This window comes from Roseateles flavus (genome assembly GCF_039872765.1).
GTDB classification, from domain to species: Bacteria; Pseudomonadota; Gammaproteobacteria; order Burkholderiales; family Burkholderiaceae_C; genus Roseateles_B; species Roseateles_B flavus.
In genome coordinates this window covers 53,302-108,833 of sequence record NZ_JBDPZC010000011.1, presented here as the reverse complement: position 1 = coordinate 108,833, position 55,532 = coordinate 53,302, and the positions used below count along the sequence as shown (strand labels likewise).

Sequence of the window (55,532 nt, the reverse complement as noted above, 5' to 3'; positions counted from 1 at the left end):
CTCGGCTGGCGCGGCTGATCAGCCCTGCATCAGGCCATCCACCACCATCAGCGTGGTGTCGCAGCGGCGGGCCAGGTCGGGGTTGTGGGTGACGAAGAGCACCGCCGTGCCGTGATCGCGGTTGACCTGGCGCAGCAGCTCGAACACGGCATCCGCGCTCTTGCTGTCCAGGTTGCCCGTGGGTTCGTCGGCCAGCAGGAGGGCCGGCTGCATGGCCAGGGCCCGGGCCACCGCCACGCGCTGCTGCTGCCCGCCGGAGAGGCGCGCCGCCGGCGTGTCCTTCCACGGGCTCAGGCCCACGCTCTCGAGCAGGCCCAGGGCGCGCTGCTCGAGAGTGGCATCCGGAAATCCCTTGAGCCCGACCATGGGCAGCATCACGTTCTCCAGCGCGCTGAAGGCGCCGATCAGGTGGTGATACTGGAAGACGAAGCCGATGGTGTGGCCGCGCAGGCGGGTCAGCGCGGCGTCGTCCATGGCCGTCGTTTCCTGGCCCTGGATCAGCAGCTGCCCCTGCGTCGGCCGGTCCAGCAGGCCCACGATGTTGAGCAGGGTGCTCTTGCCCGAACCCGACGGGCCCATGACGGCGGAGAACTGCCCCGGCATCAGGCGCAGGTCGATGCCATGCAGCACCTCCACCTCGGTGGGCAGGCCCACATTGAAGGACTTGCGCACCTGGCGCAGCTCCACGACAGGGGTCAGCGCTTCATCCACGGATGGCCACCACAGGGTCAAGACGCGCCGCGCGCAGAGCCGGCGCCAGCGCGGCCAGCAGGCCGGTCAGCGTGGCCAGGCCCAGGGCCGTCAGGTAGAGGGAGGGTTCGAAGCTGATGGTGAACATGGGGCTGCCGTCCGGCGTCTTGGCATAGCCCAGCCACAGCTTCAGCGCGACGGAGCCCACGATGCAGCCGATCAGCGCCCCGCCCAGCCCCAGCAGGCCACCCTGCAGCAGGAACACGCGCATGACCTGCCCCCGCGAGATGCCCATGGCACGCAGGATGCCGATCTCCTTGGAGCGCTGCACCACCGAGACCACCAGCACGCTGGCGATGCCGAAGGCCACCGACAGGCCCACGAAGAAGCGGATGGCCGTGTTGGCCGTGCTCTGCGACTGCACGGCACTGAAGAACTGGGCGTTGGTCTTGATCCAGCTGTCTGCCTGTACCGGGGCCAGGGCGGCGATGCGCTGGGCCACGCGCTCTGCGGCGTAGACGTCGCGTACGGTGAGGTCGATGCTGGTCACGCCGCCGGCATAGCCCAGCAGGCTCTGCGCGCTGTGCAGGGACACGAAGCCGGTGCGCTGGTTGGCACCCTTGTTGCCCAGGTCCAGGATGCCGGCGATCTCGAAGGTGTTGGCGGCTCCGCTGGCGGCGCTGACCCGCAGCTTGTCACCCACGCTCAGGCCGAGGTCGTTGGCCAGCTCGATGCCGATCAGGATGTCCGTGGCGCCCAGCCGGGCCCGGCCCTTCACGATCTTGTCGCTGAGGCTGACGATGCGGTCGTAGTGCTCCAGCTCCACGCCGTTGAGGCTCAGGGAGCGGCTGGTGTCGCCGCGCTGGATCAGGGTCGAGCCGCTGACGGTGGGCGACACCACCTTCACGTCCGCCATGGCCCGCAGCTGCACCAGCAGGGACTGCCATTGGTCGATGGACTTGAGCCGCTGCAGCGGCGCCTGCACGGTGGTGGCGAAGGCCGCGTCGCCCGCAGCGTGCAGCACGCGCACCTGCTCCTTGGGCGGCAGCAGCTGCACATGCGGCTGGGCCGTCAGCACCCGCCGCACGAGGTTGGCCTGCAGCCCCGCCAGCAGGGCCGACATGAAGACGATCACCGCCACGCCGATGGACACGCCGACGATGATGAAGAGACTCTGCATGCGCCCTTCCCGCAGGAAGCGGGCCGCGACGATCCACTCGAAGGGCTGCCAGCGCGCCAGGGCCATGCTCAGGCCCCGCGCAGGTGTTGGCCGGGCTTCCAGCCCTGCTCCGGTGCCAGCAGCACGCGCTCGCCGGCCTTGAGGCCCTGCAGCACCTCGACGAGGCCACCGGCCCGCAGGCCCAGGCGCAGTTCACGGCGCTGCAGCCGGTCGTCGGCATCCAGCACCCAGACCCAGGGTTGCGTCGACTCGGGCTGCAGCACGGCCTCCATGGGCAGGCTCAGGGCCTGCAGATGCCGGGCCACCTCGATCTCCACCGAGACCGTCATGTCCTGCCGCAGGTAGGCGGGCGGCTTGGGGACGGTCAGCTTGACCTCCACCGAGCCGCGCTGCGCGTCCACGCCGGGGCTGATCTCGCTGACCTTGGCCTCGAAGCGCTGCTCCGCATAGGCATCGGCCGAGGCCAGGGCCGGCTGGCCCGCCTGCAGCAGGCCCAGGTTGCGCTCGTCGATCTGGGCGACCAGCTCGCTGGCACCGCCGGGCGCCAGCAGCAGCAGCACCTTGCCGGCCTGCACCACCTGCCCCGGCTCCACGCTGCGGTTGACGATGACGCCGGCCACCGGCGCCTTGAGGCTCATGTACTCCAGCCTTGCCTGGGCCGCGAGGGCGCTCGCACGGGCCTGTGCCAGGGTGCTGCGGGCCAGGGCCAGATCCGCGCCCTGCGGATCGCCGGACTGGCGCTGCAGCGTGGCTGCGCGGGCCTGGGCCTCGGCGACCTGCAGTGCCCGGCTGGCCTCGTCCAGGGCGGCCTGGCCGATGAAGCCCTGACGGAACAGGTCCGCCTGGCGCGCGTGCTGGGCCCGGATCTGCGCCAGGTTGGCCTGCGCCTGCCGTTCGGCCTCACGAGCGGCAGGGGCCTGCACCTCCAGCAGCTGGCGCAGCCGGGCCTCGGCCTGCTGGACCGCCAGCTCGGCCGCCTGCCAGTTGGCCTGCGCCTCGCTGGATTCAAGGCTCAGCAGCAGCTGACCCGCTTCCACCGACTGCCCTTCCTCCACCCGCACCTGGCGCACCGTGCCCGTGAGCTGGGCGCCCAGCTCCACGCGATGCGGCGCCTGCACGCGGGCACTGGCCACCACCGTGCGCACCAGGTCGCGGGGCTGCACCTGCTGCCAGCGTGCCGCCGGCCCCTCCCAGTTGCGCCAGGCCCAGGCCAGGGACAGCAGGGCCAGGGCGCCCAGGGGCAGCATGACTTTCCAACTCCAGCGCATGTGAGGGCACTTCCGTTCGAAGGGTGATGCAGCCATTGTCGAAACAAGCGGGCCGCCGGCAGCTTGACAAAGCTCAAGCCCTGCGTGACGGCAGCGTAAAGAAATGCGGCCTCGCCGGGGTGGCTTGGGGCATGATGATCCGATGACTGCCGCCTGCGTACTCCTCCACCCCTTGCCCGCAGGGGCCTTCGCCGCCTGGCTGGATGGCGCCGTCACGCGCCTGGCCGACTATCTGCAGGCCAGCGGGCGCGCCACGCCGGAGCAGGCCCTGGTCCAGGCGCAGCGCAGCCATGCCGAGCTGCTGCCCCAGGGGCTGCAGACGCCCGGCCACCACGTTTTCGAGATTCATGCCGCACGCGGCGCTGTCGTCGGGCAGCTGTGGCTTCATGCGGGGCCGTCCGGACGGGCTCACCTCTATGACCTGTTCATCGAGCCGCAGCATCGCCGCCAGGGTCATGCACGGCGGGCGCTGCACGCCCTGCTCGACCAGGCCGCACAGCTGGGCGCGGAACGGCTGGGCCTGAACGTGCTGGCGGGCAACGGGGCCGCCCGCGGGCTGTACGAGCAGCTGGGCTTCCAGGTCCACAGCCTGCAGATGAGTCGCGCGCTGCCCATTTCAGGATCATGAGGGAGCGCCCGGGGGCTGCGCGTACAGTTGGCAGGCGAGACTGGCGTCGGAAGCCAGCCGCCCCGAGCTGTTGAGGAGGGTCACACTTGCATCGTCCGCACGAGCCATCCAGCCCTGCGGCAGGAACGCCGGCCGAGGCCGCCAGCGTCAAGCTGCCCGCGCTCGCCCGGCAATGGCTGGACCAGCTGCCCGAGCTGGTGTGGCTGGCCAATGCCCAGGGCCAGCTCAGCGCCTGCAGCTGCCCGCTGCGCGCCTACGTGGGACGGCCCGAGGCCGATCTGATCGCCCAGGGCTGGCGCTGCTTCATGCCGGCCGAGGAGCTGGCCACCCTCGCCCAGGCCTGGCCGACGCGGCAGGCGCTCAACGTCGACCTGCGCCTGCGCAATGCCCAGGGCGAGCTGCGCTGGCACCTGTGCCTGGCCCGCCCCCTGCTCGACAGCGATGGCAGCCTGCAGGGCTGGATGGGCTCCTTCGTCGACATCGACGCCCGCAAGCGCAGCGAGACCCAGCTACGCGAGACCGACGCCGTCTGGAAGCTGGCCCTGGAGAGCACGGGGGACGGCGTCTGGGACTGGCGCATCGACGAAGGCATCGAGACCTTCTCGCCGCGCTACCTGCAGATGTACGGCTACGACCCCGACGAGATTGCCGAACGGCCCGAGTCCTTCGACCAGCTGACCCATCCGGACGACGTGCCCGCCATGGAACGCGATCGCATGGAGCACTTCGAAGGCCGCACGCCGTCCTACGTCAACGAGCACCGCGTGCGCTGCAAGGACGGCAGCTGGAAGTGGGTGCTGAGCCGCGGCATGGTCATCGCGCGCGACGACCTCGGCCGCCCGCTGCGCATGGTCGGCACGCACACCGACATCACGGCCCGCAAGGAGGCCGAGGTGCTGATCTGGCAGCAGGCCAACTTCGACCCGCTCACCGGCCTGCCCAACCGGCGCATGCTGCGCGACCGCCTGGAGCGCGCCATCCGGCGGGCCCGCGAGCAGGGCACGCAGCTGGCCGTACTCTTCATCGACCTCGACCATTTCAAGGAAGTCAACGACACCCTCGGTCACGGCAAGGGCGACCAGCTGCTTCAGCAGGCCGCACAACGCATCCGCGACAGCCTGCGTCCTGCCGATGTGGTTGCACGCATGGGCGGCGACGAGTTCACCGTGCTGCTGAGCCCCGTGTCGGACCACGAGGAGATCGAGTCCATCGTGCAGCTGCTGATCGAGCGCGTGGCCAGCCCCTTCCGGCTGGAGGGCGAGCGTGCCTTCGTCTCGGCCAGCGTGGGCATCAGCCTGTTCCCCGATGATGGCGAGCACATCGAGGCGCTGTTCAAGCACGCGGACCAGGCGCTCTACGTGGCCAAGGACGCCGGCCGCAACCGCTATGCCTACTTCACCCCCGCGCTGCAGCGAGCGGCCCAGAACCGCATGCGCCTGGGCAACGACCTGCGCGACGCGCTGGCGGCGGAGAACCTGCAGGTGGTCTACCAGCCCATCGTGGACCTGCGGCGGGGCCGGGTCTGCAAGGCCGAGGCCCTGGTGCGCTGGCACCATCCGGAGCGCGGGCCGGTGTCGCCGGCCGAGTTCATCCCCATCGCCGAGAGCAGCGGGCTGATCCTGGAGATCGGCGAGTGGGTGTTCCGCCAGGCCGTGCGGGACGTGCAGCGCTGGCGGGCCGAGATCGACGAGCAGTTCCAGGTCAGCGTCAACAAGTCGCCGGTGCAGTTCCATAGCGAGTCCGGCATGCACACGCGCTGGCTGCGCCAGGTCGTCGAGGCCGGACTGCCGGGGGATGCGGTGTCCCTGGAGATCACCGAGGGCCTGCTGCTGGAAGGCGGCGACGGCGCCAGCCAGCAGCTGATGGCGCTGCGGCGCGCGGGCTTCAGCGTCGCGCTGGACGACTTCGGGACGGGCTATTCCTCACTGTCCTACCTGCAGCACTACGAGATCGACTGCCTCAAGATCGACCGCGCCTTCGTGCACGAGCTGGAGCCCGGCAGCAAGGCCCTGGCCCTGTGCAGGGCCATCATCACCATGGCCCACGAGCTGGGCATGAGCGTGGTGGCGGAAGGCGTGGAGACGGCGCACCAACGAGACCTGCTGGCCTCCATCGGCTGTGACCTGGGGCAGGGCTTCTTCTTTGCGCGGCCCATGCCGGCGCAGGCCCTGGAGGCCTTGCTGCGGCAGCAGCGGGGGGAGCAAGACCTGACCCCGGAGTGAGCCGGGGGCGCCCGGCGCCGCAGCGCGCGCTTGCCGGCGGAGATCAAAAATCGGCCCCGGAAAACGCAAAGGCCAGCACTTGCGTGCTGGCCTTTTTGTTTGGTGCCCAGGAGAGGACTCGAACCTCCACGGAGTTACCCGCTAGTACCTGAAACTAGTGCGTCTACCAATTCCGCCACCTGGGCTTTGCTTCGTTGCTGTTTAAGCAGCGAAGACCGCTACTATAGCATCAGATTTTTGGATTACCAGGGACTTTTGAAAAAATTTTCAAAAATCTACGCGATGCCCCGCACGCAGCGCCCCGTGGCCGCCGCCTGGCTTCAGGGCCGCGGTGCCGGGCCCCACTGCGTATGGGCCAGCAGGGCCTGCGGATCCAGGCTGCGCTGCAGGCTGCCGCTGAGGGCGAGCACCGCAGGATCGCTGTGCCGCCAGTAGGCCTGCTGCAGCTGCGGACCCACGCCGTGCTCCGCGCTGATGCTGCCGCCGTGCGCACGCACCAGCGCGTAGACGCCCTCGCGCAGGGGGGCCTCGTCCAGGGGCAGCTCTCTGGGCCAGACCAGGTTGAAGTGCAGGCCGCCGTCGCCCAGGTGGCCGAAGTCCGCCAGCCGGGCTGCTGGAAACTGGGAGGCCAGCCAGCGGCGGCCGGCTTCGCGGAAGGCCATGAAGCGTGCGCGAGGCAGGGACAGGTCGAAGCCCACCACCTTGCCCTGGCGGCGCAGCCCCTCGCTGATGTGATGGCGCAGGTGCCAGCAGTCGGCGTCGGCGCCCAGCACGGCATCGACCACGGCCTCGCCGAATTCGTCCTCCAGCAGCTGCTGCAGCAGGGTCTGCAGGTCCAGCTGCCCGGCGCTCAGCTCGCTGGACAGTTCCAGCAGCAGGGCGTAGTCCGGCAGCTGTCCGCCGAACCAGCGCTGCGCATCGTCCGGGCTGCCCAGGGCTGCGACGAAGGCCTCGCGCGAGATTGCCTCGAAGGCCGAGACCAGGCCGGGATAGCGGGCCATCACCCGCTGGTAGAAGGGGAAGACGTCGTCCAGGCTGCGCGGCGCGATCATCGCGACGGCCTGCTGGCGCGGCAGTGCGGCCAGACGGAACGTGGCCTCCAGCACCAGGCCCAGCGCGCCGGAAGCCCCGATGAAGAGCTGGTGCAGGGCCAGCTGGGCGTTGTCCTTCTGCAGGCCCTGACCCAGCTGCACGATCCGCCCGTCGGCCAGCGCCACGCGCAGCGCCAGCGTGTTGGCGCGCACATCGCCGTAGCGCAGCATGCGCGTGCCGCCGGTGTTGTGCGACACCAGTCCGCCCACGCTGGGATCGGCGCTGAGGTCGATGGGCAGCATCAGGCCGTGCGGGGCGAGGCGCTCATTGAGCTCGGACAGCCGGAAGCCCGCCGAGACGCGCAGCGTGCGGTCCCAGGCATCAAACTCGAAGACCTCGCGCAGGCGCTCGGTGGACAGCAGCACCTCGCGTTCGGCGTCGTCCGGCGTGCCGGCGCGTACCAGTCCGGTGTGGGCGCCCTGCGGCACCACCCGCAGGCCATGGGCTGCGCACAGGGGCAGCAGCTGCGCGGCCTCCTGCGCGCTGCCGGGCCGCAGCAGGGCCGCGGCATGGCCCGGCGCGTAGCGTGCAGGCTCCAGGTAGCGTGGCTCAATGGATGAGCCAGGCACGACCTGATCCTCACCGCAGATCGTGGCGGCGGCGCGCAGGAAGTCGGCGCACGGGTGGGTGGCGTTCAGCACGCCACCGCCTCCTCCGTCGCCGCGCCGGCCGTCATCTTGAAGATGCCGGTGGCATTGGCCGCATCGAAGCGCAGGTCCAGCTTGTCGCCGTCGCGTCCGCGCTGGATGAACTCGTAGAAGGAGCCCGGCACCTCCATGCCGACGACACGCCCCTCGCTGAGGAACTCGCGGCGCACCTGGGCGGCGCGGAAGGCCGTCTGCAGCACGCGGCCCGAGGCCGAGACCTCGATCCGGTCCTTGATGGGGCGTCCCAGGGCCTTCTGCGTCGCGGCCAGCGCGTTGAGGTCGACCACGCGGTCCGTCGCGTGATTGAAGGCATTGCCCTCGGTGGCGATCCAGGCCATCTCGGCAGACTCCAGCAGCAGAGCCTGGTAGTCCTCCAGCGGGAAGAGGCCGTGCTGGCGGTCGAAGCAGCGGATCATGGCCGGCAGCAGCTGCAGCGCGGCAGGCCAGGGCAGGCTGCGGTCGCGCGCCAGCTGCTCCAGCAGGGCCATGTCCGAAGGCTGGAGCGGGTCGCGCGAGGTCGACAGCACGCGCGTCACGGCCGCCTGGAAGCCCCTGGAGAAGAGCTCGGGATGCAGCTCGGAGACGAAGAACTGGGCGATGTCTTCCGGGTGGTCCGCATGGCACCAGGCGCGCCCCGTCATCTTCAGCTTGGGCAACGGATAGGGCGAGGCCAGCTCGAAGCCCAGCGGGCGCAGCACGCGGGTGATGGCCGCCTCGCCGGGCGGCAGCGCGCCACAGGGCCAGGCCACGGTGCGCAGGGCGCCGTGGTCGAAGACCAGCTTCTGGCCCGCACGCTGCTGGTCCGCCACATAGGCTGCCGCAGCCGGCACACGCAGCGTCACGTCACGGAACAGCGCCATGTTCAGCGCCTGCGCAAGCTCGGCCCGAGAGACCGTCTCGCCCGCCGGCTTCAGCAGCGCCGGCGCCACCTCCAACTGCGCAAAGGTCTCCCGCGCCGCGTTCTCCCCCATCGCGCTCGCCAGCAGGCGAAACAGGGCCGTGTCCATCATGTCCAGCACTCCAAAACAATCGATTCAGGCAAGGCTCCGCCCAGCCTGCAGCCGCAGACCAAGCAAAGCTCAGTGGAAGTAAAAGTGCGGTGGCGAAGCCCACCGCCCCCTACGGCGCCCGAGGATCCGGCTCTGCCGGGCCTACGGGCGCGCCCCCCTGGGGGGGGCCGGCGAAGCCGGTAGGGGGGGGTCAAATGTCAAACTTTACGCCCTGGGCCAAAGGCAGCTCGCGCGAGTAGTTCACCGTGTTGGTGGTGCGGCGCATATAGGCCTTCCACGCGTCGGAGCCCGACTCGCGGCCGCCGCCGGTTTCCTTCTCGCCACCGAAGGCGCCGCCGATCTCGGCGCCCGAGGTGCCGATGTTGACGTTGGCGATGCCGCAGTCCGAGCCCGAGGCCGAGACGAACAGCTCGGCTTCACGGATGTCATTCGTGAAGATGGCCGAGGACAGGCCTTGCGGCACGTCGTTCTGCAGGGCGATGGCCTCGTCCAGGGTCTTGTACTTCAGGGTGTACAGGATGGGGGCGAAGGTCTCGTGGCGCACGATCTCGGTCTGGGCCGGCATGCGGACCAGGGCCGGCACGGCGTACCAGGCGTTCGGCAGCTGATCCGCCAGGGCGCGTTCGCCGCCGCTGACCTGGCCGCCCTGCTCGCGGGCGGCGGCCAGGGCCGCCTGCATGCCGTCGAAGCTGGCCTGGTCGATCAGCGGGCCGATCAGCGTGCCGGCTTCCAGCGGGTTGCCGATGCGCAGCTGGGCGCGGGCCTTGTCCAGGCGCGCCACCAGTTCGTCATGGATGCTTTCATGGGCGATCACGCGGCGGGTGGTGGTGCAGCGCTGGCCGGCCGTGCCGTAGGCGCCGAAGAGGATGCCGCGCACGGCCAGTTCCAGGTCGGCGCTGGGGGTCACGATGATGGCGTTGTTGCCGCCCAGCTCCAGCAGGCAGCGGCCGAAGCGCGCGGCCACGCGCGGGCCCACGGCGCGGCCCATGCGGGTCGAGCCGGTGGCGGACACGAGGGCCACCTTCGGGTGGTCAACCATGGCCTCGCCGACGGCCGCGCCGCCGTTGAGCAGCTGCGACAGGTGGGCCGGGGCCTTGTGGCCGGCGGCCACGTAGCGGGCGACGGCCTTTTCGAACAGGGCCTGCGTGGCCAGGGCCGTCAGCGGGGTCTTCTCGGAGGGCTTCCACAGGCAGGTGTCCCCGCAGACCAGGGCCAGGGCCGAGTTCCAGGCCCACACGGCCACGGGGAAGTTGAAGGCCGAGATGATGCCCACCACGCCCAGGGGCATGTACTGCTCCATCATGCGGTGGCCGGGGCGCTCGCTGGCGATGGTCAGGCCATGCAGCTGGCGCGACAGGCCGACGGCGAAGTCGCAGATGTCGATCATCTCCTGCACTTCGCCCTCGCCTTCGCTGGCAACCTTGCCGGCCTCGATCGAGACCAGGCGGGCCAGGTCGATCTTGTGCGTGCGCAGCTCCTCGCCGAAGAAGCGCACCAGCTCGCCGCGCTTGGGCGCCGGCACCGTGCGCCACTCGAGGAAGGCCGCATGCGCGCGCTCGACCGCGGCGCGCATGTCCTCGGCGGAGGCCTCATGCACGGCGCCCAGCGAGGCGCCATCGATGGGCGAGCGGACAGACAGGGTGCCGCCCGTATAGGCAGCGGCGGGGACGCCACAGGCGTTCAGCAGATCGGTGATGTTCATTGCGTCATTCTCCAATGCAAGACCCCGGCGACACGCGAATGTGGCCGGGGCTCTGTGTCAATTCATGGTTCCAGGCATGCCCCCGCCCAGCCGCGTGGAGCTCGAGGATCCGGCTTGGCCGGGCCTACGAGCTCGCCCCCGGGGGGCTGGCGAAGCCAGTAGGGGGGAGCCGATCATCCAATGCTCTCGACTTGGCGCGACTGCTGGTAGGCCTTGCCGAACTCGTTGGCCAGGAAGGCGGGCAGCTCGACGGCCTCCTGCGGCACGAAGCCCTGCTGCGGCAGCTTGCCCTGGCGGAACAGGTCCACGGCGGCGCAGATGCCAGCGGCGGTGGTGATCTGGATGGCGGACAGCGGGCGGGCGCCGTCACGCTCGGCGAAGATCTTGCGGGCGAAGACTTCCTGCACCAGGCGGCCCTGCTTCATGCCCGAGACGGTCACGAAGACCAGCACCACGTCCTGCATGGTGGCGGGCATGCTCTTGCGCATGATGTCCTTGAGCTTCTCCTGGTCGTTCTTCAGCTGCAGGTCGTCCAGCAGGAACTGCATCAGGTCGCGGTGGCCGGGGTAGCGCACGGTCTTGTAGTCGAGGTTCTGAACCTTGCCGGCCAGCGTCTCGCACAGGGTGCCCAGGCCGCCCGAGGTGTTGAAGGCCTCGTACTCGGTGCCGTCCAGCGAGAAGTGCTCCAGGCCTTCCAGCGGCAGGGCGTCGATCTTGCTGCCGTCGTGGATGCACTCGCAGGGGTGGCAGTACTCGTTGATCAGGCCGTCCACCGACCAGGTCAGGTTGTACTTCAGGGCATTGGTCGGGAAGGCCGGCAGCGCGCCGACGCGCATCTTCACGTCCTGCAGGGTGTCAAAGCCCTTGGCCAGGTGGTGGGCCACGATGCCGATGAAGCCGGGGGCCAGGCCGCACTGCGGCATGAAGGCGGTGCGCGAGCCTTCGGCGATGCGCATGATCTCCTTGGTGGCGGCCACGTCTTCCGTCAGGTCGAAGTAGTGGCAGCCGGCTTCCAGGGCCATGTGGGCGGCCGGGATGGCCAGGTGGTAGGGCAGCGCGTTCACGATGGCATCGAAGCCGCGCACCATGGCGGCGGCACCGGGGCCGATCTCCTGCACGGCCTGGACCTTGATGCCCTCTTCGGACAGGGCGGCCAGCGCCTTCTCGTTCTTGTCGAAGACGGTCACGTCATAGTGGCCGGAGTTGCGCAGCAGGCGGGCGATGGTCTCGCCGATGTGGCCGGCGCCGAGCAGTGCGATCTTCATGGAGGTCTCCTCTTTGAATGGGTGCTGAATGGGTGCGTTGGCCCGCAGTCTAGGAAGAGCCCCTGACGAAAGAAAGCGTGAGATCGTCATAAACGGCTATGCTTTCGACGATTCGTCATCGAGTCTTGACGAAAAGCAAAAATCAAGGGTTTCCCAGGAGTCCCGCCATGAGCACCCGCAAGCCGCCCGCCACCGCCGCCGCCAGCACCTTCGCCGCCCCGCGGGACCAGTTGGACCGCGAGCTCATCACCCTGCTGCAGGCCAACGCCCGCGAGAGCACGGCCAACCTCGCGCGCAAACTGGGCATCGCACGGACGACGGTGGTGGCGCGGCTGGCGCGGCTGGAGTCGGAAGGGGTGGTGGTGGGCTACACCGTCAAGCTGGGCTCGGAGGCCGCGGACCGCGGCGTGCAGGCCTATGTGGGCATCAGCGTGCAGGCCAAGGCCCAGCGCGAGGTGATCAAGCGCCTGACCCGCCTGCCCGAGCTGCGCCAGCTGGCCTCGGTCAGCGGCGAGTTCGACTACATGGCCCTGCTGCGCGCCGACACCACCATGCGCCTGGACGCCCTGCTGGACGAGATCGGCGAGACCGAAGGCGTGATCAAGACCACCACCTCGGTGGTGCTGGCCCTGCGCGTGGACCGCAGCGCGGGGGGCTGAGGGCCAACGGGCCTGGCGTCAACCTGGCACGCGGCTTGCACGTTCTCCGCAGCATCAGCCCTCATCCTTGCGGAGCGCACCATGAAGCTGCAGATCACGCCCCACCGTGGACACCGCCTGAGCACCGCGCTCAAGGTCCTGGCCCTCGTCGCCCTGGTCTGGGGCGTGGCCTACCCGGCCCTGCTGTGGGGCCTGCAGCAAGCCCTGCCCGTGGCCTGAGGGCCCGACCCGACACCTCCATCGCCCAGGAGTTTCGCGATGTCCTACCGCCCGCTTCCCATCGTCGCCCAGCACCGCCCCGCCGCCTGGCGTTCGCTGCTGCTGTGGGCCCTGCTGACCGCACTGGCCATCTCCGGCTTCTCCATGCTGAGGCAGCTGGAGGGGGATGCGGACATCGTCCAGGCACCGGCCGCCCAGCGCCCGGCCTGAGCCGGACTCAGGCCTGGCCGAAGGGGTCGTCCAGGGACTTCATCGGCGGCGTGAACCAGCGCGGGCCCTGGGCCGTCATGTACAGGTGGTCCTCATGGCGCACGCCGAACTCGCCGGGGCAGACGATCATGGGCTCGTTGCTGAAGCACATGCCCACGTCCAGCGGCGTCAGCTCGCCCTCGACCATGTAGGGCCACTCGTGGATGTCCAGCCCGCAGCCGTGGCCGGTGCGGTGCGGCAGCCCCGGCAGGCGGTAGCCGGGGCCCAGGCCCGCGGCCTCCAGAACGCGGCGCGCGGCGCGGTCCACCTCCTGGCAGGGCCGGCCCAGCTGGGCGGCCTCGAAGGCGGCCGCCTGGGCGGCCTGCTCCAGATTCCAGATCTCGCGCTGCCGCGCCGTGGGCGTGCCGAAGACATAGCTGCGGGTGATGTCGGACATATAGCCCTCGACCAGGCAGCCGGTGTCGATCAGCACCATGTCGCCTTCGCGCAGCAGCTGCGGCTCCTTCACGCCGTGCGGGAAGGAGGAGGCCACGCCGAAGAGCACGATCTTGAAGTAGGAGCCATTGGCGCCGACGCGGCGGTGCGCCTCGTCGATGAAGGCCGCCACCTCCGTGGTGGAGATGCCCTCGTGCAGGATGCTGGCCGCGGCGCGCTGCACCGCCAGGGTCATGTCATGGGCCCGCTGCATCAGGGCCAGCTCGGCCGCTGACTTGCGCATGCGGCAGGCCGCCGTCAGCGAGCGGGCGTTGACCCACTGCAGCGCCGGCGCCGCCTGGCGCAGGCCGTCGGACACGAAGAAGGGGCAGTCCTCGGACAGGCCCACACGCTCGCCGCCCCGCACGCCCAGCTCACGCAGCACCTGCGCCATCAGCGCATAGGGGCTCTCGTGCTCCTGCCAGAGGTGCATCTCGCCGGGCAGCAGCCAGTAGTCGCGCAGGGTGCCTTCCTCGAAGGCCGGCGCCAGGTACTGCAGCGGGCCCTCGGCCAGCACCAGGGCGCCCACCAGGCGCTCGCTGGGCGGCCAGACCAGGCCGCTGAAGTAGCGAAGATTGGTGCCGGCATGCAGGTAGACCGCCACCACGCCGGCCTCACGCATCAGGCCCTGCAGCTTGCGAAGCCGCGCCTCGTATTCCTCGACCGCAATGGGCTGCACGCCCGCCGTCATGCGGGCAAGCCCCGCCAGTGCCTGCGCCTGAGACTGCCCGCCAACGCCGATTGCCTTCATGGTCCATCCGCCATTCATTAAATATATTTGCAGAATACCATTTTCCGAATGGGCCGGAAGGGAGGGCTGTCACCGCTGCTTGCAATTTCCCTCCGCGCGGGGGATGGGCGCCTGCCCCTCTGCCTCCTATCGTGCGCCGGCGCCAATCGGGCGTGCCTCCCATCAATGATCGAAATGCGTCGAGCCCTGTCCCGCGGTCTGCTGCCCCTGACCCTTGCCTTGAGCGCCCTGTCGAGCCACGCGCTCGAGGTGTCGCCCGTCAAGGGCTACGCCGGCAATGGTGAGAAGACAAAGGCGATGGACGTCGTCAAGGTGTGGGCCGTCTGTGGCACCAGCTACTGCGAAGACACCCCGGCCGGCAAGCGCCGGGACATCGAACTGGTCGGCCGCGTCCGCGAGCAGACGCTCTTCAACCGCGACAAGGCCCTGATGGTGGGGCCGTCCATCGTGGCGCGGGAATACGCGGACGTGGCCAAGCGCCAGGGCGGCAAGCTCATCAACCAGCAGGAAGGCTCCAGCGGCCCCTTCATCTACCGCTTCGCGCGTGCGGACGGTGGCGCCGACTGGCTCGTCCTGAAAGACAACTACGAGGGCTACTACACCCTCATCGTGGTCGAGGAAGCCCAGCGCGAGAGCACCGTCACCATCTCGGCACAGGACATGTCCAACGCCTTGAAGTCCGAGGGCGACGTCGCCCTGTACATCGAGTTCGAGACGGCCAAGGCCGAGATCCTGCCCGCCGGCCAGGGCGTGGTGAAGGAGATCGTCACCCTGCTGCGCAACGAGCCGCAGCTGAAGCTCTCCATCGAAGGTCACACGGACAACACCGGCAATGCCACCGAGAACCAGCGCCTGTCCCAGGCCCGCGCCGAGGCGGTGATGAAGGCCGTGGTCGCCCAGGGCATCGACGCCAAGCGCCTCAGCGCCGTGGGCCATGGCCAGACCTATCCGATCGCGGACAACCGCAAGGACGCCGGCCGGGCCAAGAACCGCCGCGTGGAGCTGGTCAGGAAGGGCTGAGCCAGGCCCCTGGCGCGGCGCTCAGAGCAGGCCGCGCGTCTGGGCCATCAGGCGCGTCAGCCCCAGCATGGCATCGATGCTGGGCGTGGCCTGGCCCATGTGCTGGCCGATCTCGCGGACCACGGTCACCAGGGCGTCGAGCTCGATCTTGCGGCCCGCCTCCACGTCCTGCAGCATGGAGGTCTTGAAGGCGCCCAGCTTGCGCGTCACCTCGTGACGCTGCTCGGGCGTCTGGCCCACGGGGCAGCCGATGGCGTCTCCGATGGCCGAGGCCTCGCGCATCACGGCGCTCACGAATCCCCGCACCAGCTCGTCGTCCAGGATGCGGTCGCAGGTCGCGCCAGTCAGGGCCGAGATGGGGTTCATGGTCATGTTGCCCCAGAGCTTGTACCAGATGTCCTTCTGGATGCGCGGGGACACCGTGGCGTTGAAGCCCGCCCGCTGGAAAAGTGCGGCCCACTCGGCGATGTGCGCGGGCTCGCCGCCAGCCGGGTCGCCCAGGATCAGGCCCATGCCCATCACATGCTTCACGAGCCCGGGCTCCGGCGTGGCACAGCTGGCGTGCACGACGGAGCCGATCACGCGCTCCGCCGGAATCAGGGCAGCCACGCGACCGCCCGGGTCCACGGCCTGCAGCTGCAGGCCCTTGCAAGGGCCCTCCAGCTGCTGGAAGAACCACCAGGGCACGCCGTTCATGGCCACCAGCACGCGGGTTTCCGGGCCCAGCAGGCGCTGCACCAGGGGCGCCACCTCGGCCAGGGCCGGGCCCTTGACGGCCAGCACGATCAGGTCCTGCGGGCCCAGCTCCTCGGGGCGCTCGGAGGCGTTCACCGGCACGGTCAAGCGCTGCGGCGTGGCGTCGATGACGGTGTCCATGCGCAGGCCCTGCGCGCGCAAGGCGGCCAGCGTGGCGCCGCGGGCCACAGCGCTGAGCTGCACCTCGCCGCCCAGCCGGTGGCCCAGATGCCCCGCCACCCAGCCGCCGATGGCGCCCATGCCCACAATGCAGATCTTCTTCATTTCTCTTCCTACTGCCGGAATGCTGCGCGCAGTCTACGCGCGACCCGCGGCGCCGCCCCTGGGATGAGGCGGCCGCTCCCTGGGATGAACCGCCTTGGCAAGACCTGGCACGCTGCTATCGTGGCCGCCCATGACGGAGCCCGTGCCCCTTTCGCTTCCCCGCCGCTTCTGGTGGATCTACGCCTGCCTCCTGACCGGGGTCGCCCTCTTCTTTGCCGTGGCCGAGCTGCAGCACTACCTGCGCAATGGCGGCCGGCATGCCTGGGAGCCGTTCTTGTGGGAGTTCAGCTCGGTGCTGGTCGTGGCCGGCCTGCTGCCCCCCATCTTCCGCTGGCACCGGGCCAGCCTGGGTCGCGGCCTGGGTGCGCTGATCGCCCGCCATGCGCTGGGCTATGCGGTCTACACCGTGCTGCACGTGGCGGGCATGTTCGGCCTGCGCTTCGCCGCCTATGCGCTGACCTCGGTGGACTACGAGCCCGGCAACGCCTGGCAGGTGCTGGGCTACGAGGCGGCCAAGGACCTGGTCTTCTACGTCACCGATGTGCTGCTGTGCCACGCTCTATGGGTGCACCTGCGCGGCCAGCAGACGGCGCTGGAGATGGCCCGCATGCGCACCGAGCTGGCCCAGGCCCAGCTGGCGCGCCTGGCCGAGCAGCTGCAGCCGCACTTCCTCTTCAACAGCCTCAACCTGATCGCCTCGGTGATGTACGAGGACGTGGGCCGCGCCGATCGCCTGCTGTGCCAGCTCTCGGACCTGCTGCGCGCCTCGCTCTCGGCCCAGCAGCGCGGCTGGCAGACCCTGGCCGAGGAGATGGCCCTGATCCAGCCCTACCTGGCCCTCATGCAGGCCCGCTTCGGCGAGCGGCTGCAGGTGCACATCGAGCTAGCGCCGGGCACCGAGACCTGGCCCCTGCCGGCGCTGCTGCTGCTGAACCCGGTGGAGAACGCCGTCAAGCATGACGTGGCGCTGAGCCGCGGCGCCGTCGAGGTCTCGCTGCGCAGCCAGGCGGTGGACGGTGGCCTGCAGGTGGAGATCCGTAACAGCGGCGTCAGCGCCGAGCAGGTGGAGCGCGCCGGCGGCCTGGGCCTGAGCAATCTGCGCGAGCGCCTGCGCATGGCCTATGGCGAGGCGGCCCTGCTCTGGATCGGCCCCGACCAGGGCGGCACGCTGCTGCGCCTGTGGCTGCCCCGGAGGGAGGCGCTGGCATGAAGCTGCTGATCGTCGACGACGAACCGCCGGCCCGCGCCCGCCTGCGCCGCCTGCTGGCCGAGCACCCGCAGGTGCAGTGGATCATCGAGGCGGGTGATGGCGAGGAGGCGCTGGAACAGCTGCGCCGCCACCCCGACATCCAGGCCCTGATCCTGGACATCCAGATGCCCGGCCAGAGTGGCCTGGACCTGGCCCTGCAGCTGCCCGAGCAGCTGCCGGTGATCTTCTGCACGGCCTTCGACCAGCATGCGGTCCAGGCCTTCGACCTGCATGCGGTGGACTACCTGCTCAAGCCCTGCAGCCCCGAGCGCCTGGCCACGGCCCTGCACCGCCTGCAGGGTCGGCTCAACCCGGCTCAGCCGGCGGCGGCCAGTGCGCGCGGTGGCCTGATCGCGGCCCTGCAGCAGCTGCAGCCGGCGTCCGGCCACTGGCTGGTTCAGCGCCAGGGCAAGCTGCTCAAGCTGCCCCTGGCCGAGCTGCAGTGGGTGTCCGCGGCGGACAACTACATCGAGCTGCACGCCCCGCCCCACAGCTATCTGGAGCGTCGCACGCTCAGCGCCTTCCTGGAGCATCCGGCGGTGGCCGGCCAGTTCCTGCGCATTCACCGCAGCCATGCGGTCAACCCCGCTCACATCGACAGCATCGAGGCCCTGCCGCATGGGGAGGCGCTGCTGACCCTGCGCGGGGGCCAGCAGCTGCGGGTCTCGCGCAACTACCGCGATCAGCTGCGCGGCTGAGCGGGGGCGGCAGCGCCTTCCAGCTCGCGCGCCTTGAGCGCTGTCATCAGGCCCAGCAGGGTGGAGAAGGCATTGCTGCCTTCGGCCCCGCCGCCCAGCTGGATCTGCGGCACCAGGGGCACACGGGCGGTCTCGAAGGCCTCGGCCAGGCGCAGCATGACGGTCTGCATCAGCTGCTTGTCGGCGCCCTCACCTTCCAGCGCCTCGGAGCGCGCGCGGATGGCCGAGCCCTCGGCCTCGCCCACGCTGCGGATGGCGGCGGCGCGGCCCTGGCCCTCGGCCTCCTGGCGGTAGCGCTCGCCCTGCGCCAGGGCCTCGATCTCCTGGCGGCGCTTCTCGGCAGCCTTCACCGCGGCGGCGCCATGGTTCTCCTTGATGGAGATGTCCACCAGCGAGGCCGTCAGCTCCGCCTGCTTCTCGGCGCGCTTCTCGGCCTCGTTCAGCTCGCGCTGCTTGTTGGCCGCGATCTCCTTCTGCGCGAAGGTCTCGACCTGCTCGCGGGCGATCTGGCGGTCGCGCAGCTGGGCCATGATGGCCTCGATCTTGTGGTCGCCGGGCTGCGGGCGCGGCGTGCCGATCAGCACCTCCTGGAACTCCAGCGAGTAGGCCAGGAAGCGCTCGCGCATGTCCCGCGAGGCATTGGTCTGCAGCTCCGAACGCGACTGGATCAGCTGGATGAAGGTGTGCGTCTGCGAGACGTTCTTGAAGTAGCTGGACACCATCGGGTCCAGCGTCTGCTCCACCAGCTGCTTCACATTGCCGAAGCGCTGCACCACCATCGGCGCCTTGCGGTAGTCGATGTGCACCACCACGGACAGCGGCAGCTGCGGCTCGAAGGCGTCCTTGGTGATCAGCGTGATCTCGCGCAAGTTGGAGTCGAAGCTGGAGCCGCTCTCGCCGCTCTGCCACATCAGCACGAAATTGGTCGTGGGCACCAGCTCGATCTTGCCGGCGTAAGTGTTGAAGGCGTACTTGCCGGGCATCAGCGGCTCGCGCCAGACGCCGCGGCAGCCGGCATTGACCAGCTCGCCATGGCTGTACTCGCTGCCCGAGACGTCCTCGCCCCGCGCGCCGGTATAGGACACGACCACGCCCACATAGCCCACCGGGATGATGGTCTTGGCGATGAACTCCACCGTCGCGAAGAGGCGGTTGATGTAGTAGGTGCCTTCCACCAGCACGCGCTCCTGGCGGCCGCGGCGGCCCCCGGCGGCCAGGAAGCGCTCGGGCTCCTGGAAGCTGTTGTGGGCATCGCCCACGTCGGGCGCCAGCAGCTCGTCGCGCGAAAGCGCCGGGCCGTCCTGCACCGTCACCACGGCCAGCTGGTCGGAGTCATGGCTGCCGCTCTTTTCCTTGATGACGACCGGCGAGAAGGCGTTGCGCTCCTCAAGCAGGCCGCGCATGCGCTCGTAGTAGCTGCGCTCGTGCGCGTCCATATTGAGCGCGTAGGTGGACTCCTCGGTCATCACGACGAACAGCGCCGGGTTGATCACGTGCGTGCCCTCGCGCAGCACCTTGCGCTGCGGGCCCTTCTGGCCGCCGAGCTTCAGGAAGCTGCGCACGTCCAGGAAATCGCTGACAGCGGCATTGCTGGCCAGGGTCTGGCCGGCCGGCAGGTCCAGGCCATCGCGGGCGAAGACATAGCCAATCTTGCCCTGCGTCACCGAGACCATGGGATGGATGTGCACCCGGTACTGGAAGGGCGTGAAGAAATGGAAGCCGCCGCGGCGCAGCTCGGGCTGGAAGCCCGCCTCGCCCTGCAGCGCCAGCAGGCCGGCCTGCACCGAGCCCCTGGCACTCCAGAGCTTCTCGACCACGCCGACGCGGTCATTGGGGATGTAGCGCACCACGCCGGCCGCGTACAGCAGCAGCACGATGAAGCCGATACCGCCGAAGCCCAGCAGCAGGGACAGCAGCACGGGGGACAGTTCAAACCAGGACATGGATTCCTCCTCTTTCTTTTCCCTGGCGGCAGACCCTCTGCCTGCGTCGCCAGGGCCTGTTTGTCCCTCCGCGCTCATCAGGAACGCATAAGGGCGGCCGCGGCGCGTGCAGCTCACCCCAGGCCGACCACCACTCGCCCCACAGTCGGTGGCGAGGCGCCCTGCGCAACGGATGATCGCGTCCATGAACACCGCCTCCCACTCCCGCCTGCTCTTCATCGACTGGTTGCGCATCGCCGCCTTCGCGCTGCTGATCCCCTACCACGTGGGCATGTACTACGTGAGCTGGGGCTGGCACGTGAAGAATGCGGTGATCCACGAGTCCATCGAGCCCCTCATGCTGCTGAGCAACCCCTGGCGCATGGGCCTGCTCTTCCTGATCGGCGGCGTGGCCGCCAGCCAGCTGATGGGCAAGCTGCAGAACCGCTGGAGATTCGTCCGCGAACGCAGCAGCCGCCTGCTGTGGCCCCTGCTCTTCGGCATGGCCGTGGTCGTGCCCATCCAGCCCTATCTGGAGGTGGTGCAGAAGCTGGGCTACGCGGGCAGCTACCTGGACTTCCTGGGCCTTTACTTCAAGGCCTACCACGGCTTCTGCGAGGGCGACAAATGCCTGTCTCTGCCCACCTGGAACCACCTCTGGTTCCTGCCATATCTGTGGATCTACTGCCTGCTGGGGGCGCTGCTGGCCAAGCCCCTGGCCCTCGGGGGTCAGGTCTTGCAGCGCGGGCTGCAGGGCCCGCGCGGCGGCCTGTGGCTGGCGGGCCTGTGCCTGCCCCTGATGGCCGCCCGCGGCTTCTACGGCCTCTTCCCCGTCACCCACAACCTCACCTGGGACTGGTACAACCACATGGTCTCGCTGTGGCTGTTCCTGGTCGGCTGGATGGCGGCCTCCCAGGCGCCGGCACTCTGGACCTGGGCCGAACGCCTGCGCTGGCCCGCCCTGGTGGTCTTCCTGGCGGGCTGGGTGGGTTTCGGGCTCTACATGCGCCATTACGCCGACCACGACCCCTCGCAGCTCGTGCTCTACACCCAGCGCCTGCTCTACGGCCTGAAGCAGGGCACCGCCCTGCTGGCTGTGCTGGGCTTCGGCAAGCGCCACCTGGACCGTGACCACCGCTGGCGCGCCGGCCTGAGCGCCGCCGTCTTCTGCGCCTACGTGCTGCACCAGAGCGTGATCGTGGGCCTGACGCCCCTGCTGGAGCCTCTGCAACTGCTGGACAGCCTGGAGGCCCTGCTGCTGATCGGCCTGACCTTCCTGACCTGCGCTTTGGTCTACCGACTGGCAAGACCTGTCCCCGGCCTGCGCCGCCTGCTGGGCATCGCAGCACCCAAGGCTGCACCGCGGCAGGCGACCGCACGTGAAGCTGCCGCGGCAGGAACCCTGGGCGCCGTCACCCAGCGCTCCTGACGGCCCCGCGCGCCCGACGCGGGCCAGCACGACAAGCCGCGCCGCTTCAATGCGGTGCGGCTTCATGCGTTGCGCGCGAATCGCCGCGCCGCATGCCACCTGCCATCCCGGCAGTGGCCCCTCCACGACAGCCTCCGCCTTGGACGCGTCGCCACGCCGGCAAGCCCACACCCGCTGCCCGCCTGATTCCGTGCCCGCCATTCGCGGCGAGGGCCCCGCCATCGACCGCACCTGATGCACCCATCCCGGGCGCAGTGCCTAGCCTAGTCAGACAGCTGTAAGACATTGCAGGTGTGCGGATGAAGCCGCAGCCATACAGTTCCGCCCGCGAAACTGCCACTTTGAGCAGTCAACGGCGATGGACGTTCATGGGAAGTACGCTGTGTATCAACAAGGGATAGAGGTGAGGTGAAGTTTCGAACCCGTGAGGGTCTGGTATGCGGCATGCACCAGCCCTGTGAATTGGCATCCCGGATTCAGTGCCCATGACCGCAGCGGGCGAGCGCTACCAGTCCATGCGCCCCCGGCTTCCCTGACGACTGTCACGAGACCGGCCGCTGTGCGGCTGCGCATCGGACCTGCCCGAAGGGTCACTTGATCATTGAAACCGCCAAAGTATTGTCAATGGGCGGTCATCCACGCTTGGCATAAATGAGCCCATGAACGGGCCTCAGGGGCTGCTGCGCGTTGATGCAGCGCCTGTTGAAACAAGCCAAAACAATAATCACCTAACCCGTTACCTAAATGGTGACGCGCCGGGGCAAATCGGTGGCTAGCATCGCTGCGCCCGGCTGGCCTGCCAAGGGGAGATGTCATCACATGAACCGCAGATCGAGGCTGATGTAACAACTGCAAACGTTTACTCGCCCAGGTACAGCTCAAGCGATGCACCAACCCGCGGCGACGGCGCTGACGCGGACGAGACCCGCGGGCCACACAGGGGCGGGACAAGCCAGACGGGGGCCGATGCTGCCGCGCGCAAGGGCGCAGCGCCTGAAGACCGGCGCCCCGGGCCATGCCTGAGGCCCGGCGTGAACGGGCATGGATCACCGGAAATGAATATCGGGGCGGGTCGCTGGATTGCTTGCCGAAGGGCCATCGATGGGTCTCCCCGCAGGATGGAAACCTTCAGGCGGCACAGCGGCAGATTTTTGAATCCATAGTGTCCATTGCTTTAATCAACCAGTTACACGCACTCAGTTTCAAGAGAGTTTCTTATTTTTGACAGCACGAGCTGCACTGCTGCTGAAAACCCAGGAGATCCGTTCATGAAGGCGACAGACCGGCAGCGGATGGCGACAGCAGATGGCGACAGCGAATAGGGAAAGCCATTCACGCCAGAGAGGGGCGGAGAACACTGCCAATAGGGCAAGCGGTTTTTGCACCTGGCTTTCGCACCTGGTTTTCGGCTTGTCCGAATGGGCGCATCGAGCGGAAACATTCTTTTTATTTCGAATCGGAGCTTGAGAATGATTGACGAAACCGTGCATGACACCGTGCATTACGACCCCCGCAGCAAAGAGGTGCTCGAGAGCCCCTTCGCCGCCTATGCGGAGCTGCGGGAAAAGTGCCCGATCCACCGCTATGACGGCATGGATCCCACGTTCTATTCGGTCACCCGGTATACCGATGTCCGCGAGGTCTTGAACGACGTCGATACCTGGTCCAGCGCCAAGGGCACCACCTTGATGCACCTGGGTCACCCGGTGGGGGTGCTCTCGGATCCGCCGGAGCACACCGAGTTCCGCAAGCTGTTCCAGTCACGCCTGCTCCCCAAGGCGCTGGCCCATCACGCGAAGCACGTCGAAGAGGTGGTGCACCAGCTGCTGGACCGCCTGCAGCAGTCCGACGAGGGCGATCTCTACGAGGACTACGCGTCCTTGCTGCCGCTCACCGTGATCTGCCAGCTGCTTGGCCTGCCCAGCGATCTCGAGACCGTGCAGCACCTGCGCGGCATCACGGATGACCTGGTGGCCTCGGGCTTCGGCGGCGGCAATCCCAAGCGCAGCGACTGGCTGGAGCGCTACACCGAGCTGGCGCGCTTCTTCAACGTGCACATCCAGCAGCGCCGGGAGATCGCACGCCAAGCGGGCATCGAGAAGCTGTCGATGGAACACGTCGGCACCGTGCTGCCGGACGACCTCACCTCGCTGTTCGTCTGCGCCACCTATCAGGGCGAATACCTGCGCGACTCCGAGATCCAGTTCACGCTGTACGGCCTGCTGCTGGGCGGCAGCAAGGCCACCAGTGGGCTGATCTCCAACCTCTTCATGCGCCTGCTGGAAGAGCCCTCGCGCTGGGAGCAGGTCAAGGCCAACCCCGACCTCATCGACATCGCCATCGAGGAGAGCCTTCGCATGGATGCACCGACGCTCGGCATGTGGCGCACCAGCACCTGCCCGGTCACGATGCATGGCGTCGAGATCCCTGAGAACGCCAAGCTGATGGTGTTGTACGGCTCGGCCAACCACGACGCCTCGGTGTTCTCCGACCCCGAGACCTTCCGCCTCGACCGCTCCATGGACGAGTTGCGCAAGCACGTGGCCTTCGGCTTCGGTCCGCACTTCTGCGCCGGGGCTCACCTCGCGCGCATGGAGGCGCGCATGACCCTCGTCGAAGTCATCCGCCGCATGCCCAAGCTGCGCATGAACGGAACGCCGGAGCGCCTGACCACGACCTTCTCATTCTGGGGTCGCAAGAAGCTGCCGGTGGCGTGGGGTTGAGCCCTATGTGGACAGGGCTTCTCGGGCCGGTGGATGCCGCCGGCGCACGACGCACCGCGGTGATGGACAGCATCCGGACGCTCAGCCATGGCGAGCTGCGGACGCGGGTCGATGCCTTCGCCGCCCGGCTGATGCAGCTGGGCGTGCGACCAGGCGACAAGGTCCTGATCGTCACCGGCAAGGACGTAGAGACCGTGGTGGCGCTGTATGCCGTCATGCGATGCGGCGCCGCCTATGTCCCGGTGGACCGGGCCGCGCCGCTGGCACGGCAGCTGGCCATCGCGACGGAGGTCTCCGCACGCGCCTGCATCGCCCCGGGCGAGCGGCTGTCGTCGCTGCTGGCGGCCTGTGACACCGTGGTCGACCTTGACACCGTGCTGCAGGCGCCGGAGGTCCCGGCAGAGTTCCCCGCGCTGCAGCCGGACGGGGTGGCCTACCTGATCTTCACGTCGGGTTCAACGGGAAGGCCCAAGGGTGTGGTGATCACCCACGGCAACCTGGCGGCGCTCTTCGATGCGCATCGCGCCTCCCTGCAGATGGACGAGCACTCGGTGTGCATGAACACCACGCCCTTCTACTTCGACGGATCGGTGGGGGACTGTCTGTTCCCGCTGTCGCTGGGGGCTGCCGTGCAACTGTCGCCGGCGCTCCCCGTCCCGACGACGCTGCTGCGCCTCATGCAGGACCGGCGCGTCACGCACCTGTGCATCGTGCCCTCGTCGCTGGACAGGCTGGCCGACGTCGGCGCCACGGAGCGCGTCTACGACCTCTCGCACCTGCAGACCCTCATCTTCGGCGGCGAGGCAGCGGACGTGCAGCTCCTCGAGCGCTGGCGCAAGGCCTGGCCCCAGCTGCGGCTCATCAATGGCTACGGGCCGACCGAGGCCTGCTATGTCTGCGTCAGCCGCGTCTGGGAGCCTGGTCAGCCCCTGGGCCAGGGCCCGCTGCCCATCGGCCGGCCCTACCGCGGCATGCGCGCGGTGCTGCTGGATGACGAGGGACAGCTGCTGCACGAGGTCGCGGACGACATGCCGGCGGCCAGCGATCGGCTGATCGAGGGCGAGCTGGCGCTGGCCGGCCCGCAGCTGAGCCCGGGCTACTGGCAGCGGCCCGTCGAGGATGCTCGGGCTTTCATGCAGATCGCGGGCGAGCGCTTCTATCGGACCGGTGACATCTGCCGGTTGGACGAGGCCCACGAACTCGTCTACTGCGGCCGCAAGGACGCCGAAGCCAAGATCAATGGCTATCGCATCCACATGGCCGAGGTCCAGGCCGGGCTGTGCGAGCAGGACCTGGTCCGGGACTGCCTGGCCTTCCCGGTGCGGCTGGCGGGCAAACCCGCCGCGCTGGGCTGCGCACTGGCCTGCACCCGCGAGGTGACACGTGCCGAGGTGCTGGCCTGCGCCCGCGCGGCCCAGGAGCGGCTCCCGGCCTACATGGTGCCCAAGTACTTCCTTGTCGTCTCCGGCGGCTGGCCGCTGCTGCCCAGCGGCAAGGCCGATGTGCGCAAGGTCAGCGACCTTCTTCACGACTGCCTCGCTACCACCGAGGACAGCGTCTTCTTCAGTGCAGCAGACGGCCAACCGCCCAGTCTCGCCTGCATCCAAGACCTTCAAAAAAAGGAATCAGCGTGGACAAAGAACTGAAAGACCTGGTGCTTTCCTTGCTGCAGCAACAGCTGCCGCAGGGCTATCGATCCGAACCGCTTTCGCAGGACTCGCGGCTGCTGGACTTCGGCCTCGACTCCCTCAACATGATGTCCTTCTGGGTGGCCATCGAGCGCCAGGGCCCGGCCGGCATCGACATCGGCCGCCTGGACTTCGGCGCGATGGAGACCGTGGCCGACGTCCTGCGCCACGTCGAGCGCCTGTGTGACTCGATACCCGCCGCATCATGAGTGCCTGCGCATTCCCCTCCGAGGCCGCAACGGCCCAGGGCGCGGGCAGCCGCCAGTCCCTGGTGCAGGACGTAGTGACCATCCATACGCTGGGGCCGGAAGGTACGAGCAGCGAGTACACGGCCAAGCACATCGCCGGCCGGGTGCGGGCCGCGTCTGCGGCCGTGAGGCTGCATCGCACCTTCGAGGACGCCAGCGCCGCGGCACTCGAGACGGGCAAAGACGTGCTGCTGGTGGCCAACGCCTATCCCGATGTGCGGCGCTTCTACATGGACCGGTCCCTGTCGGTGCTGGGCTGCCTGATCTACAAGACGCCGCTGTACGGGCTGGCCGTGCGCGCCGAGCAGGAGACCCTGCCGCCGCCCGACGGTCCCTTGCAGGTGGTCACGCATCCCTCGCCCGTGGCCCTGTTCGGCGTGCTGGCGCCCAGCGAGATGCGCGGATCCGAGGTCAAGTTCCACCTGGCCACGTCCACCTCGAACGCGGCGGCCCGCGTGCGCAGCGGCGAGTTCTCCCTGTGCATCACCAATGAGACCTCGGCTCGGCTGGAAGGCCTGCGCTTCATCGGCCAGATGCTCCCCATCACCATGGTCTGGAGCCTGTTCTGCCCCCGGTCGGACCATGCCCGCGCGGTCGAGCTGTTCCGCGACGCCGTGCCCTGCCTCAGCGAAACGCCCTGACGCCACCAGGCAGGCCGTGGCCGACGCCCCCCTGACGAAAGCATAGAAAGGATCGAGATGAATTCCTCGACACAGAGCCCCGCCAATCAGGCTCGCAAGATCTACCTGATGGAGACCACGCTGCGCGACGGCGAACAGGCGCCCTACGTCAATTTCTTCGCACCGGAGCGGCTGCTGATCGCCAAGGCGCTGGCAGATACGCTGACTGAAGATGACACCCTGGACGTCGGCTTTCCCGCCAGCTCCAAGGCCGAGTTCGACTCCATCGCCAGCATCAGTCGCGAAGTGGGTCATCTGCACCTGCTGGGCCTGGCCCGCATGGTGGAGCGGGACATCGATGCCGTACGCGAATCGCTGGGCGATCACCCGCGCCGCCGCATCGCGCTGATCGTCCCGACCTCCGACTCGCACCGCCAGTTCAAGCTGGGCATCACGCAGGAGGAGCTGGTGACACGCGCGGTGACGAGCCTGCGCTATGCACGGCGCTTCTTCGACTACGTCGAGGTGGGTTTCGAGGATGCCACCCGATCGCGCCGCGAGTTCATCTTCGAGCTGGCGACGCGGCTGATCGCCGAAGGCGCCACCTGCGTCTGCCTGCCCGACACCATCGGCTGCGCCACGCCCGAGGAATACGGTGACCTGTTCGCGGCCATGCGCTCGCAAGTGCCCAACATCGGCAACCTGGAATACCTCGAAGCCCATTGCCACAACGACCTAGGCCTGGCCTTGGCGAACTGCCTCGCCGCCCTGCGAAACGGGGCGAACATGGCGGGCACGGCCTTCAACGGCATTGGCGAGCGTGCCGGCAACACCAGCACGGAAGAGCTGCTGATGGTGATGCGCACCAAGCCGGAGGCCTACCCCAACGTCAACACCGATCGCTACGCGTACCACAAGATCGCCGAATGCAGCGCGCTGGTCGAGCGCTGCTCCGGACTCAAGGTGCAGGCGCACAAGGCCATCGTCGGTGCGAACTGCTACCGGCATGAGTCCGGCATCCACCAGGACGGCCTGCTGAAGGCGCCTGCGCTGTACCAGGCCTTCGGGCCCGACGTGATCGGCGCCACGGTGGAGCAAATCGTCATTGGCAAGCACTCGGGCGTCAACGGCATGCGCCAGTGCCTGCAGCGGCTGGGCATCGCCGCGGACGCCACGCAAGCGGCCGAGGTGCTGCGTGCGGTGAAGGAGCGGCTGGCCACGAAGCGCAGCGTCGACGATGACGAAATCCTGGCACTGGCCCATGCCAGCGGACTCCAAGCTGCAGCCGTGCCGGATATGGCGGCCTGACGATGCCTGCGCGCGCCAACGTCATCCGCGAGGTGCTTGCCCGCATGGAGCGCATGGGGCCAGACGTGCTGTCCCTGGCCGGCGGCATGCCGGGCGCCCACGCCTACCCGCACCGCTTCGAGGCGCACCTGCACCAAGCCTTCGCCGGGGCCGCTGCTCCGGGTGCCGTGATGGGCTACGGCGACCCGCGCGGCCATGCGCCGCTGCGCCGCGCGGTGGCCGATCTCGCCGCGTCCTGGGGCATGGAGATGGCACAGCGCGAGCTGCTGATCACCACGGGCGGACAGCAGGGGCTGTACCTGGCTGCACGCACGCTGCTGAAGGCCGGCGACACGGTGGTGGTCCCCAAGCCCACCTACCCCGGCGCCCTGCAGATGTTCCAGCTGTGCGGCCTGACGCTGCAGGAGGCGCAGACGGACGAGCAGGGCCTGCTGGTGGACGACGCGCTGGAGCAGCTGCTGGCCCGCGGCGCGCGCTGCATCTACCTGATCCCGGACTTCGACAACCCCACCGGGGCGACGCTGCCAGAGCCGCGGCGCCAGCGCCTGCTGGCCCTGGCCGCCCGCTTCGATGCCTGGGTGATCGAAGACCTGGCGTATCGCGAGCTGCGCTACGACGGCATCGCGCCGGACCTGCTGTCGGCCGCCTGCCGGGGCCAGGAGGCTCAGCGCGTGGTCACGGTGGCCTCCTTCTCCAAGTCGGTGATGCCGTCGCTGCGCACAGGCTGGGTCAGTGCCGCGCCGGCGCTCATCGAGCGCATGACGCAGCACTTGCAAGCCCTGCAGCTGACCGGCAGCCCGCCGCTGCAAGCGGCGCTGACCGCCTTCCTGCAGGATGGCTATGCCGAACACTTGGCGACGGTGCGTGCGGGCTACCGGCAGCGCCGCGATGCCTTGGCCGACGCCCTGCGGCGGCACTTCCCCCAGGCCCGCCTCCAGCTGCCGCAGGGCGGCTTCTTCGTCAGGCAAGACCTGACCCCTGGGGTGGATGAGTCGGCCGTCTTCGAATATGCACTCGAGGCGGAACGCGTGGCCTGCATTCCCGGCGCCGGCTTCTCGGCCTCGGGCACGCCGGGCGGCTTCCTGCGCCTGTGCTTCAGCACGCTGGACGAGCCAAACCTGGCCGAGGCCGTGCACCGGCTGGCACGCGCCCATGACCGGGTAGGCGGCCAGGCCTTGCAGCAGCCCACGGCGGTGCCGGCATGAACACCGCCTCGCCGGCCGCCGGGGGCCCCGCGGCTCGCTCAGTCCGTGGCGTCCGCCACGTCGATGAGCGCGCCTTCGGCCTCCCAGTGCTCGACCTGCGCGATGTCGCGCAGGAACTGCTGCTCGTCCTCGTGCACCAGCACCACCCAGCCGGGGGACGAATAGAGGTCGGCCGTGGGCACGGCATGGTGGCCAACGCCGAAGGTGCGCTTCAGCTCGAAGAACGAGGGCAGCGACTTCATCGCCTCGTCCATCGGGAAGCCACGGACCCGCCCCGTCTTTGCATTGACGAAGCAGTAGGCCACGGCCTTGGCGCTGAAGGCATTCACCTCGCGAGCGGCCTGCGCAAAGCGCTCGGGCGCCACATAGCTGTCGGCCAGCAGGGCCTGCGGTGCGTGACGAGCGCAACGCTCGACGATCAACGGACCGGAGACGCCCCCATGGAGCCGGGCCCCGACCTCGATCAGCACGGGGCCGTCCTCGGTCAGCATGATTTCGCTGTGGGCCGCGCCCTGCGTGATGCCCAGGGCATCCAGCACCGCATCGTTGTAGGCGATCAGGGCCTCGGCAGCGGGGCCTGTGGCCGGCAGGAAGTAGGTGCGGCGGTACACGAAGGCGCCGTTGATCACGTCCTTGCGGTAGCGACAGAGATTGGTCGTGTAGTGCCGGCCCGCGCAGCTCACGGTGTCCACCACGTACTCGGTGCCCGTCACGTATTCCTGCAGGATGGCCTCGTCGTTGGCCAGCCCCAGGAAGTTCCGCTTCTCCAGGATGGCCCTCACACCCGCCGCCAGTTCCTCGGGGTCGGCGCACAGCCGCACGCCATCGGATCCCGCGGAGGCCGCAGGCTTCACCACCACCGGCCAGCGGCCCTGGGCCGCCGCCCAGTCCTGCGCCTCGGCAACGCTGCCCACGCGCGCCTGGCGGATGGCGCGCAGGCCGGCGCGGGCGATGGTCTCCTGCATCAGGTACTTGTGGCGCCGCGCTGCGGCGAGCTCCGGCTGGTTGTGGGCCAGGCCCATCGCCGCGGCGAGCTCATTGGCCAGCGTCACGCCCGACTCGGTGCCCGGCAGCACGCAGCGCACCGGACCCTGCGCGGTGATCGACGCGATGCAGTGCTGGAGCGCGCCCTCGAACAGATGGTGCTGCTCAAAGTCCTGCGCGATCAACGAGGCGCCGAGCGCCGTGCTGGCGGGATCTGCCGTGTGCAGTGCGATGCACTGGAAGCCACGCTCACGGAAGGCCGGCGCGAGCAGTTTCCCACTCGAGTACGGATCAACGATGACGATTCTCTCGGTGTTCATTGACATTCAAATAATTGTTCAAAACGGTAGGCGATGATGACAGGTTTGACTTTTGCACAGAAGGTACTTTCGAAACATGCGGGTCGATCCGTAAAGCCCGGTGACATCGTGTTCGCCGACATCGACCTGATGATGGCGACGGACGGCACCTTGCCGATCGCGGCCAAGCAGTTCGAAAAGTTCGGCGGTCGCGTGGCCCATCCGGAACGCGTGGTGCTCGTGCAGGACCACTACGTGCCGGCCAAGGACATCGTCTCGGCCAACGCCTCGCGTGTCACGCGCGAGTTCGCACGCAAGCACGGGATCGCGCATCACTTCGAGGTGGGCCGAGGCGGCATCTGCCACCACGTGCTACCCGATGCGGGGCTGACCTTCCCCGGTGACCTCATCATCGGCGCGGACAGCCACACCTGCACCTACGGCGCTTTCGGCGCCTTCGGCACGGGCGTGGGCAGCACCGACTTCGCCTACGCGCTGGCCACAGGCAAGCTGTGGTTCCGCGTACCGCAGACCATCAAGGTGGTGCTGCACGGGCGCAAGGGCCGCTACGTCCAGGGCAAGGACATCGCGCTGGCGCTGCTGGCCCGGCTCACCATCGACGGCGCGACCTACGAGAGCATCGAGTTCACCGGCGAAGGCGTGGCGGACCTCTCCATCTCCGATCGCATCACCATCTGCAACATGGGCATAGAGGCCGGCGCCAAGGCGGCCTCCTTCCCCGTGGACGACGTGACCCGCGAATTCCTGTCGAAGTTCAGTCACCGCCCCATCGAGGCGGTGCACGCGGACCCCGACGCCCACTACGCGCAGGTGGTCGAGCTGGACATCAGCGCCCTGAAGTGCCTGGTCGCGCGCCCGTCCACGCCGGACAACGTCTGCGAGGTCTCCGCGCTGTCCTCGCAGCCGGTCAAGATCGATCAGGTCTTCATCGGCTCCTGCACCAACGGCCGCATCGAGGACATGCGCCAGGCCGCGGAGATCCTGAGCCGCGGTGACGTCCATCCGGACGTCCGCCTCATCGTGACGCCCGGCACCCAGGACATCTTCACCCAGATGGCGGCCAATGGCCTGCTGGAGGTTTTCTCACGCGCTGGCGCAGCGATCACCCCGGCCACCTGCGGCGCCTGTGTGGGCGGCCACATGGGCATCCTGGGCGATGGCGAGGTGTGCCTCTCCACCTCCAACCGCAACTTCGTCGGCCGCATGGGCTCCAGCTCGGCCAGCGTCTACCTGTGCAACCCCTACGTGGCCGCGGCCTCGGCACTCAAGGGCTACATCTGCAGCCCGGACGATCTCTGAGCCCTGGATGGAATCCGCAACATGAACAGCAACATGACGCGCAAGCGACTCCTGATGATTGGCGGCTGGACGGACCTGTTCGAGAAGTCCAAGGCCTGCGGCTTCGACCTCACCGTCATCCAGCGCAAGAGCGACCTCAAGACCCGCGACTTCGAGGTGGCTGACCACCTCGCCACCCTGCCGATGAACAGCCCCGAAGTGGTGGAAGTCGCCTGCGCGATGCACCGCGAGCAGCCCTTCGATGCGGTCATCTCCTTCCAGGAGTACGGCGTGCTGAACGCCGCCAGGATCGGCGACCGGCTGCAGCTCTTCAGCAACCCGCTGGCCGCGGTGGAGCTGGCCCGGGACAAGGGGCTGATGCGACAGCGCCTCGTCGATGCAGGCATCCCCTCCATTCCCTTCGCGCTGGCGTCCTCGGCGCAGGAGGTGCTGGACTTCGCGTCGAAGGTCGGGTGGCCGGTCATCGTCAAGCCGGTCAACGCCTCGGGCAGCGACTGCGTGCGCAAGCTCACCGCGGCGTCCGAGGTGGCCGAGGCGGTCGATCGCATTCTGCGTACGCACCCGCATGCGCATGTGCTGGTGGAGCAGTACATGGTGGGTCCGGAGGTCAGTGTCGAGGGCATCAGCTGGGACGGACAGCACCGCATCCTCGGCACCACCGACAAGATCACCACGGGCGCACCCAACTTCGTGGAGCTGGGGCACACGCATCCCTCCAGCCTGCCGGCGGACACCCTGGCGCAGATCGAGGCCATGACGCTGCGTGTGCTGGAGGCGGTCGGCCATCGCCATGGCCCTTCGCACACCGAGATCATCGTCACCGCCGACGGACCGCGGCTCGTGGAGACGCACACGCGCACCGGCGGCGACCGCATCTTCGAGATCGTCGAACTCGTGCATGGCGTGGACCTGTTCACGTCGACGCTGCAAGGCTTTGCCGGCGACTTCCCCGCGCTGCCCGAGCAGCCGGCGTCGGCAGCGGCCATCCGCTTCTTCCACCTGCCGCCAGGCCGCGTGTCGGTGCTGGAGGGCATCGAGGAGGCCCGCCAGATGCCCGGCGTCGTGCGTGTGGATCATTCGCTGGCCGTAGGCAAGGAGGTCGGTCCACTGCGCCACTCCGGCGATCGCATGGGCTACATCCTGGTCCAGGCGCCCACGCGGGAGCAGGCGGTGGCGCGCGTCGAGGCCGCCATGGCGCAGGTGCGGATCGAAGTGGAGCCGCCGCAGGCACCGGCGGCGTCCACCGCGACCGCGGCTCTGGCTGCTTGAAGGAGGCTGCATGAATCCCATCGATCCCCTCCAGCAGCTCGCGTGGCGCGAGCACGGCGCTCAGGCCGGCGATCTCCAGGCCGAAGACGCCGGCTTCCAGGCGCAGTTCCACCGGGTGTCGCCGCGCTACGAGCCCGTGATCTATCCCCTGCCCCTGTTCAGTGCCTCGTTCCTGGACGATCTCGTCCACTCGGGACGCGCGGTGCTGGCGCTGATCCTCTCCATCCCACAGCGGATCTACGGCGGGGACTACGCCGCCTGGCTGCGCTTCCAGGGCTGCCCGGATGATGAGGCCGCCTTCCTGCTGCCAATGTGCACGGCGCGCAGCATCGAGGTCGCCACCCGCTTCGCACGGCCCGACTGCCTGCTGACGCCGGAGGCCTTCCGCATCGTCGAGATGAACATCGCGCCGCCCATCGGCGGCATTGCCGACTGCAACCGCATGGTGACGGAGTTCCGCGCCTCGCCATTTGGCCGGCACCTGGCCGGGCAAGGAGTGAAGGCCCAGGCGCCCGACACCCTCGCCTGCTGGGGCGACGCCGTGCGCGCTGTGGCCCGCGCCAGTGCCGCGCGCCGCGGGCAAGGCGTCGAGCCGCTGTTCTTCGAGGCCCTGGCAGATCCCGCCGAGGTGGCTCAGGCCAATGCCCAGCATGCGGACTTCGTCCAGGGCATTCGCGACAGCGGCTTCCGCCACTGCAAGGGCAATGTCCAGGATCTGTGCGTGCGGGACGACGGCGTCTACTTCGGCGAGCAGCGCGTGGACCTGGTGTTCACGGCCTTCACCTTCTCCGAACTGCAGACTTTCAAGGTGCCACGTCGCCTGGTGCTGGACCTGGTGGCTGCTGATGCGGCCGGCCTGGTGGACTTCATCGCGCCGCCGGTCAACATCCTCTTCGACAACAAGTGCAACCTGGAGCTGCTGACCTCGCCCGAGTACGCGAGGCACTGGTCGGACGCTGAGCGCCAGCTGATCGCCCGGACCCTGCCGCTCACGCAGCGGCTGCGCCAGGAACGCCTGTCGACGGCCCTCGAGCAGCGCGAGTCCCTGGTGCTGAAGCCGACGCGGCAGTTCGGCGGCGCCGGTGTCGTGGTGGGCGCCAACTGCACGGACGCGCAATGGCGTGCCGAGCTGGATCGTGCACTGGCCAGCGGCGAGCCCTGCGTGCTGCAGGAGACGGTGCACGAGCTGTTCCGGCTTGAGGTCGACTGCGGCGGTGCGCCCGTCAGGTACGAGGTCTGCGCCGGTCCCATGTACTTCGGCAACCGGGACGCCGCGGTGTTCCTGCGGCTGATGCCGGCCCGCGACGGCGTGGTGCCCGTGATCAACGCGGCGCGCGGCGCGCGCATGGGCGTGGCCCTGGCGAGGCGCGCATGACGGCCCTGGCGTCGCTCGCCGTCCGCCCGGCCCGGCTGCACCGCTTCCGCAGCGAGGCGCCGGCTGAGGCAGGCCATGTGGTCTGCATGGCCGGTGCCGGGGCGGGTCACGGGCAGTTCACCGAGCTGGCCCAGGCCTGCGCGGGCCGGTGGCATGTGCATGCTTTCCAGGCCTTCGACTTCACCCCGGACGAGTCGGGCGCATCGCCACGGCTCGCCGACGTGGCCGAGGCCTTCGTGCAGGCCCTGCGTGAGCTGCCGCCGCCATACCGGTTGGTCGGCCATTCAGCGGGGGCCTTTGTCGCCTACGAGGTCGCTGCCCTGCTGGACTTGCAGGCCTGGTCGCAGCTGCTGATCGTGGACGCCTACCTCCCCCGGCCCGACAAGCCCCTGCTGGACGCCGAGGCCGGTGCGCATGGCGCGCTGCAGGCCTTTGTCGCGGCGATGGTGCAGCAGCTTCCCGCCCTGGCCCCGGCCCTCGCCGACTTGCAGGACCTGGGCTGGGACGATGCGCCGGAGCGCCTGAGCATCGCCCTTCGACGCCATGGGCTCTTCCTGCCGGCGCGGGAGATCGCCGCGCGCCTGCTGCATTTCCGCCACTACACCGGCTTCCGCTTCCAGCCTGAGGCTCGCCTGCCGGGTGCGCGGACGACGCTGGTGCTGGCCTCGGACATGACCTTCGCCGAGTGCGGACTGCCGCGTCGCGACGCGCAATGGCACCCGGGCTTCGACCAGCCTCCGCGGGTGCACACCGTGCAGGGCGACCACTTCTCCATGCTCCGTCGGCCGCATGTCGACACCCTGGCCGCCTTGCTGGACCCACAGCCAGCAAGACCTGACCCCATCGTCCCTCACCGGTCCTTCCCATGAACACGCAAACCCAACAGGCCCTGACCGGGCCGACTCCTTCCCTGCTCCCGGTGTACGTGCTCGTCTCCGGGCGGTCGATCAGCGCGTTCGGGGCCTTGCTCACCACCTTCGCGCTGGACGTCTGGGTCTACAAGACCACCGGTTCCTACGAGATCTTCGCTTGGCTGGCCGTGCTGGCGATGTTGCCGGGCGTGCTGGTCTCGCCGCTCGCGGGCGTCTGGGTCGATCGCCTGCCCAAGAAGACGGTGCTGATCGGCTGCGAGCTGGCAGCGCTGGCGGCCACAGCCGCCGCCTGGCTGGCCCTGCAGGCCGGTCAGCTCCAGGTGCCGCTGGTCGGGATGGCCATGGTGGTGCTGGCCACCGCCGAGGCCTTCCGCTGGCCGGCGCTGGGCGCTGCGGTGTCCCTGCTGACGCCTGCGCCGCAGCTGGGTCGCGTGAACGGCATCGCCGAATCCTGCCGGGCCATCACGGTCATGGCCGGCCCCGTCACCGGCGCCGCGATCCTGCAGTGGATGGGCATGGGGACCATCCTCGCCTTCACCTCACTGAGCTACGTCCTGCTGCTGTGCACGCTGGTGATGATCAGGTTCGACGAGCCCGCGTCGGCGAGTGCCGCGCGCAAACCCGGCCAGGGGGCGCTGCAGGGCCTGTGGCACGAGATGAAGGAGGGCCTGGCCTGGCTACGCGGACGCCCGGACCTGTGCCGGCTGCTGGGCTATTTCGCCGCGGCGAACTTCGCCTTCTCGGTGTTCGTGGTCACGCAGTCGCCGTATGTCCTTTCCTTCGCGAACACCCACGTCCTCGGCCTGTGCTTTGCGGGCGATGGGCTGGGTGTGCTGATCGGCGGGCTGGTGTTCAGCCGGATCGGGCAGCGCACGGACCTCAACCGCGTCATCCTGGCCGGCATCGCCGCCGAGGCCGCCACCATGGTCGTGTGGAGCCTCAGCCGGGTCGACTTCATGCTCTACGTCTGCGCATTCGGCATCGGGCTGCTGGCCTCGGCCGTCAATGCAGCCAGCCAGACGACCTGGCAGTCGTCCGTGCCTCTGGTCTACCAGGGCCGCGTGTTCTCGCTGCGCTCGATGGTGGCGTCCTCGCTGGCGCCGGTGGCCGTGCTGCTGTCCATCCCCTTGTCGCAGCGCCTCTTCGCGCCGCTGGTCGCGAGCGAGTCGTGGATCGCCGCGCCGTGGGGCAGCGGGCAGGCCGCCGTGCTGGGGCTGATGGTGGCCCTGCTGGCAGGCGGCATCGTGCTCCTGTCGCTCCTGCTGTCGGTCACCGGCGGCCTGGCCTTGCGCGTCAACGATGCGCAGCAGGCGGGTCAATGAACGGCAGCAAGGGATTGCGTTCAGGAAAGGCGCGCTGATGCCAATACGGATAGGGCACCGACGGGGCGCTGGCCTCGTCCAGCCGACGCATGTGCGCATCGTCGAGGCACCAGCCGGTGGCCTCGATGTTGCTGCGCAGCTGTGCTTCGCTGCTGACGCCGATGATGAGGCTGGCCACGGTCGGCCGTTGCAGCAGCCAGTTCAGGGCGACCTGCGCCTCGCTCCTACCGGTGTCACGCGCGACATCGCCCAGCGCGGCCAGCACGCGCTGCAGCAGGGCCTCGTCGTACACCGGCGGCGCGTAGGGGGGCGTCTGCTCCTGGTGGCGCGCGCCGGCCGCAGCGGCCGTGCCGCCCCGCAGCCGTCCCCAGCCCAGCGGGCTCCAGACCAGGGCCGAGATGCCCTGGTCCAGGCCCAGGGGCATCAGCTCCCATTCGTAGTCACGGCCGATGAGCGAGTAGTAGACCTGGTGCGCCACCAAAGGCTGCCAGCCGCGGTGCAGGGCGGCCGACTGCGCCTTCATCAGCTGCCAGCCCGCGAAATTGGAAACGCCCAGCTGCCTCACCTTGCCGGCGCGCACCAGGCCGTCCAGGGTCTCCATGGTCTCCTCGACGGGCGTCAGCGCATCGAAGGAATGGAGCTGCAGCAGATCGATGTAGTCGGTCTGCAGGCGCTGCAGCATGCCGTCCACCGCGGCCAGCAGATGCCGGCGGGAGGCGCCCACCTCGTCCGGTCCCGGGCCGCTGCGCAGGCCGACCTTGGTCGAGATCAGGGTCCGGTCCCGCCGGCCGGCCAGCGCCTGGCCCAGCACCCGCTCGGCATTGCCGCCGGAATACACGTCAGCGGTATCGAACATGTTGAGCCCGGCATCCAGACAGATGTCGACCATCCGCCGGGCCTCGGCCACGTCGCCTCCCGACCAGGCGCCAGGCGCAAAGCTCGCCGTCCCCAGGGTCAGGACGGGCACGGAAAGGGCGTGATCGCCCAGCCAACGACGTTGCATAGAGGAAGTTCCTTTCATGGACATGCCGGGCCCGGATCATCACATCAGATCGTTAGCAACCACAAGCACGCGCTGGAGCGCCTGAGATGAATTTGAAGATTGCAGCCATCGCCGGAGACGGCATCGGACCCGAAGTCCTGTCGGAGGCCCTGCAGGCCCTTCGCCTGCTGTGCGACCAGGAAGGGGTCGACCTGTCCGTTGACGAGTTCCCCTTCGGCGCCGACCACTATCTGAGCACTGGCGAACTGCTGCCCGACGCCTTCGTCGGGCGCGTTCGCGACGACTACCACGCCGTTCTGTTCGGCGCGGTCGGCGACCCGCGCATCCGGGACGACGCCTACGGTCGCGGCATCCTGCTGCGGCTGCGGCAGGAGCTGGACCTCTACGTCAACTACCGCCCCTATGCGTTCAGAGCGCTCAACGGCCTGTTCCGCGAGCAGCTGCTGGACTGCGTGGTGTTCCGGGAGAACACCGAGGATGTCTACACCGCCAGCGGCGGCCTCCTGTCCCGCGGCGGCCGCAACGTCCTGGCGATCGAGAACGCCATCTTCACGCGTGAAGCGGTGGAGCGCATCGTGCGCTGCGCCTTCCGCCATGCGGCCACCGAAGGCCGGCGCAGCGTGATGCTCTGCGACAAGGGCAATGCGATGAAGTTCGCCGGCGCTCTGTGGCGCGAGGTCTTCCGCGACGTCGCCGCCGAGCACCCCGGCATCGAGGCCCGGCACATGTACATCGACGCCGCCTGCATGGAGCTCGTGCGCGACCCGGGCCGCTTCGACGTGGTGGTGGCCTCGAATCTCTTCGGCGACATCCTCTCGGACCTGGCCGCGCAGATGGCCGGCGGAATCGGCTTCAGTCCCTCCGCCAACCGCAATCCCGATCACCCCCATTTCCTGGGGCTGTACGAGCCCGTGCACGGCAGCGCGCCGGACATCGCCGGCCAGGGCCTCGCCAACCCGGCCGGCGCGCTGCTGAGCGTCGCGCTGCTGCTGCGCGACCACGGCCTCAAGACGGCGCACGACCGGATGGTCCAGGCCGTCACCGCCACCGTGGCTTCAGGCCTGCGGACCCGCGACGCGGGCGGGCAGGCCAGCACGGCGGCGTTCGGCGCGGCCGTGCGCCGCCAGCTCAGCGCCTGAGCCACCCGCCTCACCCCACCTCCATTTCGACTCAGCAATCAAGACATCATGAAGATTTCCGGACGAGCCCTGATCTACGGTGACGACATCAACACCGACGTCATCATCCCCTCGCGTTACTGCGGCAGCACCGATGCCGCCGAGCTGGGCAAGCATTGCTTTGCCAACCTGGACCCGGACTTCCACCAGAAGGCCGCCAACGCCAGCATCCTGGTGGTGGGCCGCAACTTCGGCTGCGGGTCCTCGCGCGAGCACGCCCCGCTGGCCATCCTCGGGGCCGGCATCCAGTGCGTGATCGGCCGCAGCTTTGCACGCATCTATTTCCGCAACTCGATCAACATCGGCCTGCCGCTGTTCGAGTGCCCCGAGCTCGTCGACGAGGTGCTGGCCGGCGACGAACTGCACATCGACTTCGAGCAGGGGTCCTGCCTCGTCGGCAGGTCCGGCGCCCGCTTCGAGATTCCGCGCTTCCCCCACCCGATCGACGCCATCTTCAAGCATGGCGGCCTCATCGGCTATTACCAGGCCACCGCGAACGGGGTGGCCGGATGAGCCGAGGGCAGAGACAGGCCGTGCACTCGGCGGCCAAGAACTGGCTGGCCCTGCTGGCCCTCGCGGCCTCGGCGTGGACCGCCGGCGCGGCCGAGCCAGCTGGCGTGGCGGGCCTCGATGGCCAGCGCCTGGCCCAGGCCGCCGCCGAGCCACAGAACTGGCTGAGCTACTACGGCAGCCAGGCGGCGTGGAGCTACAGCCCGCTGGACCAGGTGAACCGCGGCAATGTTGCGCGGCTGGCGCCGGCCTGGGCCTTCGCGACAGGCTCCACCTCGGGCCTGACCTCGGCCCCGGTAGTCGTCGACGGTGTCATGTACCTGCATGCGCCGCGCAACCGGGTGTTCGCGCTCGATGCCACCAACGGTCAGCTGAAGTGGACCTACGAGCACAAGCTCGGCAACACCGACAACATCTTCGAAGGCGTGCGCGGCCTGGCGGTCGCCTACGGCCAGGTCTACATCGGCACGCTGGACAACCACGTCGTCGCACTCGACGCCGCGACCGGCCTGCCCCGCTGGTCGGTGCAGTCGGTGGATCCGCGGCAGTGCGGCTGCAACATCACCGCTGCGCCCTTGCTGGTCAAGGACATGGTCGTCGTGGGCAGCAGTGGCGGAGACAACAAGAACCGCGGCTACATCCATGCCTTCGACGCCCGGACCGGCAAGCTCCGCTGGCGTTTCTGGACCATTCCCGCACCCGGCGAACCTGGCAGCGAGACCTGGGCCGGCGACTCCTGGCGCTTCGGCGGCGCAGCGGCCTGGTACACCGGCTCCTTCGATCCGCAGCTCAACCTCATCTACTGGGGCGTCGGCAATCCCTCCTCGGACTACTACGGCGGCCATCGCAAGGGCGACAACCTCTACGCCGCCTCGCTGGTGGCGCTGGACGCGGACACGGGACAGCTGCGCTGGCACTACCAGGAGGTGCCGCATGACCTGTACGACTATGGCGCGATCTTCGAGCCGGTGCTGATCGACCTCGTCGACGAGGCCGGCGGTGCGCGCATCCCCGCCGTGGTCCACCCGAACAAGAGCGGCTACACCTATGTGCTGGACCGGCGTGATGGCCGGCTCCTCAATGCCTGGTCGCATGCCGAGTCCATCAACTGGAGCGGCGGGCTGGATCCCCGCGGCCGCCCCGTCAAACCGCTGGTGCCGTCGACCGAGCACCCGACCCTGGTCTGCCCCAGCAACTTCGGCTCGCGCAGCGTCAACCACTCGGCCTACAGCCCACGCACCGGCCTCTGGTACAACACCTCGTTCGAGATCTGCGGGCTCGTGACCGTGCGCCCCGAAGTGCCCGCCAAGGAAGGCGCCTGGTGGTTCTCGGGCAGCACCGAGCTCGTGCGTGCCGAGGGCCATGCGCCCTTCATCGGCGCCTTCGATCCGCGCACCGGACAGCGCAAGTGGGCCCGCCCGACGGACTCCATCAACCTGTCCTCCCTCCTCGCGACCGGGGGCGACCTGCTCTTCGGCGGCGACGTATACGGCAATGCCTGGGCCCTCGATGCGGAGACCGGCGAGCAGCTGTGGTCCTTCCCCACGGGCGGCGCCATCACGAGCTCGCCCATCACCTTCTCGGTGAACGGCCGGCAGTACGTCGCACTCGGCTCCGGCGCCGGCGTCGAGGCCTCCTACCTCGTGCCCAAGCTCTGGCCGGAGAAGGCGCACCAGGTGCCCCGCGGCGCGTCCACGCTGTTCGTCTTCGCCCTCGACGGCAACACCCATCGCTAGCCCACCATGCGTCAACTCCTCACTTCACTGTCTGGGTCGCTGGCGGGCGCGGCCGCCCTGCTCTGCCTGCCGGTCGCCGCACTGGCGGTCGATACCAAGACCGGCCCTCGCGTCGACGGCGCCGAGCTGTTCAATCGCAGCTGCGGCAATTCCCACTGCCACGGAACGAACGGCACCGGCGCCGGCGGGCCGGCGCTGCGCGGCCGCTCGCTGACGCCGGAGCGCATTGCGGACGTCCTCGCCAAGGGCATCCCCGGCACGCGCATGCGGGCTTTCGCCCAGGAGCTCAGCCCGGCCGAGATCTCGCTGATGGTGAGCTTCATCACCGGACGGCCGCCCGCGGCGGCCACCGCAAGGACCGCCACGCCCACGGGCGCGGCCACGCCCGTGGCCCTGCGCCCCGCCGACCGCCAGCGGGACGACACCCGTCAGGCTGCTGAGCGGCGAGGCGAGCGGCTGTTCTTCGACACCGCACGCGACCATCGCTGCGCCGCCTGCCATACCTACTTCGGACGCGGAGGCGTCTCGGCGGCGGACCTCACGGGCGCAGCGAACTGGACCTCGAAGCAGCTGAGCGAGGCCATCACGAACCCCGCGCCCGCCAAGGACGGCAAGAGCCGCGCCGTGCGGCTGACCCTGCGCGACGGCAGCAGCGCATCCGGCCTGCTGCAGTCGACCTCGCCAGGCGTCGTCCAGATCGCCGATGTCGGTGACTTCCCGGTCGTGCAGCGCTGGTTCGCCACCTCGGCCCTCGCCGAACAGCAGGCGCTGGCGCCGTCCGCGCTGCCGGTGCACGGCCGCCCGCCGCTCTCGGCCGACGAGCTGGGCGATGTCGTCGCCTATCTCCAGTCCCATGACCTGGCCGGCACGAAGCCGGTTCGCAAGGCGCAGACCGGGGCCAGCGCGCCCGGAGGGCAGTGACGTGAGGCCACGGACACCTTCCCCTCTCGCCTGTCGGGTGCTGACCCTGCCCGCCCTCGCGCTCTGGTCAGCCCTCGCGATGGCCAGCGAGACGCCGACAGATCCGGGCAAGCCGGGTTTCGAGGGCGGCAGCGTGAGCTACCACTTCCGCAGCTTCGCCGATGTGCAGGACATCGAGGGCGTGCTCCGTCGGCATGCGCTGACAGCCAATCTGCGCGTGTTGATGGACAGCGGACTCACGCCCGGGCCGGCCGGTCTGGGCTTCAACGCGAGCCTCTTCGTGGGGGCCGACGTGGGCAGCAGCAGCACGGCGGGCAATATGGCGCACATCAGAACGGACTGGACCCGCTCGGACCAGCCGGCCTGGGCCTACCTGGGCGAGTACGGCGTGCGGCTCAAGGGGGACGACTACCTCCTCCGCTACGGCGTGCAGACCTACAGCAATCCCTACCTGGAAAGCAAGGACAACCGCGGCCTGCCGCCCACCTTCCGCGGACTGGCCGGCGTCTACACCCCGGCCGAGAACTGGCGGGTCGAGCTCGGGTCGGTGGACTCCGTGTATGCACGTGGCATGGCGGCGCGCACGCCGCTGACCACCACCTACGGCAACACGCCCGTGCGGCGGCTGGACTTCGTCGGCGTCGCCTACGAAGCGCAGGACGGCCGCAGCGGCTCGCTGTACGCCGCCCATGCCCAGGATGTCTGGACGCAGTGGTTCGCGTCGGGCGCGGCCGGGGTCGGAGACCCGCAGGTCCTGCAGCTCAAGGGCAATGTCGCGGCCTACTTCACCCGCAGCACGGGCCGGGCCCTGCAAGGTCGGATCCATACCAATGCTTACAGCTTCTCGCTGTCGCCCACCCGCGGCCCCTACAGCGTCACCCTCGGTTTCCAGCACATCCAAGGCGACCAGTTCTTTGACTACCTCAGCGAGTCCTGGGGCATCGCCCTGGCCAATGCCTATGGTGCCGACTACAACGCCCCCAACGAGCGCTCGCTGATGCTGAGCTTCTCGCTGGATGGCGCGGGGGTCGGCCTGGCGGGCCTCAAGGCCACGCTGTGGCGCGGCCAGGGCTGGGGTGCCGATGCCTCGGTGGGCGCGCAGCCGTTCCGGAGTCCCGATGCGGCCCTGCATGCCCTCTACTGGAAGCAGGGGCAGCCGGTGCAGGGCAAGCACCGCGAGGCGGGTCTCTACCTGGAATATGCCGCGCCGCCGAGCTGGGCCAGGGAGCTTCGCCTGAAGCTCATCGCCATGCAGCACTGGAGCACGCAGCGCTATTCGGAAGACCCGTTCTACGAGGTCAAGTTCACCGTGGACAAGAAGTTCTGAGCGCCGCCATGCTCGCCCTCACCCCGCCCTGCCGACACCCGGCGCCCAGCGCCCGGCCCGCTGGGCGCTTGCCTTCAGCGCCCCAGCAGCTCGGAGAGCACCTGCTGCGTGTGCTCGCCGACCTTGGCGAGCGGGAAGCGCACGCCGGGGCGCCGGCCGCCCATCAGCACCGGGAGCAGCACCACCTGGGTGGCGCTCCCCTCGTCGGTGGTGATGTCCGCCAGGCTGCCGTTGGCGATCAGGTGCGGATCGTCGAAGAGCTGGTCCGGGCGCATGATGCGCGCATACGGCAGGCCCTCCTTCTCCAGCGCCTCGGCGAGCGGATCGCTGCGGAAGGTGGCCAGCGTCTCGGCCAGTTGCGCCAGCATGTGCGGCCGCGCCGCCACGCGCAGGGCATTGCTCGCGAGCGCCGGATCCTCGGCCAGGTCAGGACGGCCGATCACGCGGCACAGCGCCTGGAACTGCTTGTCGCTGGTCGCGGCGATGAAGAGCTGCTCGTCACCCGCGACGGTGAAGATGTCGTACACGCTCCAGGCCGCCGCACGTGCCGGCATGGGCGGCGGCGGCTCACCCGTCATCAGGTACTGCTGCATGTGCTGCTGCACGAGGAAGACGCAGTTCTCGAACAGCGCGCTCTGGATCTCCTGGCCGCGGCCGGTGCGCTCGCGCTCGTGCAGGGCCGCCAGCACACCGATGGCGCCGAACATGCCTCCGGCGATGTCGTTGACGCTGGTGCCGGCCCGCAGCGGCCGGCCCGGCGGCCCGGTCATGTAGGACAGGCCCGCCATCATCTGCACGACTTCATCGAGCGCCGTGCGCTGCTCATAGGGGCCGGGCAGGAAGCCCTTGTGGGACACATAGATCAGCCGGGGATGCAAGGCGGACAGCGAGGCGTAATCCAGTCCGAAGCGCGCCATGAGGCCCGGCCTGAAGTTCTCGAGCAGCACATCGCACTGCCCGATGAGATCACGGGCCGTGGCCTGGCCCTCGGCCGTCTGGATGTCCAGGACGATGCTCTTCTTGTTCCGGTTGAAGCTGCGGAAGAAGCCCATGCCCAGACCGGGCAGCTGGCGTGTCTTGTCGCCGCCCGGAGGCTCGACGCGGATCACCTCAGCGCCCAGATCAGCCAGGATGAGCCCGCAGGTCGGGCCCATCACCATGTGCGTGAACTCGATGACGCGAAGGCCTTCCAGCGGCAATGCGCTGCGCTCGGTGGTTTCCATGGAGTGCTTGTGGAGCAGGAGGTTTTCTTGGCTGGCACCGGAGCCGACACGGAGGCTCCGCCGGACTTGCAGCGCAGGACCGGCCGGGCGGGCGCCGGGATGCCTGGACAACAGCAAGGTCGCCGATGCGGCGACAACAAGCGAGCAAGATAGCATGAAAGCAATCCCGTCACCTTTGGACGTTAAGAACGCGTTCCCTCTCGATGGACAGGCCGCACGTCAGCTGCTGGCGCAGTCCCGGTCCGCCGTGGGCAGGCGCCTGAGGGGCGCCGAGCGGCGCCCGCTCGTGGTCGTCCGAGGGCCCGATGTGTGCACCTCGTCCGCCTTCATGCAATTCGCCTGGCGGCTGCGAGAGGAGCGTCTCGCAGCCGCTGGCAGCGCCGAGCTGATGCTGGGCGTTGATCTGCGGAATTGGCTGGTCAATTGCGCGTCTGGCAGGAACCCGGAGGAGTTGATGTATCTGGCGCGCCGCAAGATGATCGACGCGCTGGACACCGGGCTTCCGCTGGCGCTGTACCTGGACGACCCTCTGTCCTGGCAGTACTTCAATGACCTCGCCTCGTGGTCGTCCCTGGATGCCAGCGTCACGGAGAGCCAGGTGCATCGGGAGTTGGCCTCGGGCCTGCCGTCGGCGGTGGGCTTCAACTGCAGGACCCACGAGCAGTCCATCCAGGTGGCCGTGGACGCCGTGCGCGCGGCGTCCCGTCCGCACCACTTCATCGCCCTGGGCCCGAGCGGCGGCTGTGCCACGGTGCAGACGCGCGGCAACCCCGACTGCCACGTCGCGGTGAGCGGCCTGCAAGATCTGCAGGCGCTGGAAGGCGTGGCAGGCCGGGTGGCGCAGCTGGGCGACCATGGCCTGCCGGGAGCGGTGTTCCTCGAATGCGCCGGCGACGCGCGCCTCGCGGATGCAGCGGTGAAGGCGCTGGCCGAGGGCACGACGGACGGCCGGCTCATCGGCCTGGGCCTCACGGTGTCGACCGGGCTGGAACCCGGCGAGGCGGAACCTGAATCGGCGCTGCGCTGGGAGCGGTGCAAGACCTTGCTGCAGGACATCCGCGGCCTGCACGAGCGCTGGCATTCCCTGGCCTAGCGGGCCGCCCAGGACCCGCCACGCGCTGCCCCCCTTTGCTCCCGCGTCCCACGACGCGCCTCCTCTCGATGCCGCTGCTTGCCCCATGAGGTCTACTGCCTGTCTCTTCCTTCCCTGCACGCTCTGGCTGTGCGTCCCCTCGGCCTCGGCGGATGTCGAGGTCCAGACCCCCGTGATGGTGAAAGGCCTCAGCACGGACCAGAAGCAGCTTGACGTCCCCTTCGCCGTCAGCGTCGTCGATGCGCAGGCGCTGCGCCAGTCCGGCCCCATGTGGAACCTGGCCGAGGCGATGGCGCGGGTGCCTGGTCTGCTCGTCGCCGACCGGGGCAACTACGCACAGGACCAGCAGATCAGCTCCCGAGGCTTCGGCGCGCGCTCCAGCTTCGGCGTGCGCGGTCTGCGCCTGTACACGGACGGCATCCCCGCCACCATGCCTGATGGGCAGGGGCAGGTGGCGCATTTCGACCTGGCAGGTACCGCGCGGCTGGAGGTGGTGCGCGGCCCGCACGCGGTGCTCTACGGGGCCAGCTCGGGCGGCGTCATCGCATTGACTTCGCAGGCGATCCGCGATCGCCGGCTCGAACTCAACGTCGACGGCAACAGCGAGGGCGCCCACCAGGCCCGGGTGGCCCTGGCATCGCCACTGCCTTCGCCGGCGGGTGCACTGACCCTGCAGGCCAGCGCCTCCCGGCTGCATGTCGCCGGCTTCCGACCGCAGAGCGCGGCCACGCGCCAGCTCGCCCACCTGCGCCTGGGCTGGCAGGGCGAGCAGGACCGCCTGAACGTCGCGCTGTCCCAGCATGAGCAGGACGCGCAGGATCCGCTGGGCCTGCCCTTCCCGCCCGCCGGGATCGATCCTCACGCGACGACACCTGAGGCGCTGCAGTTCGACACGCGCAAGTCGGTCCACCAGCGACAGCTGGGCATGAGCTGGGTCCATGACTTCCACGACAGCGGGCCGCTGCGCCAGTCCTCGCTGGCCGCCTATGCGGGATCGCGCGGCATCCTGCAGTTCCTGGCCATCCCGGCGGCGACGCAGGCGAACCCGCGCCATGGCGGCGGCGTCGTGCAGGTGGACCGGCACTACGAAGGGCTGGAGGCCAAGGCGAGCTTCGGCGCCGGCGCAGCGGAGCTGGTGGTGGGCACCGCGCTGGAGCGCCAGGACGACGCCCGCAAAGGCTATGAGAACTTCACGCGGGTCGACCGTGCACTCGTGCTGGGCACGATGGGCGCCCTGCGTCGCGACGAACGGAACCAGGCCGCGACCGCCGACCTGTTCTTCGAGGCCCGCTACGACTGGAGCCCGGCCTGGAGCGCCACCCTCGGGGCCCGCACCGGGCACCTGGACGTCGAGGTGCGGGACGCCTACGTGGTACCGCCCGGCAACATCGACGACTCCGGCCGCCGCCGCTTCAGCTACACCAACCCGACCGCGGCCCTGGGCTATGCCCTGCGGCCGGACTGGAAGCTGTACGCCAGCCTGGCCCGGGGCTACGAAACCCCGACGCTGGCCGAGCTGGCCTACGGACCGGGGGACGGCGGCTTCAACCGGACACTGCAGGGCCAGCGCAGCACCCAGGGCGAGCTGGGCAGCAAGTACAGGACAGCCGCGCTCGAATGGGACGCCGTGCTGTTCCACACCCGGACCACGGACGAAATCGGCGTGCTCAGCAACGCGGCCGGGCGGGCGACCTACCAGAACATCGGACGCACCCTGAGGTACGGCGCCGAGTTCAGCGGACAGTGGCAGCTCCACCCGGGATGGCGCCTGAGCTGGGCATGGACCGCCCTGAGCGCCAGCAACAGGGATGGTTTCGAGACCTGCACCGGCGCGCCCTGCCCCAGCGCCAGCCTGCCCAAGGTCCAGGTTGCCTCGGGGCAGCGCCTCGTCGGGACCCAGGCGCGGACGGCCTGGGTGGGCGTCGCTTGGCAGCCGCGGTGGATGCCGGGCGAGCTGGGCATGGAGTGGCGCGGCCAGTCCCGCACCCCAGTCAGCGACGCCCGCCCCGTGTCCGCCGCCGGCTTTGGCATCACCCATCTGCGCTGGAGCCGGACCCTCGCGATGGACGATGGCAGCGAATGGCAGGCCCAGGTCCGGGTGGACAACGTGCTCAACCGGGCCTATGCCGGCACCGTCATCGTCAACGACGGGAATGGCCGCTTCCTGGAGCCTGGAGCGCCGCGCACGCTGTCGCTGTCAGTGCGATGGACCCGGCGCCTGTGAGCCAGGCGTCCGGCACCGCGAGAGGGCGGCGTCAGCAGGAAGGCAAGGGCCGCGGCAGCGGCAACACCTGACCCCGCCGTACCCGGTGTTTTCAAAGGGTGGTTCGGGACTGCTTGCGCAGGCCCGGGCGAGTCCCTTCAAAATAGCGGCTCGAACTCCGGCACCCCCCTGCCCGCACTGCCATGATGTCCTACCTGCACACCATGGTCCGCGTCACCGACCTGGACCAGTCCCTGAAGTTCTACCGCGACGCCCTGGGCCTGCGCGAGGTGCGCCGCACCGAGCACGAGACCGGCCGCTTCACCCTGGTCTACCTGGCCGCTCCGGGCAACGCCGACGGCCCCTTCCAGCCCCAGGTGGAGCTGACCTACAACTGGCCCGCCCCCGACGGCACGACCGAGACCTACACCGGCGGCCGCAACTTCGGCCACCTGGCCTTTGCCGTGGACGACATCTACGCCGCCTGCCAGCGCCTGGCAGACCACGGCGTGACGATTTCCCGCCCGCCCCGGGACGGCCGCATGGCCTTCGTGCGATCCCCCGACAACATCTCCGTCGAGTTGCTGCAGAATGGACCCGCCCTGGCTCCTGCCGAGCCCTGGGTGTCCATGCCCAATACCGGCAGCTGGTGATCCACCGGGGCCGGCGCAGCAGCTTCGAAGGAGTGTCATGCCGGCCCGCTTCCACCGTCCTTCCTCCCTTGCCGCCACCGCCCTGCTGGCCCTGCTGATCGCGGGAACGGCGCAGGCGCAGGGCAAGCTGCTCCTCACGGGCGGCGTCAGCAGCATCGACGGCGCGGCCGGCGGCGGCCTCACGCCCTGGGCCCTCATCGGCAGCTATGCCGCGCCGGGCGAGGTCGGCGCCACCGCCTTCGCCACCCGGGTCCACACCCAGGACTACGGCCTGACAGTCTATGGCGCGGCCCTGGGCCTGCACGACCGCTTCGAGCTGTCCCTCGCCCGCCAGGACTTCAGCACCGGCCCCACCGGCACCGCCCTGGGCCTGCCGGGCCTGCACCTGAAGCAGGACATCTTCGGCGCCAAATGGCGCATCGCCGGCGATGCCATCCTGGACAGCGACCGCTGGATGCCCCAGCTGAGCCTGGGCCTGGAGCACAAGCGCAGCCATGCGGGCGATCTCGCCCCCACGCTGGCCAGCCTGGGCACCCGCGCAAATGACACCGAGCTCTACCTCAGCGCCACCAAACTGCTGCTGCGCCAGAGCACCCTGCTGAACCTGACGCTGCGCGCCACCCGGGCCAACCAGAACGGCCTGCTGGGCTTCGGCGGCACGGCCAGCAGCCGCTTCAGCCTGCGGCCCGAGCTGTCCATGGCCTACCTGGTCAACCGGCGGCTGGCCGTGGGGGTGGAGTACCGCGCCAAGCCGGACAAGCTCAACCCTTCGGCCCTGGGCGCGGGCCTGGCCGAGCAGGACTGGAAGGATCTGTTCATCGCCTGGGCGCCGAGCAAGCAGTTCTCGCTGACCGCCGCCTATGTGGACCTGGGCGCCATCGTGCCCGGCGTTGTGCCGCGCCGGCAGACCGGGCTCTACCTCTCGGCCCAGATCGCCTACTAGCTCAGGGACTGAGCCACCATCAACAGGGATTGCTGCCGCATGAAAGCCCTTGCCCCTCTCGCCCTGGCCCTGCTGTGCGCCCTGCAGGCCATGCCCGCGCGCGCCGACGACAGCCTCTACACCCAGCTGGGCGGCAAGCCCGCGCTGGAGGCGGTGGTCGACGGCCTGCTGCAGCGCGCCACGCAGGACGCCCGCATCAAGGACTTCTTCAAGGAGACCAACCTCAAGTTCCTGCGCACCCAGCTGGTGGACCAGCTGTGCGCGGTGACAGGCGGGCCCTGCCGCTACGAGGGCGAGACCATGAAGAACGCGCACGCGGCCATGGGCCTGAACCTGGCCCATTTCAATGCCCTGGTCGAAGACCTGCAGGATGCGCTGGACGCCGCCGGCGTGCCCTTCGCCACGCAGGGCCGTCTGCTGGCCCTGCTGGCGCCCATGCACCGGGACATCGTCACCCGCTGAGCGCATCCCGGCCTGTCACGGCCGGCCGGAGGCCTCAGCGCGATTGCCGGGCGGCGGCGGCGCCGTCGTCCTTGATGTGCTTGAGGAAGTAGCGCAGGTAGAAGGCGCCCATGCCCAGGGTGATGGTCAGCACGGTCAGGCTCATCAGGCCCACGTCGCTGGTGAACAGCAGCTCGAATGCTTTCATGGTGGAGTCCGGAGGTCGTTGTTGGAACCCTCATTGAAGGCCTCAGCCGGGGCGCTGTCCTTGCCCTGGCGCAAACGCAGGACGGCCCTTGCCGGCCGGCCCGGCCGGGCTCTGCGCTGGCTCAAGTCCGGCGCCGCCCTGCTGCTGGCGACCGCGCTGCAGCCGGCCCCCGCCGAGCCCTGGGAGCGCCGCCCGGTGCCTGTGCCCAGCCTGGCCGAAGTCGAGCAGGCCTACCGGCGCCACGTGGCAGCGAGCAATGCCGAGATCCTCGAGGAGCTGGGGCCAGCACAGGCGCGCCCGCACCTGGTGCGCATCGTGTCACTGGAAGCCGTGCGCTGTGAATTCCACTCGGGGCGCAGCCATCTGTGCCGCATCGTCGTGAGCATCGAGGCCAATGGCCGCGTCGGCCCGCGCCGGGCCGGTGACGCCCTGATGACCCCGGACGAAGAAGCCGGCTGGAAGCTGCGCCTGCTGCGCAGACCGCGCTAGCTAGCCCGGCGCGGCCAGCAGGCGGTCCCCGGGCTGCAGCTCGCAGGCCGCCTGCGGCGCGAAGCCGCCCTCGCGCTGGATCAGCCCCTCGGCCGACTCGCAGAGGTCGACCCGGCGTGCCGCGGGGAAGCGCTGCAGCAGCCAGTCCATGAGGCCCTGCGGCAGGCTGATGCGCTGGCGCGCGGCGGCCAGGTCTTCATCCGGATGCTCGGCCAGATGAAGCCAGGGGCTGAGGGCCGCCAGCCACAGCCAGGGCCGGCCGGGCAGCTGCAGCACCGTGCCGGCATAGCCCTGCTCGCGCAGCCAGGCCTGGGCCTGGGCCTGGGCACGGTCGCCGGCGCCGCCCCAGGCCGCGGCCAGCAGCTCGGCCAGCCACTGGTTGCAGTTCTGGTAGCGCAGGCCGTAGACATAGGCATTGGCACTGTAGGCCGGATGCAGCAGGTCCAGGGCGCGGGCGTTGTCCAGGGCCAGCGCATGCAGGGCGGCGCTGGCCTCGGGCGGAAGCAGCAGCAGAGCCATGAAGCCCTGCTGGGGCCGCTGGCTGCCGCGCACGAAGGCGGCCAGGCCCTGGTCGAACAGGCGGGGGCGGCCGCTGTCGCAGTCGAAATAGAGCTGGCGCACGGCCCAGGGGCCGGCGGGGTTGTCGCGCAGGGCCAGGCCGGCGTGGGAGTAGCGCTGGCCCCAGCGGCGCAGGTCCAGGCCATCGCGGGCGATGAGGGCCAGGTCTTGCCCGCCGGCCTCCATCAGCTCGCGCAGGGCGGCGCTGAAGCGCAGGGCCCGTGCCTGCTCGGCTGCCGTGGCCTCCCGCTCGCGGGCGCAGAGCAGTTCCGTGGCCGCCCGGCTCGCCAGCGGTGCCAGCAGGCCCAGCAGGAGCGCCAGGGCCGGCAGCCCGCGGCGCCAGGCCGGGTTCACAGCGTCACGGCCCGGCGCTGGAATTCATGGCGCCAGCCCTCTTCCAGGGCCAGGAAGAAGGGCTCCCGGGCGCCCACGCGGGCAAAGGCCAGGCCATAGGCGGGCGCGCTCACGGCGATGCGGTCCCCGCTGCGCAGGGCCTCGCGCTCGCGCAGGGCGGCCGGCAGCAGCAGGCTGAAGCGGCCACCCTCGCCTTCCAGCTGGACGCGCTCCAGGCCGGGGCGGTCCTCGAGGGCGGCGATCTCGACCACGCGGTACTCGCCCGCCGCCACCCGGCGGCCGGTGGAGCTGTTGCTGGAACCCTGGATGGAGTCGGACACGCTGCCCAGCGACTGCGAGGCACCGGCCGAGATCGAGGACACCGAGCTGCTGTCCGCCTGAGCCACCAGAGGCGAGGCTGTCAGGCCCGCAAGGGTCAGGACGGCGAGGAGGGAAAGCGGCTTGGACATGATGATCAGGCAGGCGAAGGAGGGCGAACTCCGGATGCCGGCCAGCATAGCGCCTGCGCGATCAGGAGGCCGCGAGCGGGGTCTCGTCGGGGGCGAACTGCCAGCAGTTGCGGCCCGCGGCCTTGGCGGCGTACATGGCCAGGTCGGCCGCCCGCATAAGACCCTCCACGGTGCGACCATGCTGGGGAAAGCGGGCGATGCCCACGGACACGCCCACCACCACGCTCTGCCCCGCCAGCACCATGGGCTGGCTGACGGCCTCGATCAGGCGCCCGGCCACCAGCTCCAGCTCCTGGGGTCCGGCGGCCTGGTCCAGCAGCAGCACGAACTCGTCGCCGCCCAGGCGGGCCAGGGTGTCGGTGTCGCGCACCAGGGTGCTCATGCGTGCGGCCACCTGGCGCAGCAGGGCGTCACCCTGGGCGTGGCCCACGCTGTCGTTGACGGCCTTGAAGCCGTCCAGGTCCATGTACATGAGGGCCAGCTCGCGGCGCTCGCGGTGCGTCTGGCCCAGCAGGCGGCCCAGGCGCTCCATCAGCAGGCTGCGGTTGGCCAGGCCGGTCAGCGCGTCATGGAAGGCCAGGTGCTGCAGGCGCTCGTCGCGCCGCCGCTGTTCGGTGCCGTCGCTGAAGACGTGCAGCTGGCGCTCCTCGGCCCCGGTGAGGGGATCGCCGGGGATGACGCTCAGGTCCAGCCACTGCAGGAAGGCCTCGCCACTCTTGCGGCGGCGCCACAGCTCGCCCTGCCAGTGGCCCTGGGTGCGCAGGGCCTCCCGGGCCTGGGCCTCCAGCGCCCGGTCGTCGCGGCCCAGCACGTCGGCGGAGCGCCCCATCACGTCCGCGGGCTCGAAGCCGGTGATGGCCGTGAAGGCCGGGTTGACCGACAGGATCAGGCCCTGGGCGTCCGTCACCATCACGGCGTCCACCGTGGCGCTGAAGACCGAGGCCGCCAGCTGCAGCTCACGCTGCGCGGTCTTGAGACTGCTGACGTCGCTGGCCACGGCGAAGATGCCGCGCACCTCGCCGCGGGCGTCGGTGTCCGGCACGTAGTGGACCAGCATCTGGCCCAAGCGCCCGTCCGGCCGGCGGATGCTGCGCTCAAAGGTCTGCACCTGCCCGGCGAGCACGCCCTCGAGGTAGGGGCGCGTGCGCTCGTAGGCCTCGGGTCCCAGGACGTCAGGCACGCTCAGCCGCAGCATGTCCTCGCGGCTTCGGCCGTACCACTCCTCGAAGGAGCGGCTGGCGAAGCGGCAGCTGAGGTCGCGTCGCCAGTAGGCCACCAGGCCGGGCACGGCATCGGTGATGTTGCGCAGCAGGCGGGCGTTCTCCAGCGCCTCCTGGGCAGCGGCGCGCGCCTGGTCGCGGGCCTGCACCAGCTGGGCCTCGAAGACGCGCCGCTCGGTGATGTCCTCCACCATGCCCACGAAGCCGAGGGGCTCGCCGCGCAGGCTCTGCAGCTCCTGGGCCCGGCTGCGCACATGGCGGACCTCGCCACCGGGCCAGACCACGCGGTAGGTCTCGTCAAATGGTTCCTTGCCCCCCTGGCTGCGCTGCGAGGCCTGGCGCACGCGCTCGCGGTCCTCGGGGTGGATGCGCGACAGCCAGGTCTCGTGGCTCACCTGGGCTGGTGCGATCTGGTAGATCTGGCGCCACTGCTCGTTGGTGTAGCCCGACTGCCCGCCGCGGTCCACCTGGAAGACGCCCACGGGCACGCAGTCGCTGAGGCTGCGGAAGCGCTCGGCGCTGAGGGCCAGGGCCTGGGCCGCCTCCTCGCGGGCCGTGATGTCGCGGATGAACTCGGTGACCCCGATCTCGCCGCCGTCGAGGTCGTGCTCGGCCACCAGGGTCACGGAGACCAGCAGGCGCTGCCCGTCCAGGCGCAGCCGCTCGCTCTCGTGGCTCAGGGCCTCGCCGGCGGCCAGGGCCTGGCGGTTGTTCTGCTCGCGGGCCCGGAAGGACTCCGGCACCAGGGAGTCGTGCGAGCGACCCCGCAGCTGCAGCGGCGCCGCGCCGAAGAGCCGCTCGGCCGCGGCATTGGCCCGGCGGATGAGGCCTTGCGTGTCGATGCTGAGGATGGCGTCGGCGCTGTGCTGCAGCAGGGCGGCCGCCCGCGAGGCCTCGGCCATGGCGTGGCGCTCGATGCGCAGGGCGCGACGCCCCTCCAGCATCTGGCTGGCAGCCAGGGCAAGCTGCTGCAGGACCTCGCGCTGCTGATCGTCGAGCTGGCGGGGCTCGCGGTCGATCACGCACAGCGCACCCACGTGCTCGCCGCCGCTGAGCCTCAGCGGCGCACCGGCATAGAAGCGGATGTGGGGCGAGGCCAGCACCAGCGGGCTGTCGGCGAAGCGCGGGTCCAGCCGGGCGTCGGGCACCTCGAACACGGTCTCGCCCAGCACGGCATGGGCACAGAAGGCCGTCTCGCGCGGGGCCTCGTCCAGGCCCTTCAGGCCGACCTGGGCCTTGAACCACTGGCGCTGCGCATCGATCAGGCTGATCGCCGACACCGGCACGCCGCAGACCAGGGCGGCCGTGCGGACCAGGGCGTCGAACTCCGGCTCGGGCGGGCTGTCCAGCACCTGCAGGGCGCGCAGGGCGGCCAGGGCCCGGTCCTCGTCCGATCGAAGAGGGGCGGGAATCATGGCCCGATCATCGGTCATGACCACGCCCCCTTGAAAGGGCCTCCCCACCCTCCCCCGCGGGCGGGGGGCGTGCAGGCTTCACGACCGGGGCCCTTGCGTCAGGGCTTGGCGGCGTCCGGCCAGATCGTCTGCAGCAGCTGGGCCAGGCGGGCGCCGGCGCGCGCCAGCTGCTGGCGGACCAGGGCCTGGCTGCGCGCCTCGTAGTCGGCGGGCAGGGTCACGACCCAGCGCGAGCCGCGCAGGCTGGACTGGCGCTCGCCGAACTGCAGGCCGGCGTACGCGGTCTCGGCCTCGACCATGGTCTCGCTGGCCCACAAGGCGGGCCACTGGGCGGGATCGGCGGCCATGGCCGGCACCTGGCGGGCGGCGGCCGGCAGGGCCGCCAGCTGCTCGGGGCTCAGCTTGCCCGGGGCGTTGTCCCAGTAGGCGTGCAGATTGCCGCCCGGGCCGGTGGGGCCCATCACGGCCAGGGCGTTGCCTCCCACGGTGCGGGCCTGCGGGTCGTCGCCCTGGACGTCGGGGTCGCGCCGCTGCCCTTTCTCGTCGAGGTAGACCGAGCCCACGTGCAGGGGCTGGTGAACGTCGCCCAGGTCATGGACCAGCAGGGCCAGGGCCTCGCGCTCGGTCTGCAGGGCGAAGGGGCCCGGCACGGTGCCACCGGCCAGGCGCTGGCGGGCGGCCTCGAGGGCATAGACGATGTCGTGGTCGCTGGTGCCCACCGAGCCCGGCCTGTAGCGGCCGCGCTCCAGGGCGGGGTTGGTGTAGTGGTACTGCTTGTGGCAGCTCTCCTCGCCGGGCCTGGGTCCGCAGCCCTCGTTGTTGCGCTTGACGTAGTCGCGCATGAGGGCCTCTTCCTCGGGCTTGTTCTCGAAGGGGGCGCACTCGGGGTAGCGGCCGGTGACGGTGTAGCGGAAGTCCTTGGCCGGGTCGATGCCCTTGACGCAATCGGGCCAGACGGCGATGTCGTGCAGGCTCACCCCGCCGAGGATGCGGTTGACTTCGCGCTCGGCCCGCGTGCCC

General features: G+C 69.6%; 50 protein-coding genes and 1 tRNA gene (2 of these 51 only partly in view). 32 read left to right on the top strand and 19 right to left on the bottom strand.

Features of this window, described 5'->3' with window-relative positions:
• A protein-coding gene (locus tag ABDJ40_RS20255; protein ID WP_347612364.1) for a hypothetical protein crosses the window boundary here: on the top strand, positions 1–18 show its final stretch. The gene continues 183 nt to the left of window position 1, outside the view; only the last 18 of its 201 coding nucleotides appear in the window; its start codon lies beyond the left edge, outside the window; its stop codon occupies positions 16–18.
• Here the strand turns inward: ABDJ40_RS20255 and ABDJ40_RS20250 are convergent, their stop codons facing one another.
• From ABDJ40_RS20250 to ABDJ40_RS20240, 3 genes are read right to left on the bottom strand one after another with little or no spacing between them, the layout of a single operon-like run.
• Positions 19–711, bottom strand: coding sequence for an ABC transporter ATP-binding protein (locus ABDJ40_RS20250; RefSeq protein ID WP_347612363.1), 693 nt, complete (start codon positions 709–711; stop codon positions 19–21).
• Complete coding sequence (locus ABDJ40_RS20245) at positions 704–1,936, bottom strand: FtsX-like permease family protein (protein ID WP_347612361.1); 1,233 nt, start codon at positions 1,934–1,936, stop codon at positions 704–706. Before ABDJ40_RS20245 ends, ABDJ40_RS20250 begins: the two co-directional genes overlap by 8 nt.
• A gap of 2 nt (positions 1,937–1,938) precedes the next feature.
• Entirely contained in the window at positions 1,939–3,117 is a 1,179-nt protein-coding gene (locus tag ABDJ40_RS20240) for an efflux RND transporter periplasmic adaptor subunit (RefSeq protein WP_347612359.1), read from the bottom strand.
• A 163-nt stretch (positions 3,118–3,280) separates the two neighbouring features.
• On the opposite strand from ABDJ40_RS20240, the gene ABDJ40_RS20235 reads away from it, so the two are divergent.
• Both ABDJ40_RS20235 and ABDJ40_RS20230 read left to right on the top strand, forming a co-directional pair.
• Complete coding sequence (locus ABDJ40_RS20235) at positions 3,281–3,766, top strand: GNAT family N-acetyltransferase (RefSeq protein ID WP_347612357.1); 486 nt, start codon at positions 3,281–3,283, stop codon at positions 3,764–3,766.
• 86 nt (positions 3,767–3,852) lie between these two features.
• A complete protein-coding gene (locus ABDJ40_RS20230; RefSeq protein WP_347612356.1) occupies positions 3,853–5,988 on the top strand; it encodes a putative bifunctional diguanylate cyclase/phosphodiesterase in 2,136 nt (711 codons plus the stop codon).
• Positions 5,989–6,088: 100 nt separating this feature from the next.
• On the opposite strand, the gene ABDJ40_RS20225 is transcribed toward ABDJ40_RS20230, so the two are convergent.
• The 5 genes from ABDJ40_RS20225 to ABDJ40_RS20205 form a co-directional block, all read right to left on the bottom strand.
• A tRNA-Leu gene (locus ABDJ40_RS20225) sits at positions 6,089–6,173 on the bottom strand.
• 135 nt (positions 6,174–6,308) lie between these two features.
• On the bottom strand, positions 6,309–7,721 hold the full coding sequence (locus ABDJ40_RS20220; RefSeq protein ID WP_347612354.1) for an FAD-binding oxidoreductase: 1,413 nt from the start codon (positions 7,719–7,721) through the stop codon (positions 6,309–6,311).
• A complete protein-coding gene (locus ABDJ40_RS20215; RefSeq protein WP_347612456.1) occupies positions 7,715–8,734 on the bottom strand; it encodes a DUF1338 domain-containing protein in 1,020 nt (339 codons plus the stop codon). The genes ABDJ40_RS20220 and ABDJ40_RS20215 overlap by 7 nt, the downstream gene beginning before the upstream one ends.
• Positions 8,735–8,927: 193 nt before the next feature.
• Positions 8,928–10,439 (bottom strand): L-piperidine-6-carboxylate dehydrogenase, encoded by a 1,512-nt coding sequence (gene amaB / locus ABDJ40_RS20210; protein ID WP_347612353.1) that lies wholly within the window; start codon positions 10,437–10,439, stop codon positions 8,928–8,930.
• A gap of 173 nt (positions 10,440–10,612) precedes the next feature.
• On the bottom strand, positions 10,613–11,704 hold the full coding sequence (locus ABDJ40_RS20205) for a saccharopine dehydrogenase family protein (protein WP_347612351.1): 1,092 nt from the start codon (positions 11,702–11,704) through the stop codon (positions 10,613–10,615).
• A gap of 167 nt (positions 11,705–11,871) precedes the next feature.
• On the opposite strand from ABDJ40_RS20205, the gene ABDJ40_RS20200 reads away from it, so the two are divergent.
• The 3 genes from ABDJ40_RS20200 to ABDJ40_RS20190 all read left to right on the top strand — a co-directional run bounded on the left by ABDJ40_RS20200 (position 11,872) and on the right by ABDJ40_RS20190 (position 12,792).
• Positions 11,872–12,363 (top strand): Lrp/AsnC family transcriptional regulator, encoded by a 492-nt coding sequence (locus ABDJ40_RS20200; RefSeq protein ID WP_269631309.1) that lies wholly within the window; start codon positions 11,872–11,874, stop codon positions 12,361–12,363.
• 81 nt (positions 12,364–12,444) lie between these two features.
• Positions 12,445–12,582: a hypothetical protein gene (locus ABDJ40_RS20195; protein WP_269631308.1), complete on the top strand. Its 138-nt coding sequence runs from the start codon at positions 12,445–12,447 to the stop codon at positions 12,580–12,582.
• A 39-nt stretch (positions 12,583–12,621) separates the two neighbouring features.
• Positions 12,622–12,792: a hypothetical protein gene (locus ABDJ40_RS20190; protein WP_347612350.1), complete on the top strand. Its 171-nt coding sequence runs from the start codon at positions 12,622–12,624 to the stop codon at positions 12,790–12,792.
• Between the two features lie 7 nt (positions 12,793–12,799).
• Here ABDJ40_RS20190 and ABDJ40_RS20185 read toward each other — a convergent pair whose 3' ends face one another.
• On the bottom strand, positions 12,800–14,017 hold the full coding sequence (locus ABDJ40_RS20185) for a M24 family metallopeptidase (protein WP_347612348.1): 1,218 nt from the start codon (positions 14,015–14,017) through the stop codon (positions 12,800–12,802).
• Positions 14,018–14,191: 174 nt separating this feature from the next.
• Here ABDJ40_RS20185 and ABDJ40_RS20180 point away from each other — a divergent pair, with 174 nt between their 5' ends.
• Positions 14,192–15,037, top strand: coding sequence for an OmpA family protein (locus ABDJ40_RS20180; protein ID WP_347612347.1), 846 nt, complete (start codon positions 14,192–14,194; stop codon positions 15,035–15,037).
• 21 nt (positions 15,038–15,058) lie between these two features.
• Here ABDJ40_RS20180 and ABDJ40_RS20175 read toward each other — a convergent pair whose 3' ends face one another.
• Positions 15,059–16,057, bottom strand: coding sequence for a 2-dehydropantoate 2-reductase (locus ABDJ40_RS20175; RefSeq protein ID WP_347612346.1), 999 nt, complete (start codon positions 16,055–16,057; stop codon positions 15,059–15,061).
• Positions 16,058–16,199: 142 nt separating this feature from the next.
• On the opposite strand from ABDJ40_RS20175, the gene ABDJ40_RS20170 reads away from it, so the two are divergent.
• Together ABDJ40_RS20170 and ABDJ40_RS20165 are read left to right on the top strand one after the other, a co-directional pair.
• Positions 16,200–17,267, top strand: coding sequence for a sensor histidine kinase (locus tag ABDJ40_RS20170; protein WP_347612344.1), 1,068 nt, complete (start codon positions 16,200–16,202; stop codon positions 17,265–17,267).
• Positions 17,264–18,004 carry a LytR/AlgR family response regulator transcription factor gene (locus ABDJ40_RS20165; protein WP_347612342.1) on the top strand — a complete coding sequence of 247 codons (741 nt, stop codon included), beginning with the start codon at positions 17,264–17,266 and terminating at the stop codon, positions 18,002–18,004. Before ABDJ40_RS20170 ends, ABDJ40_RS20165 begins: the two co-directional genes overlap by 4 nt.
• On the opposite strand, the gene ABDJ40_RS20160 is transcribed toward ABDJ40_RS20165, so the two are convergent.
• Complete coding sequence (locus ABDJ40_RS20160; protein WP_347612340.1) at positions 17,989–19,947, bottom strand: SPFH domain-containing protein; 1,959 nt, start codon at positions 19,945–19,947, stop codon at positions 17,989–17,991. The two genes, ABDJ40_RS20165 and ABDJ40_RS20160, sit on opposite strands and share 16 nt — an antisense overlap.
• Positions 19,948–20,131: 184 nt before the next feature.
• On the opposite strand from ABDJ40_RS20160, the gene ABDJ40_RS20155 reads away from it, so the two are divergent.
• The 7 genes from ABDJ40_RS20155 to ABDJ40_RS20125 all read left to right on the top strand — a co-directional run bounded on the left by ABDJ40_RS20155 (position 20,132) and on the right by ABDJ40_RS20125 (position 29,147).
• Positions 20,132–21,355 (top strand): acyltransferase family protein, encoded by a 1,224-nt coding sequence (locus ABDJ40_RS20155; protein ID WP_347612339.1) that lies wholly within the window; start codon positions 20,132–20,134, stop codon positions 21,353–21,355.
• Positions 21,356–22,824: 1,469 nt separating this feature from the next.
• Complete coding sequence (locus ABDJ40_RS20150) at positions 22,825–24,078, top strand: cytochrome P450 (protein WP_347612338.1); 1,254 nt, start codon at positions 22,825–22,827, stop codon at positions 24,076–24,078.
• A gap of 5 nt (positions 24,079–24,083) precedes the next feature.
• Entirely contained in the window at positions 24,084–25,724 is a 1,641-nt protein-coding gene (locus tag ABDJ40_RS20145) for an amino acid adenylation domain-containing protein (protein WP_347612337.1), read from the top strand.
• Positions 25,709–25,975: a phosphopantetheine-binding protein gene (locus ABDJ40_RS20140; protein ID WP_347612335.1), complete on the top strand. Its 267-nt coding sequence runs from the start codon at positions 25,709–25,711 to the stop codon at positions 25,973–25,975. The genes ABDJ40_RS20145 and ABDJ40_RS20140 overlap by 16 nt, the downstream gene beginning before the upstream one ends.
• Positions 25,972–26,655 (top strand): hypothetical protein, encoded by a 684-nt coding sequence (locus ABDJ40_RS20135; protein WP_347612334.1) that lies wholly within the window; start codon positions 25,972–25,974, stop codon positions 26,653–26,655. Before ABDJ40_RS20140 ends, ABDJ40_RS20135 begins: the two co-directional genes overlap by 4 nt.
• Before the next feature lie 57 nt (positions 26,656–26,712).
• Positions 26,713–27,942, top strand: a complete 1,230-nt coding sequence (locus ABDJ40_RS20130; RefSeq protein WP_347612333.1) for a LeuA family protein — start codon at positions 26,713–26,715, stop codon at positions 27,940–27,942.
• A 2-nt stretch (positions 27,943–27,944) separates the two neighbouring features.
• Positions 27,945–29,147, top strand: a complete 1,203-nt coding sequence (locus tag ABDJ40_RS20125) for an aminotransferase-like domain-containing protein (protein WP_347612332.1) — start codon at positions 27,945–27,947, stop codon at positions 29,145–29,147.
• A 38-nt stretch (positions 29,148–29,185) separates the two neighbouring features.
• Here the strand turns inward: ABDJ40_RS20125 and ABDJ40_RS20120 are convergent, their stop codons facing one another.
• On the bottom strand, positions 29,186–30,451 hold the full coding sequence (locus ABDJ40_RS20120; RefSeq protein WP_347612330.1) for an ATP-grasp domain-containing protein: 1,266 nt from the start codon (positions 30,449–30,451) through the stop codon (positions 29,186–29,188).
• Between the two features lie 33 nt (positions 30,452–30,484).
• Between ABDJ40_RS20120 and ABDJ40_RS20115 the strand changes: the two genes are divergently transcribed.
• Genes ABDJ40_RS20115 through ABDJ40_RS20095 form a run of 5 tightly spaced genes read left to right on the top strand, consistent with a single transcriptional unit; the run spans position 30,485 to position 36,588 of the window.
• Positions 30,485–31,750 carry a 3-isopropylmalate dehydratase large subunit gene (locus ABDJ40_RS20115; protein ID WP_347612329.1) on the top strand — a complete coding sequence of 422 codons (1,266 nt, stop codon included), beginning with the start codon at positions 30,485–30,487 and terminating at the stop codon, positions 31,748–31,750.
• A gap of 21 nt (positions 31,751–31,771) precedes the next feature.
• On the top strand, positions 31,772–33,019 hold the full coding sequence (locus ABDJ40_RS20110; RefSeq protein WP_347612327.1) for an ATP-grasp domain-containing protein: 1,248 nt from the start codon (positions 31,772–31,774) through the stop codon (positions 33,017–33,019).
• Positions 33,020–33,029: 10 nt separating this feature from the next.
• Positions 33,030–34,394, top strand: coding sequence for a hypothetical protein (locus ABDJ40_RS20105; protein WP_347612325.1), 1,365 nt, complete (start codon positions 33,030–33,032; stop codon positions 34,392–34,394).
• Positions 34,391–35,263, top strand: a complete 873-nt coding sequence (locus ABDJ40_RS20100; protein ID WP_347612324.1) for an alpha/beta fold hydrolase — start codon at positions 34,391–34,393, stop codon at positions 35,261–35,263. The genes ABDJ40_RS20105 and ABDJ40_RS20100 overlap by 4 nt, the downstream gene beginning before the upstream one ends.
• The gene (locus tag ABDJ40_RS20095; RefSeq protein WP_347612322.1) at positions 35,260–36,588 is read left to right on the top strand and encodes an MFS transporter; all 1,329 of its coding nucleotides are present in this window, start codon (positions 35,260–35,262) and stop codon (positions 36,586–36,588) included. The genes ABDJ40_RS20100 and ABDJ40_RS20095 overlap by 4 nt, the downstream gene beginning before the upstream one ends.
• Here the strand turns inward: ABDJ40_RS20095 and ABDJ40_RS20090 are convergent.
• Positions 36,560–37,591 (bottom strand): aldo/keto reductase, encoded by a 1,032-nt coding sequence (locus ABDJ40_RS20090; RefSeq protein ID WP_347612321.1) that lies wholly within the window; start codon positions 37,589–37,591, stop codon positions 36,560–36,562. The genes ABDJ40_RS20095 and ABDJ40_RS20090 overlap by 29 nt on opposite strands.
• A gap of 86 nt (positions 37,592–37,677) precedes the next feature.
• Between ABDJ40_RS20090 and ABDJ40_RS20085 the strand changes: the two genes are divergently transcribed.
• The 5 genes from ABDJ40_RS20085 to ABDJ40_RS20065 are packed head-to-tail and all read left to right on the top strand — an operon-like array spanning position 37,678 to position 43,263.
• The gene (locus tag ABDJ40_RS20085; protein ID WP_347612319.1) at positions 37,678–38,730 is read left to right on the top strand and encodes an isocitrate/isopropylmalate dehydrogenase family protein; all 1,053 of its coding nucleotides are present in this window, start codon (positions 37,678–37,680) and stop codon (positions 38,728–38,730) included.
• A 48-nt stretch (positions 38,731–38,778) separates the two neighbouring features.
• Positions 38,779–39,282 carry a LeuD/DmdB family oxidoreductase small subunit gene (locus tag ABDJ40_RS20080; protein WP_347612318.1) on the top strand — a complete coding sequence of 168 codons (504 nt, stop codon included), beginning with the start codon at positions 38,779–38,781 and terminating at the stop codon, positions 39,280–39,282.
• The gene (locus ABDJ40_RS20075; protein ID WP_347612317.1) at positions 39,279–41,015 is read left to right on the top strand and encodes a pyrroloquinoline quinone-dependent dehydrogenase; all 1,737 of its coding nucleotides are present in this window, start codon (positions 39,279–39,281) and stop codon (positions 41,013–41,015) included. Before ABDJ40_RS20080 ends, ABDJ40_RS20075 begins: the two co-directional genes overlap by 4 nt.
• Positions 41,016–41,021: 6 nt before the next feature.
• Positions 41,022–41,936 carry a c-type cytochrome gene (locus tag ABDJ40_RS20070; protein ID WP_347612316.1) on the top strand — a complete coding sequence of 305 codons (915 nt, stop codon included), beginning with the start codon at positions 41,022–41,024 and terminating at the stop codon, positions 41,934–41,936.
• Between the two features lie 37 nt (positions 41,937–41,973).
• Complete coding sequence (locus tag ABDJ40_RS20065; protein WP_347612315.1) at positions 41,974–43,263, top strand: OprD family outer membrane porin; 1,290 nt, start codon at positions 41,974–41,976, stop codon at positions 43,261–43,263.
• Between the two features lie 74 nt (positions 43,264–43,337).
• Here the strand turns inward: ABDJ40_RS20065 and ABDJ40_RS20060 are convergent, their stop codons facing one another.
• The gene (locus ABDJ40_RS20060; RefSeq protein WP_347612313.1) at positions 43,338–44,486 is read right to left on the bottom strand and encodes a CaiB/BaiF CoA transferase family protein; all 1,149 of its coding nucleotides are present in this window, start codon (positions 44,484–44,486) and stop codon (positions 43,338–43,340) included.
• A 454-nt stretch (positions 44,487–44,940) separates the two neighbouring features.
• Here ABDJ40_RS20060 and ABDJ40_RS20055 point away from each other — a divergent pair, with 454 nt between their 5' ends.
• The 5 genes from ABDJ40_RS20055 (at position 44,941) to ABDJ40_RS20035 (ending at position 49,840) form a co-directional block, all read left to right on the top strand.
• Positions 44,941–45,579 carry a DAHP synthetase I family protein gene (locus ABDJ40_RS20055; RefSeq protein WP_347612311.1) on the top strand — a complete coding sequence of 213 codons (639 nt, stop codon included), beginning with the start codon at positions 44,941–44,943 and terminating at the stop codon, positions 45,577–45,579.
• A gap of 85 nt (positions 45,580–45,664) precedes the next feature.
• Positions 45,665–47,803 carry a TonB-dependent receptor family protein gene (locus tag ABDJ40_RS20050; protein ID WP_347612309.1) on the top strand — a complete coding sequence of 713 codons (2,139 nt, stop codon included), beginning with the start codon at positions 45,665–45,667 and terminating at the stop codon, positions 47,801–47,803.
• Positions 47,804–47,988: 185 nt separating this feature from the next.
• Positions 47,989–48,435 carry a VOC family protein gene (locus ABDJ40_RS20045; RefSeq protein ID WP_347612307.1) on the top strand — a complete coding sequence of 149 codons (447 nt, stop codon included), beginning with the start codon at positions 47,989–47,991 and terminating at the stop codon, positions 48,433–48,435.
• Positions 48,436–48,472: 37 nt separating this feature from the next.
• Positions 48,473–49,378, top strand: a complete 906-nt coding sequence (locus tag ABDJ40_RS20040) for a DUF3034 family protein (protein WP_347612306.1) — start codon at positions 48,473–48,475, stop codon at positions 49,376–49,378.
• 39 nt (positions 49,379–49,417) lie between these two features.
• Positions 49,418–49,840: a group I truncated hemoglobin gene (locus ABDJ40_RS20035; RefSeq protein ID WP_347612304.1), complete on the top strand. Its 423-nt coding sequence runs from the start codon at positions 49,418–49,420 to the stop codon at positions 49,838–49,840.
• A 34-nt stretch (positions 49,841–49,874) separates the two neighbouring features.
• On the opposite strand, the gene ABDJ40_RS20030 is transcribed toward ABDJ40_RS20035, so the two are convergent.
• Positions 49,875–50,027, bottom strand: a complete 153-nt coding sequence (locus ABDJ40_RS20030) for a DUF3149 domain-containing protein (RefSeq protein ID WP_269631293.1) — start codon at positions 50,025–50,027, stop codon at positions 49,875–49,877.
• 33 nt (positions 50,028–50,060) lie between these two features.
• On the opposite strand from ABDJ40_RS20030, the gene ABDJ40_RS20025 reads away from it, so the two are divergent.
• The gene (locus ABDJ40_RS20025) at positions 50,061–50,516 is read left to right on the top strand and encodes a hypothetical protein (RefSeq protein WP_347612302.1); all 456 of its coding nucleotides are present in this window, start codon (positions 50,061–50,063) and stop codon (positions 50,514–50,516) included.
• Here ABDJ40_RS20025 and ABDJ40_RS20020 read toward each other — a convergent pair whose 3' ends face one another.
• The 4 genes from ABDJ40_RS20020 to ABDJ40_RS20005 all read right to left on the bottom strand — a co-directional run.
• Positions 50,517–51,428 carry a DUF2145 domain-containing protein gene (locus ABDJ40_RS20020; RefSeq protein WP_347612301.1) on the bottom strand — a complete coding sequence of 304 codons (912 nt, stop codon included), beginning with the start codon at positions 51,426–51,428 and terminating at the stop codon, positions 50,517–50,519.
• Positions 51,425–51,877, bottom strand: coding sequence for a hypothetical protein (locus ABDJ40_RS20015; protein WP_347612299.1), 453 nt, complete (start codon positions 51,875–51,877; stop codon positions 51,425–51,427). Before ABDJ40_RS20015 ends, ABDJ40_RS20020 begins: the two co-directional genes overlap by 4 nt.
• Positions 51,878–51,938: 61 nt before the next feature.
• On the bottom strand, positions 51,939–54,512 hold the full coding sequence (locus tag ABDJ40_RS20010) for a sensor domain-containing diguanylate cyclase (protein WP_347612297.1): 2,574 nt from the start codon (positions 54,510–54,512) through the stop codon (positions 51,939–51,941).
• Between the two features lie 98 nt (positions 54,513–54,610).
• Positions 54,611–55,532, bottom strand: partial view of a S1/P1 nuclease gene (locus ABDJ40_RS20005; RefSeq protein ID WP_347612295.1) — the 3' portion only. The gene runs 155 nt beyond the window's last position; 922 of the gene's 1,077 nt are visible here — the last part of the coding sequence; the start codon falls outside the window, past its right edge; its stop codon occupies positions 54,611–54,613.

Excerpts from the sequence above, each read along its gene's own strand:
- ABDJ40_RS20070 (WP_347612316.1), top strand. The coding sequence starts at position 41,022 with ATGCGTCAACTCCTCACTTCACTGTCTGGGTCGCTGGCGGGCGCGGCC.
- ABDJ40_RS20035 (WP_347612304.1), top strand. The coding sequence starts at position 49,418 with ATGAAAGCCCTTGCCCCTCTCGCCCTGGCCCTGCTGTGCGCCCTGCAG.
- ABDJ40_RS20055 (WP_347612311.1), top strand. The coding sequence starts at position 44,941 with ATGTATCTGGCGCGCCGCAAGATGATCGACGCGCTGGACACCGGGCTT.
- ABDJ40_RS20060 (WP_347612313.1), bottom strand. The coding sequence starts at position 44,486 with ATGGAAACCACCGAGCGCAGCGCATTGCCGCTGGAAGGCCTTCGCGTC.
- ABDJ40_RS20145 (WP_347612337.1), top strand. The coding sequence starts at position 24,084 with ATGTGGACAGGGCTTCTCGGGCCGGTGGATGCCGCCGGCGCACGACGC.
- ABDJ40_RS20155 (WP_347612339.1), top strand. The coding sequence starts at position 20,132 with ATGAACACCGCCTCCCACTCCCGCCTGCTCTTCATCGACTGGTTGCGC.
- ABDJ40_RS20215 (WP_347612456.1), bottom strand. The coding sequence starts at position 8,734 with ATGGACACGGCCCTGTTTCGCCTGCTGGCGAGCGCGATGGGGGAGAAC.
- ABDJ40_RS20040 (WP_347612306.1), top strand. The coding sequence starts at position 48,473 with ATGCCGGCCCGCTTCCACCGTCCTTCCTCCCTTGCCGCCACCGCCCTG.
- ABDJ40_RS20080 (WP_347612318.1), top strand. The coding sequence starts at position 38,779 with ATGAAGATTTCCGGACGAGCCCTGATCTACGGTGACGACATCAACACC.
- ABDJ40_RS20125 (WP_347612332.1), top strand. The coding sequence starts at position 27,945 with ATGCCTGCGCGCGCCAACGTCATCCGCGAGGTGCTTGCCCGCATGGAG.
- ABDJ40_RS20085 (WP_347612319.1), top strand. The coding sequence starts at position 37,678 with ATGAATTTGAAGATTGCAGCCATCGCCGGAGACGGCATCGGACCCGAA.
- ABDJ40_RS20075 (WP_347612317.1), top strand. The coding sequence starts at position 39,279 with ATGAGCCGAGGGCAGAGACAGGCCGTGCACTCGGCGGCCAAGAACTGG.
- ABDJ40_RS20175 (WP_347612346.1), bottom strand. The coding sequence starts at position 16,057 with ATGAAGAAGATCTGCATTGTGGGCATGGGCGCCATCGGCGGCTGGGTG.
- ABDJ40_RS20205 (WP_347612351.1), bottom strand. The coding sequence starts at position 11,704 with ATGAAGATCGCACTGCTCGGCGCCGGCCACATCGGCGAGACCATCGCC.
- ABDJ40_RS20185 (WP_347612348.1), bottom strand. The coding sequence starts at position 14,017 with ATGAAGGCAATCGGCGTTGGCGGGCAGTCTCAGGCGCAGGCACTGGCG.
- ABDJ40_RS20200 (WP_269631309.1), top strand. The coding sequence starts at position 11,872 with ATGAGCACCCGCAAGCCGCCCGCCACCGCCGCCGCCAGCACCTTCGCC.
- ABDJ40_RS20165 (WP_347612342.1), top strand. The coding sequence starts at position 17,264 with ATGAAGCTGCTGATCGTCGACGACGAACCGCCGGCCCGCGCCCGCCTG.
- ABDJ40_RS20030 (WP_269631293.1), bottom strand. The coding sequence starts at position 50,027 with ATGAAAGCATTCGAGCTGCTGTTCACCAGCGACGTGGGCCTGATGAGC.
- ABDJ40_RS20135 (WP_347612334.1), top strand. The coding sequence starts at position 25,972 with ATGAGTGCCTGCGCATTCCCCTCCGAGGCCGCAACGGCCCAGGGCGCG.
- ABDJ40_RS20240 (WP_347612359.1), bottom strand. The coding sequence starts at position 3,117 with ATGCTGCCCCTGGGCGCCCTGGCCCTGCTGTCCCTGGCCTGGGCCTGG.
- ABDJ40_RS20050 (WP_347612309.1), top strand. The coding sequence starts at position 45,665 with ATGAGGTCTACTGCCTGTCTCTTCCTTCCCTGCACGCTCTGGCTGTGC.
- ABDJ40_RS20090 (WP_347612321.1), bottom strand. The coding sequence starts at position 37,591 with ATGCAACGTCGTTGGCTGGGCGATCACGCCCTTTCCGTGCCCGTCCTG.
- ABDJ40_RS20115 (WP_347612329.1), top strand. The coding sequence starts at position 30,485 with ATGATGACAGGTTTGACTTTTGCACAGAAGGTACTTTCGAAACATGCG.
- ABDJ40_RS20045 (WP_347612307.1), top strand. The coding sequence starts at position 47,989 with ATGTCCTACCTGCACACCATGGTCCGCGTCACCGACCTGGACCAGTCC.
- ABDJ40_RS20195 (WP_269631308.1), top strand. The coding sequence starts at position 12,445 with ATGAAGCTGCAGATCACGCCCCACCGTGGACACCGCCTGAGCACCGCG.
- ABDJ40_RS20245 (WP_347612361.1), bottom strand. The coding sequence starts at position 1,936 with ATGGCCCTGGCGCGCTGGCAGCCCTTCGAGTGGATCGTCGCGGCCCGC.
- ABDJ40_RS20190 (WP_347612350.1), top strand. The coding sequence starts at position 12,622 with ATGTCCTACCGCCCGCTTCCCATCGTCGCCCAGCACCGCCCCGCCGCC.
- ABDJ40_RS20160 (WP_347612340.1), bottom strand. The coding sequence starts at position 19,947 with ATGTCCTGGTTTGAACTGTCCCCCGTGCTGCTGTCCCTGCTGCTGGGC.
- ABDJ40_RS20010 (WP_347612297.1), bottom strand. The coding sequence starts at position 54,512 with ATGATTCCCGCCCCTCTTCGATCGGACGAGGACCGGGCCCTGGCCGCC.
- ABDJ40_RS20180 (WP_347612347.1), top strand. The coding sequence starts at position 14,192 with ATGCGTCGAGCCCTGTCCCGCGGTCTGCTGCCCCTGACCCTTGCCTTG.
- ABDJ40_RS20130 (WP_347612333.1), top strand. The coding sequence starts at position 26,713 with ATGAATTCCTCGACACAGAGCCCCGCCAATCAGGCTCGCAAGATCTAC.
- amaB (WP_347612353.1), bottom strand. The coding sequence starts at position 10,439 with ATGAACATCACCGATCTGCTGAACGCCTGTGGCGTCCCCGCCGCTGCC.
- ABDJ40_RS20105 (WP_347612325.1), top strand. The coding sequence starts at position 33,030 with ATGAATCCCATCGATCCCCTCCAGCAGCTCGCGTGGCGCGAGCACGGC.
- ABDJ40_RS20110 (WP_347612327.1), top strand. The coding sequence starts at position 31,772 with ATGAACAGCAACATGACGCGCAAGCGACTCCTGATGATTGGCGGCTGG.
- ABDJ40_RS20015 (WP_347612299.1), bottom strand. The coding sequence starts at position 51,877 with ATGTCCAAGCCGCTTTCCCTCCTCGCCGTCCTGACCCTTGCGGGCCTG.
- ABDJ40_RS20095 (WP_347612322.1), top strand. The coding sequence starts at position 35,260 with ATGAACACGCAAACCCAACAGGCCCTGACCGGGCCGACTCCTTCCCTG.
- ABDJ40_RS20120 (WP_347612330.1), bottom strand. The coding sequence starts at position 30,451 with ATGAACACCGAGAGAATCGTCATCGTTGATCCGTACTCGAGTGGGAAA.
- ABDJ40_RS20150 (WP_347612338.1), top strand. The coding sequence starts at position 22,825 with ATGATTGACGAAACCGTGCATGACACCGTGCATTACGACCCCCGCAGC.
- ABDJ40_RS20235 (WP_347612357.1), top strand. The coding sequence starts at position 3,281 with ATGACTGCCGCCTGCGTACTCCTCCACCCCTTGCCCGCAGGGGCCTTC.
- ABDJ40_RS20100 (WP_347612324.1), top strand. The coding sequence starts at position 34,391 with ATGACGGCCCTGGCGTCGCTCGCCGTCCGCCCGGCCCGGCTGCACCGC.